55 protein-coding genes and 1 tRNA gene (1 of these 56 running past the window's edge) are annotated in these 57,671 nt (G+C 46.7%); 23 read left to right on the top strand and 33 right to left on the bottom strand.

The genetic code is table 11. The features are described 5' to 3' along the window. The 11 genes from lpxD to hisA form a co-directional block, all read right to left on the bottom strand. Positions 1–750, bottom strand: the 5' portion of a protein-coding gene (gene lpxD, locus SIB80_RS06470) for a UDP-3-O-(3-hydroxymyristoyl)glucosamine N-acyltransferase (protein WP_011129909.1). 294 nt of this gene lie to the left of the window's left edge; only the first 750 of its 1,044 coding nucleotides appear in the window; it begins with the start codon at positions 748–750; its stop codon lies beyond the left edge, outside the window. Positions 751–806: 56 nt separating this feature from the next. Further along, on the bottom strand, positions 807–1,892 hold the full coding sequence (proB, locus tag SIB80_RS06465; RefSeq protein WP_063420078.1) for a glutamate 5-kinase: 1,086 nt from the start codon (positions 1,890–1,892) through the stop codon (positions 807–809). Then, on the bottom strand, positions 1,889–2,398 hold the full coding sequence (locus SIB80_RS06460; RefSeq protein WP_063420076.1) for a YqeG family HAD IIIA-type phosphatase: 510 nt from the start codon (positions 2,396–2,398) through the stop codon (positions 1,889–1,891). The genes proB and SIB80_RS06460 overlap by 4 nt, the downstream gene beginning before the upstream one ends. Positions 2,399–2,403: 5 nt before the next feature. After that, a complete protein-coding gene (locus SIB80_RS06455) occupies positions 2,404–2,940 on the bottom strand; it encodes a DUF3727 domain-containing protein (protein ID WP_011129906.1) in 537 nt (178 codons plus the stop codon). Between the two features lie 20 nt (positions 2,941–2,960). Further along, the gene (gene ruvX, locus SIB80_RS06450) at positions 2,961–3,416 is read right to left on the bottom strand and encodes a Holliday junction resolvase RuvX (RefSeq protein ID WP_236066075.1); all 456 of its coding nucleotides are present in this window, start codon (positions 3,414–3,416) and stop codon (positions 2,961–2,963) included. A gap of 29 nt (positions 3,417–3,445) precedes the next feature. Next, complete coding sequence (locus SIB80_RS06445) at positions 3,446–4,480, bottom strand: hypothetical protein (protein ID WP_236066074.1); 1,035 nt, start codon at positions 4,478–4,480, stop codon at positions 3,446–3,448. 58 nt (positions 4,481–4,538) lie between these two features. Then, the gene (locus tag SIB80_RS06440) at positions 4,539–5,705 is read right to left on the bottom strand and encodes a hypothetical protein (protein WP_063420074.1); all 1,167 of its coding nucleotides are present in this window, start codon (positions 5,703–5,705) and stop codon (positions 4,539–4,541) included. Between the two features lie 81 nt (positions 5,706–5,786). Then, the gene (locus tag SIB80_RS06435) at positions 5,787–6,356 is read right to left on the bottom strand and encodes a thylakoid membrane photosystem I accumulation factor (RefSeq protein WP_063406675.1); all 570 of its coding nucleotides are present in this window, start codon (positions 6,354–6,356) and stop codon (positions 5,787–5,789) included. A 32-nt stretch (positions 6,357–6,388) separates the two neighbouring features. Further along, the gene (locus SIB80_RS06430) at positions 6,389–8,065 is read right to left on the bottom strand and encodes a DUF3685 domain-containing protein (protein ID WP_063420072.1); all 1,677 of its coding nucleotides are present in this window, start codon (positions 8,063–8,065) and stop codon (positions 6,389–6,391) included. Between the two features lie 71 nt (positions 8,066–8,136). Next, complete coding sequence (locus tag SIB80_RS06425) at positions 8,137–8,601, bottom strand: Fur family transcriptional regulator (RefSeq protein WP_063420070.1); 465 nt, start codon at positions 8,599–8,601, stop codon at positions 8,137–8,139. Between the two features lie 65 nt (positions 8,602–8,666). Then, positions 8,667–9,434 (bottom strand): 1-(5-phosphoribosyl)-5-[(5-phosphoribosylamino)methylideneamino]imidazole-4-carboxamide isomerase, encoded by a 768-nt coding sequence (gene hisA / locus SIB80_RS06420; RefSeq protein ID WP_063420069.1) that lies wholly within the window; start codon positions 9,432–9,434, stop codon positions 8,667–8,669. A 118-nt stretch (positions 9,435–9,552) separates the two neighbouring features. On the opposite strand from hisA, the gene SIB80_RS06415 reads away from it, so the two are divergent. Continuing rightward, positions 9,553–10,458, top strand: a complete 906-nt coding sequence (locus SIB80_RS06415; RefSeq protein ID WP_205909703.1) for an NAD-dependent epimerase/dehydratase family protein — start codon at positions 9,553–9,555, stop codon at positions 10,456–10,458. Here the strand turns inward: SIB80_RS06415 and SIB80_RS06410 are convergent. After that, a complete protein-coding gene (locus SIB80_RS06410; protein WP_063420068.1) occupies positions 10,427–10,996 on the bottom strand; it encodes a CDP-alcohol phosphatidyltransferase family protein in 570 nt (189 codons plus the stop codon). The genes SIB80_RS06415 and SIB80_RS06410 overlap by 32 nt on opposite strands. A gap of 32 nt (positions 10,997–11,028) precedes the next feature. Here SIB80_RS06410 and SIB80_RS06405 point away from each other — a divergent pair, with 32 nt between their 5' ends. After that, positions 11,029–11,499: a CBS domain-containing protein gene (locus SIB80_RS06405; protein WP_063420066.1), complete on the top strand. Its 471-nt coding sequence runs from the start codon at positions 11,029–11,031 to the stop codon at positions 11,497–11,499. A 119-nt stretch (positions 11,500–11,618) separates the two neighbouring features. Here the strand turns inward: SIB80_RS06405 and SIB80_RS06400 are convergent, their stop codons facing one another. After that, positions 11,619–13,148 (bottom strand): hypothetical protein, encoded by a 1,530-nt coding sequence (locus tag SIB80_RS06400; protein WP_063420065.1) that lies wholly within the window; start codon positions 13,146–13,148, stop codon positions 11,619–11,621. 795 nt (positions 13,149–13,943) lie between these two features. On the opposite strand from SIB80_RS06400, the gene SIB80_RS06395 reads away from it, so the two are divergent. Next, positions 13,944–14,972 carry a transporter substrate-binding domain-containing protein gene (locus SIB80_RS06395; RefSeq protein WP_240953194.1) on the top strand — a complete coding sequence of 343 codons (1,029 nt, stop codon included), beginning with the start codon at positions 13,944–13,946 and terminating at the stop codon, positions 14,970–14,972. Positions 14,973–14,999: 27 nt separating this feature from the next. Here the strand turns inward: SIB80_RS06395 and SIB80_RS06390 are convergent, their stop codons facing one another. Then, positions 15,000–15,590 (bottom strand): hypothetical protein, encoded by a 591-nt coding sequence (locus SIB80_RS06390; RefSeq protein ID WP_169189819.1) that lies wholly within the window; start codon positions 15,588–15,590, stop codon positions 15,000–15,002. A 337-nt stretch (positions 15,591–15,927) separates the two neighbouring features. Continuing rightward, positions 15,928–16,146 (bottom strand): ribbon-helix-helix domain-containing protein, encoded by a 219-nt coding sequence (locus SIB80_RS06385; protein ID WP_205909704.1) that lies wholly within the window; start codon positions 16,144–16,146, stop codon positions 15,928–15,930. Between the two features lie 176 nt (positions 16,147–16,322). On the opposite strand from SIB80_RS06385, the gene SIB80_RS06380 reads away from it, so the two are divergent. From SIB80_RS06380 to SIB80_RS06370, 3 genes are all read left to right on the top strand, one after another. Further along, on the top strand, positions 16,323–16,928 hold the full coding sequence (locus tag SIB80_RS06380) for a PCC domain-containing protein (RefSeq protein WP_063403836.1): 606 nt from the start codon (positions 16,323–16,325) through the stop codon (positions 16,926–16,928). After that, positions 16,925–17,170 carry a DUF6737 family protein gene (locus SIB80_RS06375; protein WP_063420061.1) on the top strand — a complete coding sequence of 82 codons (246 nt, stop codon included), beginning with the start codon at positions 16,925–16,927 and terminating at the stop codon, positions 17,168–17,170. Before SIB80_RS06380 ends, SIB80_RS06375 begins: the two co-directional genes overlap by 4 nt. Before the next feature lie 100 nt (positions 17,171–17,270). After that, the gene (locus tag SIB80_RS06370; protein ID WP_063420059.1) at positions 17,271–18,155 is read left to right on the top strand and encodes a GNAT family N-acetyltransferase; all 885 of its coding nucleotides are present in this window, start codon (positions 17,271–17,273) and stop codon (positions 18,153–18,155) included. 74 nt (positions 18,156–18,229) lie between these two features. Here the strand turns inward: SIB80_RS06370 and SIB80_RS06365 are convergent, their stop codons facing one another. Continuing rightward, complete coding sequence (locus SIB80_RS06365; RefSeq protein WP_011129888.1) at positions 18,230–18,568, bottom strand: c-type cytochrome; 339 nt, start codon at positions 18,566–18,568, stop codon at positions 18,230–18,232. Between the two features lie 350 nt (positions 18,569–18,918). On the opposite strand from SIB80_RS06365, the gene pstS reads away from it, so the two are divergent. After that, the gene (gene pstS, locus SIB80_RS06360; protein ID WP_063420057.1) at positions 18,919–19,911 is read left to right on the top strand and encodes a phosphate ABC transporter substrate-binding protein PstS; all 993 of its coding nucleotides are present in this window, start codon (positions 18,919–18,921) and stop codon (positions 19,909–19,911) included. A gap of 167 nt (positions 19,912–20,078) precedes the next feature. On the opposite strand, the gene SIB80_RS06355 is transcribed toward pstS, so the two are convergent. Then, a complete protein-coding gene (locus tag SIB80_RS06355) occupies positions 20,079–20,288 on the bottom strand; it encodes a hypothetical protein (protein ID WP_063420056.1) in 210 nt (69 codons plus the stop codon). A 26-nt stretch (positions 20,289–20,314) separates the two neighbouring features. Beyond that, positions 20,315–20,998, bottom strand: coding sequence for an SDR family oxidoreductase (locus SIB80_RS06350; protein WP_063420326.1), 684 nt, complete (start codon positions 20,996–20,998; stop codon positions 20,315–20,317). A 347-nt stretch (positions 20,999–21,345) separates the two neighbouring features. Between SIB80_RS06350 and SIB80_RS06345 the strand changes: the two genes are divergently transcribed. Further along, positions 21,346–21,885, top strand: a complete 540-nt coding sequence (locus SIB80_RS06345) for a rhomboid family intramembrane serine protease (protein WP_370520965.1) — start codon at positions 21,346–21,348, stop codon at positions 21,883–21,885. A 283-nt stretch (positions 21,886–22,168) separates the two neighbouring features. Here SIB80_RS06345 and SIB80_RS06340 read toward each other — a convergent pair whose 3' ends face one another. The 3 genes from SIB80_RS06340 to SIB80_RS06330 form a co-directional block, all read right to left on the bottom strand. Continuing rightward, on the bottom strand, positions 22,169–28,699 hold the full coding sequence (locus SIB80_RS06340; protein ID WP_413681530.1) for a beta strand repeat-containing protein: 6,531 nt from the start codon (positions 28,697–28,699) through the stop codon (positions 22,169–22,171). Between the two features lie 401 nt (positions 28,700–29,100). Next, the gene (gene nth / locus SIB80_RS06335) at positions 29,101–29,754 is read right to left on the bottom strand and encodes an endonuclease III (RefSeq protein ID WP_063419445.1); all 654 of its coding nucleotides are present in this window, start codon (positions 29,752–29,754) and stop codon (positions 29,101–29,103) included. Between the two features lie 162 nt (positions 29,755–29,916). After that, the gene (locus tag SIB80_RS06330; protein WP_063413951.1) at positions 29,917–30,264 is read right to left on the bottom strand and encodes a phenylpyruvate tautomerase MIF-related protein; all 348 of its coding nucleotides are present in this window, start codon (positions 30,262–30,264) and stop codon (positions 29,917–29,919) included. 982 nt (positions 30,265–31,246) lie between these two features. Between SIB80_RS06330 and SIB80_RS06325 the strand changes: the two genes are divergently transcribed. The 3 genes from SIB80_RS06325 to SIB80_RS06315 all read left to right on the top strand — a co-directional run bounded on the left by SIB80_RS06325 (position 31,247) and on the right by SIB80_RS06315 (position 34,112). After that, positions 31,247–32,029 (top strand): helix-turn-helix domain-containing protein, encoded by a 783-nt coding sequence (locus SIB80_RS06325; RefSeq protein ID WP_063419444.1) that lies wholly within the window; start codon positions 31,247–31,249, stop codon positions 32,027–32,029. After that, positions 32,029–33,087, top strand: coding sequence for an ABC transporter ATP-binding protein (locus SIB80_RS06320; RefSeq protein ID WP_063419451.1), 1,059 nt, complete (start codon positions 32,029–32,031; stop codon positions 33,085–33,087). Before SIB80_RS06325 ends, SIB80_RS06320 begins: the two co-directional genes overlap by 1 nt. Positions 33,088–33,533: 446 nt before the next feature. Then, complete coding sequence (locus SIB80_RS06315) at positions 33,534–34,112, top strand: ferritin (RefSeq protein ID WP_063419443.1); 579 nt, start codon at positions 33,534–33,536, stop codon at positions 34,110–34,112. Between the two features lie 105 nt (positions 34,113–34,217). Here SIB80_RS06315 and SIB80_RS06310 read toward each other — a convergent pair whose 3' ends face one another. Next, positions 34,218–34,499 (bottom strand): hypothetical protein, encoded by a 282-nt coding sequence (locus SIB80_RS06310; RefSeq protein ID WP_063434937.1) that lies wholly within the window; start codon positions 34,497–34,499, stop codon positions 34,218–34,220. 10 nt (positions 34,500–34,509) lie between these two features. Continuing rightward, positions 34,510–35,106 (bottom strand): helix-turn-helix domain-containing protein, encoded by a 597-nt coding sequence (locus SIB80_RS06305; RefSeq protein ID WP_063397747.1) that lies wholly within the window; start codon positions 35,104–35,106, stop codon positions 34,510–34,512. Positions 35,107–35,867: 761 nt separating this feature from the next. On the opposite strand from SIB80_RS06305, the gene SIB80_RS06300 reads away from it, so the two are divergent. After that, the gene (locus tag SIB80_RS06300) at positions 35,868–36,038 is read left to right on the top strand and encodes a hypothetical protein (protein ID WP_169189915.1); all 171 of its coding nucleotides are present in this window, start codon (positions 35,868–35,870) and stop codon (positions 36,036–36,038) included. Positions 36,039–36,494: 456 nt separating this feature from the next. On the opposite strand, the gene SIB80_RS06295 is transcribed toward SIB80_RS06300, so the two are convergent. From SIB80_RS06295 to SIB80_RS06285, 3 genes are all read right to left on the bottom strand, one after another. Next, a complete protein-coding gene (locus tag SIB80_RS06295; RefSeq protein WP_063406657.1) occupies positions 36,495–37,601 on the bottom strand; it encodes a chlorophyll a/b binding light-harvesting protein in 1,107 nt (368 codons plus the stop codon). A gap of 1,012 nt (positions 37,602–38,613) precedes the next feature. Next, the gene (locus tag SIB80_RS06290) at positions 38,614–39,147 is read right to left on the bottom strand and encodes a ferritin (RefSeq protein ID WP_011129874.1); all 534 of its coding nucleotides are present in this window, start codon (positions 39,145–39,147) and stop codon (positions 38,614–38,616) included. 524 nt (positions 39,148–39,671) lie between these two features. Beyond that, positions 39,672–40,355 (bottom strand): peroxiredoxin-like family protein, encoded by a 684-nt coding sequence (locus SIB80_RS06285; protein WP_063419441.1) that lies wholly within the window; start codon positions 40,353–40,355, stop codon positions 39,672–39,674. A 468-nt stretch (positions 40,356–40,823) separates the two neighbouring features. Between SIB80_RS06285 and SIB80_RS06280 the strand changes: the two genes are divergently transcribed. Together SIB80_RS06280 and msrA are read left to right on the top strand one after the other, a co-directional pair. After that, positions 40,824–41,081, top strand: coding sequence for a hypothetical protein (locus SIB80_RS06280; RefSeq protein WP_063413963.1), 258 nt, complete (start codon positions 40,824–40,826; stop codon positions 41,079–41,081). A 1,076-nt stretch (positions 41,082–42,157) separates the two neighbouring features. Further along, the gene (gene msrA / locus SIB80_RS06275; protein WP_063419439.1) at positions 42,158–42,877 is read left to right on the top strand and encodes a peptide-methionine (S)-S-oxide reductase MsrA; all 720 of its coding nucleotides are present in this window, start codon (positions 42,158–42,160) and stop codon (positions 42,875–42,877) included. 335 nt (positions 42,878–43,212) lie between these two features. Here msrA and SIB80_RS06270 read toward each other — a convergent pair whose 3' ends face one another. Continuing rightward, complete coding sequence (locus SIB80_RS06270) at positions 43,213–44,433, bottom strand: alpha/beta hydrolase family protein (RefSeq protein WP_236076895.1); 1,221 nt, start codon at positions 44,431–44,433, stop codon at positions 43,213–43,215. Between the two features lie 107 nt (positions 44,434–44,540). After that, positions 44,541–44,702 (bottom strand): hypothetical protein, encoded by a 162-nt coding sequence (locus SIB80_RS06265; protein ID WP_236065992.1) that lies wholly within the window; start codon positions 44,700–44,702, stop codon positions 44,541–44,543. A 73-nt stretch (positions 44,703–44,775) separates the two neighbouring features. Here SIB80_RS06265 and SIB80_RS06260 point away from each other — a divergent pair, with 73 nt between their 5' ends. The 4 genes from SIB80_RS06260 to SIB80_RS06245 all read left to right on the top strand — a co-directional run bounded on the left by SIB80_RS06260 (position 44,776) and on the right by SIB80_RS06245 (position 46,066). Beyond that, the gene (locus tag SIB80_RS06260; protein ID WP_255454306.1) at positions 44,776–44,904 is read left to right on the top strand and encodes a hypothetical protein; all 129 of its coding nucleotides are present in this window, start codon (positions 44,776–44,778) and stop codon (positions 44,902–44,904) included. A gap of 462 nt (positions 44,905–45,366) precedes the next feature. Continuing rightward, positions 45,367–45,534: a hypothetical protein gene (locus tag SIB80_RS06255; protein WP_169189876.1), complete on the top strand. Its 168-nt coding sequence runs from the start codon at positions 45,367–45,369 to the stop codon at positions 45,532–45,534. 60 nt (positions 45,535–45,594) lie between these two features. Further along, on the top strand, positions 45,595–45,978 hold the full coding sequence (locus SIB80_RS06250; RefSeq protein ID WP_205909570.1) for a hypothetical protein: 384 nt from the start codon (positions 45,595–45,597) through the stop codon (positions 45,976–45,978). 14 nt (positions 45,979–45,992) lie between these two features. Next, positions 45,993–46,066 (top strand) — tRNA-Pro (locus SIB80_RS06245). 574 nt (positions 46,067–46,640) lie between these two features. Here SIB80_RS06245 and SIB80_RS06240 read toward each other — a convergent pair. The 3 genes from SIB80_RS06240 to SIB80_RS06230 all read right to left on the bottom strand — a co-directional run bounded on the left by SIB80_RS06240 (position 46,641) and on the right by SIB80_RS06230 (position 48,947). Further along, positions 46,641–46,958, bottom strand: a complete 318-nt coding sequence (locus SIB80_RS06240) for a hypothetical protein (RefSeq protein WP_236065991.1) — start codon at positions 46,956–46,958, stop codon at positions 46,641–46,643. 867 nt (positions 46,959–47,825) lie between these two features. Then, positions 47,826–48,164, bottom strand: coding sequence for a hypothetical protein (locus tag SIB80_RS06235; protein ID WP_063419438.1), 339 nt, complete (start codon positions 48,162–48,164; stop codon positions 47,826–47,828). A gap of 339 nt (positions 48,165–48,503) precedes the next feature. Beyond that, positions 48,504–48,947: a hypothetical protein gene (locus tag SIB80_RS06230; RefSeq protein ID WP_205909571.1), complete on the bottom strand. Its 444-nt coding sequence runs from the start codon at positions 48,945–48,947 to the stop codon at positions 48,504–48,506. A gap of 724 nt (positions 48,948–49,671) precedes the next feature. On the opposite strand from SIB80_RS06230, the gene SIB80_RS06225 reads away from it, so the two are divergent. After that, entirely contained in the window at positions 49,672–50,007 is a 336-nt protein-coding gene (locus SIB80_RS06225; RefSeq protein WP_205909572.1) for a hypothetical protein, read from the top strand. Positions 50,008–51,645: 1,638 nt separating this feature from the next. Here SIB80_RS06225 and SIB80_RS06220 read toward each other — a convergent pair. Continuing rightward, positions 51,646–51,852, bottom strand: a complete 207-nt coding sequence (locus SIB80_RS06220) for a hypothetical protein (protein WP_063419434.1) — start codon at positions 51,850–51,852, stop codon at positions 51,646–51,648. An 834-nt stretch (positions 51,853–52,686) separates the two neighbouring features. Between SIB80_RS06220 and SIB80_RS06215 the strand changes: the two genes are divergently transcribed. The 4 genes from SIB80_RS06215 to SIB80_RS06200 all read left to right on the top strand — a co-directional run bounded on the left by SIB80_RS06215 (position 52,687) and on the right by SIB80_RS06200 (position 56,977). After that, entirely contained in the window at positions 52,687–53,877 is a 1,191-nt protein-coding gene (locus SIB80_RS06215) for a tetratricopeptide repeat protein (RefSeq protein ID WP_205909573.1), read from the top strand. Between the two features lie 381 nt (positions 53,878–54,258). Next, positions 54,259–54,903: a hypothetical protein gene (locus tag SIB80_RS06210; RefSeq protein ID WP_063419432.1), complete on the top strand. Its 645-nt coding sequence runs from the start codon at positions 54,259–54,261 to the stop codon at positions 54,901–54,903. A gap of 883 nt (positions 54,904–55,786) precedes the next feature. Beyond that, complete coding sequence (locus tag SIB80_RS06205) at positions 55,787–56,689, top strand: oxidoreductase (protein WP_063419431.1); 903 nt, start codon at positions 55,787–55,789, stop codon at positions 56,687–56,689. Positions 56,690–56,782: 93 nt separating this feature from the next. After that, complete coding sequence (locus tag SIB80_RS06200) at positions 56,783–56,977, top strand: hypothetical protein (protein ID WP_041384296.1); 195 nt, start codon at positions 56,783–56,785, stop codon at positions 56,975–56,977. Positions 56,978–57,221: 244 nt separating this feature from the next. On the opposite strand, the gene SIB80_RS06195 is transcribed toward SIB80_RS06200, so the two are convergent. Further along, a complete protein-coding gene (locus SIB80_RS06195; protein WP_052646165.1) occupies positions 57,222–57,629 on the bottom strand; it encodes a DCC1-like thiol-disulfide oxidoreductase family protein in 408 nt (135 codons plus the stop codon). Positions 57,630–57,671 lie beyond the last annotated feature (42 nt).

The raw sequence follows: 57,671 nt of genomic DNA, 5'->3' as shown, positions 1-57,671 counted from the left end.
CACCCCGTGGCCGATTTGCACGAGGTTGTCAATTTTGGTCCCAGCGCCGATGCGAGTCTCACCCACCGATGGACGGTCGATGGTCGACCCGCAGCCCACTTCTACACCGTCTTCAAGAACCACCAAACCGGTTTGGGGCATCTTTCTCCATCCATTGGCGGTAGGTACGAAGCCGAAACCCTCTGATCCAACAACGGCATTGGAGTGCACAACGCAGTTCAGACCTAGCCTGGAACCAGGCTGAAGAACAGCATTGGCATGAAGTTCATTAGCTTCCCCCACCACCACATCTTCGTAAATCACTACGCCTGGATGGACCACGCTATAGGCACCGATACGGCTGCCATCACCGATGACGACGTGCGCACCGATTGAGATCCCTTGGCCAAGATGCACTTGATCTCCGATCACGGCTGTGGGGTGAACACCTGCCTTGGGCCGCGAGCGTGGATGCAATTGTTCCAAGGCTTCAGCGAATGCCAGGCGAGGATCTCGCAACACCGCAAAGGCCAGCCCTCTTTGTTCAGCAATGACACGTAGATCATCCTGAGGTGGAATCAATACGGCCCCAACCTTGCTGTGGCTTAGCTGAGTGGTTAGTGCATTGCCCTGTTCCAGAAAACTGAGCTGATTGGCCTTTGCTTGATCGAGAGATGCGCCGCTAAGCAGTTCAGGATCTTCAGCTAGCTGGTGGTCCTGCAGCCCAGCGCTTCCTTGTTGGAGGGAGGCGATCAACTGGCTGAAGCGCATGTCAAATCACTTTTCGGCGGATCGTAGGCGTGATGTGTTGGTGATGTTCAATCAAGTCACGCGTTGCGGAGAACCAACACGTCCCTATGCACCACGACCGGTGAACGATTCGTGCTCATTTGGGTCTCAATGGCCTCGCGCAGTTCTTTGCTACTCAAGGAACACAGGCCTCGAGCGAGCTCGTTACCTTCGGGATTAATTAGTCTTACCGGCTGGTTGGCTTCAAAGTTTCCTTCCACCTCTTTAACCCCCACCAAGAGCAGGGAGGCGCCACGATGTTGAAGGGCATCGCAGGCGCCTTCATCCAGCTGAAGGGTCCCTAAGGGCTTCAGGGCATGGGCCAGCCAGATCTTGCGATTGCCGAGAGGTTGAGGGTGAGGATGAAACACCGTGCCGCTCCGTCTTCCTTGCAGCAACCCATCAAGCACTTGAGGATCGCGGCCATCAGCAAGAAGAACGGTGATGCCACTTGCGGTAGCGATGCGAGCTGCCGCAAGTTTTGTAGTCATGCCCCCAGTGCCCCAGGCACCTCCCTCCCCTGCCGCGACTTCCAGGGCAGTCAGTTCATGGGGATGGTAAACATCTGAGATCGGTTCGGCAGAGGCATTAATGCGGGGGTCTGAGGAATAAAGGCGATCCACGTCGGTGAGCATGATGAGCTGATCAGCCTCCACTGCGGTTGCAACAAGAGCTGAAAGGGTGTCGTTGTCGCCGTATCGCAATTCTTCCGGAGAGAGGGCGTCGTTCTCATTCACCACCGGCAGAACGCCCCAGTCGAGCAATTGCTTCAAGGTGCTAGAAGCATTGCGGTATCGCTGCCTCGAGCCAAGATCTGAGCGGGTGAGCAATACCTGAGCCACGGTGTGACCCCTTCGGCTCATGGCAGCCTCATAGAGAGCCATGAGTTGTCCTTGACCGATCGCCGCCGTCCCTTGGAGAGCCACCACATCGACCGGTCGTTGGCTTAGCCCTAGACGATTACAACCAAGACCTACGGCGCCACTTGTTACGAGGACAACATGATCCCCCCGCTTGAGGCTTGCTGAAAGGCAGGCGCTGTAGCTCTCAATCACTTCGGCGGTGGATTGCTTCTCATTGCCTCTCAGCAGGCTGGTTCCCACCTTCACCACCCACAGACTCATGTCTGTGGGGCCCCTAGCCATGCGGCAAGTTTTTGTTCAAGACGCTGAACTCTGTTGTTTTTGCAGGGGTAGCCATCGGCGCGTAGTGGTCGAACTAGAACGGTATAGAGATCAAGACGGTTTCCGGCTAGCACGTCAGTGAAGATTCGATCTCCCACAATGGCAATCTCTGTAGGTTTGCACTGGATCTGATTGAGTACCTTTTGCAGTCGGGCTCTGCGAGGTTTCGCTGCACTGCAGGTGAAGGTGAGATCTAGTTGCTCAGCTACCGAACCGATACGTTTTCGAGAGGGATTGTTGCTGAAGAGGTGAAGTAATAAATGGCGTTGGGCTTCCTTAACCCAGCTTGTAACGGATAGCGGTAATTCAATCTCACGCCCGGGCAGCAAGGTGCGATCAACGTCAAGGATCAGGGCCTGCAGGCCCTGATCCAGCAAGTGCTGGATCGGCAGATGGGGGAGGGTCAGGCCGGGTGCCCAGTTTGGCTGAAGCCAGTGTTGGCTCATCTGATCTACAGCTCCCTATCTTCGAGCTCGACTTCAATACGTGGCTGAACTTGATCGAATTCCTCTCCTTCGACAAGCTTTGCTTGACCGTCGGTCATGCGAGCCACAACGAAGAAGGGATCCAGAGGGATATAAAGGCCATACTCCTGCTCTTGAACCATAAAACTAACGAGTAATTCATATGTCTCGGAGTCGTCATCGGTTTCCTCATCTTCCAATTCTTCTGGATCGGGTTCATCTAGTTCACCGTTCACAGTGAGTGTTACAGCTGAACGAACAAGAGTGAGGTCGTGTTCTTGCAGCACGACATCGGCCACTGAAAGGATTGGTTCACTGCTGGCAATCGTTTCGATCAGTTCGGGATCGTTGCCTTCGCTGAGGCGGAAGAGGGAGACGGGGGTGTCGACCGGTGTGAGTAGGGCGTAATCCTTGTCATCAAGGGGAATGAGTTGCTCGAGAAAACAGAGCAGATCCCGCCCTTCATCATCTCTTACTAAGACCGTTGGCACCTCGCCATTGATGTTTGGACCCGGGGCAGTCATTGGAGCTGAGGTTGATTTGCTCAGGATCCACTATCGCTGTTCACCTGACTCACTGGATGGGCCGCCACGTGGACCGGTTTCAGTTCGGGACCTTCTCGCAACCACTGCTCGAGCAGAAGTGCTGCCGCAGCGCTATCAAGCTGGCCACTTCGATCGCCTTGCAAGTTGTAGCGTTCAGCAGCAGCCCAACTACTGCTGTGTTCATTAACCAAAGCGAGAGGCAGCTTGAGAGCTCTCGCCAAGCGTTGTCCATAACGCTCATAGTGTCGTGCTTGATCTGTGGGCAGACCTTTGGCATCGAGCGGCAAACCCACGACCAAGCCTTCTACTTTGCGACTAGTGCAGTGCCACTGCAACACTTTTAGGTCTCGTTCGAAGCTTTTTCTCTGCAGAGGTGGTAGAGGACTCACCGTGATGCCAAGTGGATCGCATCCTGCTAGGCCGATGCGTCTTTTCCCCAAATCCAGACTAAGCATGGATTTGGGACTGGGTTTTGTTGCCGTCATTAACGTCGGCCCAGGATTGGAGTAGGCAGAGGTGGTTGCTGGGGTTGCAGTCGCCCCAGCATCGATTGCAGTGGTCGAGCTCCAAGAAGCAACTTGTTACTTACCTGGCGACGCCAAAGACTGCGACCAAGCAGCAACTCTTCTCCCGCACGCTTCCATCTAAGTTGTTCGAGAAGAGTATTGAGAGGCTCGTCTTCGCTGGTGGTGATCAGTCGGAATGTTTTGGACATGCTCGTAAGGTCAGCTAAAACTTTTGGCAGAGCTTGTGACAGTCGAGGGTCCCAGCCGACATCGCGCATCAGTTCAAGCACTGTTTCTGAGTTTGTTCCAGGATGGCTAACCAGACCTGCAATGGCCGTACTCGTTGCGCCGCCCTGGGCAAGCAGCACGCCACTGCCCGTTTGGTTTTGGTCAAGTAGGTCGATCCATTGTCGATCGACGATCTGGCGGAGATGGCCAGAGCCTCCGGCTTTTTCCAGTGGCCAAAGCAAGGAGGCTGTTCGACGGCTCAGCTGTTGCCAGCTGAGCTCAGCAGGCCAAGTTGGTATCGACTGGGCCATCAGTGAGGGTGATGTCCAACACTGGAAGAGCTTGAGAGGTTGAAAACCGAGCACTCTGGCTAGTGCCAGCTGATCGGTGTCATTGGCGGGGCAGCGCAAGATCCAGCTCTGTGCACGCTTACTGCCTTGCTGGATGGCATTTGTTAAAAGGTCTTGGCTCACGCTTTGGTTGCTGCATTGCCGCGGCGACGTTATGAGCTCCGGTGAGGTCACTGACCAGCACGTGCCACGTCGGTTGTAGGGCCTAATCACAACAAAGCCGACCAGATTTTTCTGCTCAAGAGCAACTAGGCAACTTGGCTGCCTAGTTGGCAACAAGCTTGGAAGTTGTTGTTCAGCTCTTGCCAGCCAACCGCGCCAAAGCATGGTCTCTAGCCAGTGCATCCGACCAGCGTGTTCGCTGGCATTCAGCATGGGGAAGTGGCTCGCTCTGAGGGACATCACCTGAAGGGGGCTGCTGGATGCCTCGATCACGCCTCGACCAATGCCTTCATTTGAATCTTATCCAGCTTGACCATGTCTTCCATTGTGCTCAATTGGGTCGGACCAAGACCAGAGGCGTGCGTTCATTGGCATTACCGGCTGGGTTCGGACGCAGAGCTTTCTTGAGAAGGGTTTCATCGCAACCATCACTAGAGGCCAGAACCTTCACCCGGCCGAGATCATTGACATCAACGATGGCAACGCCAACTCCCAACTCAGCGGCTGCTTGTCTGCAGAGCTTTGTTGGCGCGAGGGGCCCAAGCACGATCGTTTGATCGTATGGAGGAGTGGTTCCTGTGATGTCATCAATTAGACGTGCCTGTTCGCCAGCAAGTCGATAGAAGCCTCCTTTGATACCTAGCGTTTTCAGAATTAGGCCAACGATCCATGCCAGTAGCACTCTGGTTGGCCCTACCAGATTAATTAAGCTCTGTAGCCCACAAGCAGTAGCAAGACTGCTTGTGGGATGAAAGGCTCGGCAAAGGAACCGGGCGAGCCATCCAGGGTTGACTGTGCTCGGGTGGTGATAGCGCCCTTGCATAATCGCCACCGGGGTTTCCCCGATCGTGAGGACATCTCCGGGGCGTAGATGCGGCTTGGCGTAGTCACGCAAGATCTCAACAGTGTTATCGAGGGTGCCAAGCAAATGGGTTTTCAGAGGTAACACCTCACAGCAATCGCCAGCTTGGAAGCTGACTTCAGAGGGTTGGAGAGGTTCTGGCTGATGGAGTGGCACCAGGACACCCTGACGACGCTTCAGCCGACCAAAGGGGCCGTAGTTCACCCAGTTGACATCTACCCAAATGCTGTCAGCACTAGTTTTCAAATCGCTGCTTTTGCTGTTCTGCAGGCGCAGGTTCACCTGCACCCTCGTGCTTTTGTGGCCTTTGACAATGTAGGCCGCCCAGTAACCATCATCGCGAGCCTTTTCATCTGGATGATGTGGGGTGATCTTTGTGCTCAACTTGACTTCACTTAGATCGGCTTTGCCAAGCAGAACAGGGTTAATTTGCAACTCAGGCACCATCACTTCCATGCGCGGATGGGGGTTGCTGATCTCCAGCCAGATTTCTACATCAAGATCAGAGTTGCTTTGCTTGACGTTGAAGTCGAGCGCCTTGAGGCTCAGAGGGGAGGCGGGCCTCAGGCGATGCCTCAGTTCGAGCCAAAACACACCAAGACCAAGCAGTAGGAGCAGCTCAAGCAGGCAAGTCATTGGAGCAGCCGGCTTACTAGACCGGGGGACCTGGCGCGCAGCGTAAAGGGTGGTTGATGCTGATAGCAGTACTTTAGCGCCTTATTCTTTCACCATGAAGCTGTTGTACTCATTGAAGCTGTCGATTTTAAGTGAATCAATTGGTTTACTTAGGCCTGTAGCAGTACTGATTGCATCATTGATTTCATCGAGTGAAACTTGGCCTTCTTGATCGAGTAGCACCTCACCTTGACCATCGATCACCACCACTTGAGGGATGCGTCCATGCCAGTAATAAGACTCTTCTTGGGGATCGTTGCTTGTTCGTCCTTGAAACTCGTCTGTGGTCAATGGGATCAGATCAATGGAATCTCTCCATATCAAGTTAATTGTTGAAACCACAGGAGAGAAAGCCTTGCTGACGGCGCTGTCATCGAGATAAAACACGATCACACTTGTGCGCTTCTCTCTAAGGGCTTCGGGAAGATTTGTTCCTTGCCCGTAACCCAATGAACCATCACCCGCATAGATCGGAAAGATGTTGCCGTCGTAGGCATCGTCATCTCGGATGGCTTGGACTGGGGGCACCATCAGAAGAATGGCCAGACCCAAGCTCAGGAGTGCTTTGAGCAGATGGGTCATGGGCAGTACACGGAGATGTTTAATGCTCATTTTGGCGCTTGATTGCCTCGAAAGTGTGGGAATTAGCCACCTCTCAGGCTGCGTCCCATTCCCTGCGCGATTCCTCGTCCAACCAGACCAATAGCACGGCCTAATACCTGCGTAAGCACGACCACCATGAGATCACCGATGCGTTTGATCAGGGATTGCATTGAGGGTGCCAGAGCATCGCGGGCTTCGAGCAATAGAGCAACTTGCTGCTGCCACCAACCAAGCTGGCTGAGTTCTTCATCACGAGGTTCGGTGAGCAGTAATGGCTCGATAATGCCGTCTCGCAACCTGTAGAGGAGTCGTTTACTTTCGTAGAGCTGGATTGGTCTTTGAATCCAGTTTTGCCAACGGGCCTGACTATTGAGTTGATTACGCAATCGCTCGAGTTCTCGTGTGGAGATCAAGTGCTGGTTCAGTAGGAATCGGCGTAGTTCGGGCCACTCCCCACAGGTTCCGAGAACTTCGGCACTGATTATTTCAGCGGTTCGTACGAGCCAGTTACCCACCAACATTTCGAGTTGCAGTAAGGCTCGAGGGGAATCTGCCGGCAGCAGCTGCCCCTCAACAAGCACGGGTCTGTCGAGCAGCAATGGAGCCAGCATTCTCTGGGGGTCTGGAAGTTCTTGATCAATTCCCTTGAGATCGGCAGTGGCAAGCAATTGATCTGCCACTTGTTTGAGTTCACCACCTCGAGGAAGTCTGACGTAATTACCTGCCATAGATCGCAGGGCTTGTTCACGTAGTTCAGATTCGAGCGTCAGCCAGGAGTCATTGAGTGGGGTCTCGGTACTGTTGGGTTGACGCAGCTTTTTCAGCACATGATCCAATTGGTTCAAAAGGGCAAGGAGTAGGTCACGACGTCGCTCAGGATTGAGGCTTTCAATCGCTAGCAGGCTGCCTGTTGAATTTCTGAGTCCTTTTTCTACGGAATCGCTAAGCCGCTGACGGATCGCTCCCCATACCGCCACTGCGTTCCGTTCACTGAGGCAGATAACCGTTCCGGCAGCTTCTGCTGAGATCTGTCTTGAAGCATCGAAATCGAAATTGATGCGTGCCTTTTGGGATGGCCGATTTTGGGGGAAAGGGTTGCGTAGACCCACTTGCAGCGGGCCCCAAATCCATAACAAAAAATCTCTTGCACTACGGAGTTCCCGCTGGCGCCCTTCCATCAAAAGACGAAACAGTTCATTTTTGGGCGGTGGGTTGAGGAATGCTTCGATCAACCTCAGATCGTTGTCGATCTGCTGGAGACCACTCACCAACAGCCACTGACCAAGCCCCATCGTTGCTTGGGGAATGCTGTCTTGGGAGACGGGGGCAGCATTGAGTCTCACAACTCTGCCACCGCCACAAAGAGTGGTGATGGCAGCCTGCAATGTGGCCAGATCGGGGTCTTGAAGTAGGCCTGGACAATCGAGGCTCAACAACTCGTTTGCATTGAAACGAAGCTGGGCCGGAAGGATCAGCATTACTGGCGCAGGTTGCCAATGCTCCTGAAGTCTTTTGAGTTCCAGTTGCAATGTGCTGAGAGTTTCGAGACTCTCAACCGACAAGATCACTAGGACTGGATGACGGCTCAGCTGGTCCGTCCGCAGAATGACATCCAGGTTTGGGTTTGCACTGCTGAGCTGCAACGCTAAGGATTCACCGAGCAGATCGGGAGCCAGCAACAGGATCTGAGTGGATGTGCTGTCCGCCAAATTCACCACGGCACAAGGCTTATGCCATCAAGGTAACGAGCGTTAGGCAAATCCTCCAGTCCGTTGAGATCTTGATGTTTTTAGTCGTGGTTATTACATGCTGGCCGACCGCTGAGTTGAAGGGTGTAGGAGTGAATGCAGTAACCAGTTTTGGCCTCGATTTGATCGAGCAAATCCTCAGGGAGTTCTATATCAAGGTCTGTGATGTTGCCGGTCTCTATGCAAGTGAGGTGGCTATGAGGATCGCTTCGGTAGCTGTATAGGCGACCATTGGCTCGATCGAGACATTCGATCAGTCCTGCTGATTGAAGTGCCTCCAGGTTCTGATAGACGGATGTGTGACCAATGGACCGTCCACAGGTGTTGAGCTTTTGAAAGATATCGCGAGCACTGAGATGAGTGGCTTCGCTCCAGAGGAGATCCAGCACCATGCGCCGCTGACGGCTTAGTCGCATCCCAAGCCGCCGGCAGCGTTCGAAGGCTCCCTGCACTCCATCTTCATCCTGCTCAGCACTTGAGCCGCTGATCTTGGGAGCGGTGTGCATCACAACTGAAGTGATAATGAATTCAATTTACGGCTCCAGCAAGGTCAATTCATAGTCCAAGGTCCTCATGCCATCAGTGGTTTGCTAGTTGGTGGGTCCTGCAGTCGGCCATCGCCAATGGCTCGGATTGCTTCTTTTAGATCCACCTTGCCGTCGTAGAGAGCTCTTCCAACAATCACCCCACTCACTCCATAGGGTTCAAGAGCCAGCAGACTAAGTAGATCGGCCATGCAACCCACGCCTCCGGAGGCGATTACTGGAACGCTGCTGGCGTTTGCCATTGCACGTAGTGACTCTAGGTTCGGCCCTTCAAGGGTTCCATCAGTTGCAATGTCTGTGCTGATGATTGCGGCGATACCGGCAGCATTGAAATCGGAGGCTAAGTCTGTTGCATTCACCTCGCTTTGGCTAATCCATCCTCGCGTTGCCACCTTGCCGTTTTTGGCATCGATGCCGACGATAATCCGACCGGGATTCCTTTGGGCAAGCTGTTTCACTAGCTGGGGTTGCTCTATTGCCACGGTGCCAAGGATGACTTGTTCAAGGCCGTAGGCGAGGAGTTCTTCGGCTCGTTCGAGAGTGCGCACACCACCCCCGAGCTGGACAGGAATATTGAGGGCAGAGGTAATAGCTCGCACACAGGAATCGTTGACCGGCTCACCAGATTTGGCGCCATCGAGATCCACCAGGTGTAGGCGAGTTGCCCCCTGCTTCTGCCAGCTAAGGGCTTGATCAACGGGGTCCTCGTTGAAGCGAGTCACCTTCTCGTAGTCCCCCTGGTGAAGTCGCACGCACACGCTGTCCAGTAGGTCGATGGCTGGGATGATCTCCATGATTGGCAAAGAACGCTGCCTTAGACCTCCATCCTGCAGGGCGAAGGGCCTTCAGTTGCTGATCAAACGCGCTTCAATATGCGCGTTTGATGATTCAGCTGTTTTGAAGATTCTGATCATGGGGGGAACCCGATTTGTCGGCAAGCCTCTGGTTACTCGACTTCAGGCCCAAGGCCATGCGCTCACGTTGTTCACTCGAGGCCGCCATTCTTTACCAGATTGTGTGGAACATCTCAGTGGTGATCGAACCACTCCTGAGGGGCTGAGTCGTCTTCAAGGCCGAAGCTTCGATGTCATCGTCGACAGCTCAGGGCGCAAGCTTGAAGACAGTCAAAGGGTGGTGGCCTGTACAGGAGAGCCAAAGCATCGTTTCCTCTATGTCAGTTCCGCTGGCGTCTATGCAGATTCCGAAGAGTGGCCACTGAATGAGGAGAGTGCAACCGACCCGAACAGTCGTCATGCCGGCAAGGCTCAGACCGAATCATGGCTGCTTCAGCAAGGAATTCCCTTTACCAGTTTCCGACCTACTTATATCTATGGTCCTGGTAATTACAACCCAATTGAACGTTGGTTTTTCGATCGTATCGTCCATAATCGACCGGTTCCTTTGCCACGAGATGGCACCACCATCACCCAATTGGGGCATGTTGTTGATCTGGCTGATGCCATGGTTCGTTCCCTTGAGGTGGAGACAGCAACGAATCGCATTTACAACTGTTCCAGCAAGCGTGGTATCACCTTCAGGGGCTTGATTGCAGCGGCAGCAAGGGCTTGTGGCAAAGATCCAAATGCCGTTGAGCTTCGTTCTTTTGATCCTTCAGGCCTGAATCCCAAAGCTCGTAAGGCCTTCCCGCTAAGGCTGAGTCATTTCCTTACCGATATCACCAGGGTGGAGCGGGAATTGGCCTGGCAGCCACGCTTTGACCTTGAGACTGGCCTCGAAGATAGCTACTGCAACGACTACTCCTTGAAGCCAACGGCTGAACCAGATTTCAGTGCCGATCAATCCTTGATCGGGGTTTGATGTATGCCACCGCAGAGCTAAACGCCAGGATCAGAGATGGCCAGAACAACCACCAGCCCAGGTGCTGCATATTTAGGCAAAAGTTGTGGCTTCCCCAACTAGGCGGCCACAACAACAGCAGCATGCTTAGGAATTGAAGGATCGTCTTTGCTTTACCTCCCCAAGAAGCAGGAGCACCAGATGAGGCTTGAGCACGCCAACCGGAAATCAGTAGTTCCCTGGCCAGCAATAACCAGATCGACCAAACAGGCAAGGCCTCGTTGCTGGCCAGCCAGATCATTGGTGCTGCTAGAAGAAGCTTGTCAGCAAGCGGGTCCAGGCGAGCGCCCCAGCTACTACCACCACCAGCTCTGCGGGCCAGCCAGCCATCGGCGGAGTCGCTAAGCCCTGCCAGCAACAACAACACCCATGCCAGAGCAGGGTGACCCAATTGAAGCAACAACACCAGGGGGAGACCTGCGACAGACCTCCCCACGGTTAGAGCATTTGCCGATCTTCTCAGTGTTGATGGTGAACCGAAGCGGGATGGTGCACTCACAGGCTCAGAATGAATGAACTTGCATGTGATTCATGGTGCTCCAGCAGACGGTGAAGGATGTAATGTCAACGCCGGTTCTCAGTGTCGTGCCAGCCACATCTCTGCAGGAGGCTGTTCAACTACTGAGTGATAACCACATCAGTGGCCTGCCAGTCGTCAACGACGATGGCACGCTTGTGGGGGAACTCACTGAGCAAGATCTGATGGTGCGCGAGAGCGGCGTTGATGCTGGTCCGTATGTGTTACTGCTCGACAGTGTTATCTACTTGCGCAACCCCCTTAACTGGGATAAGCAAGTTCACCAAGTGCTTGGTACCAGCGTCAACGACTTGATGCGCAGCGACACCCATACCTGCAATGAAGCACTGCCATTACCAAGGGCCGCCGCCATGCTTCATGACCGCAGTACGCAGCGCTTATTTGTAATCAACGATCAGCGCAAACTTGTTGGGGTGATTACCCGGGGTGATGTTGTTCGAGCTTTGTCAATGCAGGGTGACTAGTGCCTATCGAAGCTCGCGAATATGCAATAGCCAATCTTGAGGCGTAGGGAATTGAACACGATTCAAATTGGCAAGTCCTTATAGGTAGGAGCCTGCCATGAAAACGATTGATTGAACTGTTAATTGATCAGTCCTACCTCTGATGCAGACAGCGGTGGTGGAGGTAATAGCGGTAGTGGTGGAGTTCCGATCAGTGGGGGAGGCTCGATTTCGGCTGGATTGTCATGGATCGGGTCTCTTCGTTGATGGATCTCCTGGGCTGGAGGCAGGGCCTCGCCTTCCCGAAGCAACAAAGGTGGTGGCAGATCAGGTGGAAGCAGGGGGGTGCCCCATTCCAGATCCGTTCTCAAGGGATCGTTATCTTGAAGATTCGAAGGTGAATCGAACTTTTCGGGCGTTTCGAGCAATACCAGTGGATCTGCCGTAATCGGCGGTTCCCGTAAAGGAGCTCGATCACTATTACGAGCCAGAAAAGTGCTTTGGCTATCGCTGGGAATGGTAGTGCCGGGCTTGGGCGCCCAGACCATCCTGGCGATGGGCTCCACACCTTGCTCGATCAATCGATTCAATCCAGCTAGGGCCCTGTCGAACAGTCTTCCGCCCGGCCATTGTTGGCAATTAACTCCATTGCAGTCTTGCGCCCCATCAATCCTGGGGCTGAGAGAGGCTGCCAAGGTGCCCTGAAGTTGGAAGCGCCGTTCACTGAGCCTCAGGAGATAGGGAACATGCACAAAGCTTGTGACACCACCGCTGATCCAATTGGCGTCATCCTCCGTAAAGCCCTTGACGCCTGGAATGATCAAACGACTCTTGGAGGCATGGTCTGGCATGTAAGCCGCCACAAGGCCACGGCTGCGGGCTAAATCCTTGCTCTGTTCAAGGGTTAACCCATCTCTGCTCATTAATACCTCTATACGCCCGTCTTGTCGCAGGCCCATGATCATCCTGATGCGAGGAAGGTAGTAGCGGATCCGCTGGCCCATGCTGATGCTGTATGCGCCCTTGTAGCGAGGAGGAGGCGCTTCCAGATCGTTGTAAATGCTATGTAGTCCACCGATAAAGGTGTCGTAGGTGGAGGCACGATTGACTGTTAGTTCTCCGTAACCGAAGTCAACTCTGCCGTTGTAGCGAATGCCTATGTAGGCGCGTTGGATGGAGGCAGCGCGGTTACGACTTCTCCAGACGCGTTGACCCAACTTGAGATCTCCAAGGGGAACTGTGATCTCTTGGCCACCAATGTCGACATGCCGCTCATACATCGGACCAGAGACAAATGCCAGTGAAGAGGAGTCCTGGAAAGCGTCCTGTTCTCTATCCCAGCCTTCAAGAAGGCCGAACTTCACTTTACGTGGATCAAAATCGAGTGCGTACACATCATCGTTTGGTCGATAGCGAAAGGGAGCATTCACTTGTCTCTTAATGCTCTCTGGGACGACTTGACTTGGGTTAAAGCGTTCGGGTGCTTTCGGAGCCAGAGCCACAAGACCAGCAAAAACAGTGAGCGGCAACCCAATCACAAGTAAGCGTTTGTATAGCTGAGATCTCCTACGCTGAGGCCGCCGTCGCCGCCTTGGCGGAGAGGCTGTGCGACCAGCACGTCTAAGTGGGGCTGCCTTTGCTTTGGTTGTAGCTGTTTTCGTTCGGGGCAAGTAAAAAAATGGCTACCTTCACCATCAGCAAATTCAGCTAAAGCTCACTGCATCAATGGCTTCCCGTCAACTCCCTAGATGAAAGAAGTCGTTAGTGAATGGCTTCTTACTCAAAAATGAAACAGGCAAAAACGTTCGAGCTTCAAACCTTCTCTACCAGAATTTATTACCTTCTCATGATTCCAAAAGGGCTTTCTGGACTGAATTTTGATCCCTTTCAAGCCTTTTCATAGTCAATGCTTGTTAGCCGTATTTTTGCTGCATCCGTTTTCTATTCCTAGCAACATCAATATTGCTTAGGGAAGAATTTGGCTTGGCTGGCTTTGTCATGCCATCGAAACGCGATCAATCTGTTTGACCTAGTTACGCCGTCTGATGCTGTCTTATTCAAAGGTTGTGGTTGCGTGAGGAAACCATCTGCAAAACTTGCAAGCACTTAAGGCTTACAAAAGGAAATAGCAAACCGCTCATCAGGGCTGTTGATCGCAATCTAAGATGAGCTTTGAATTCGTAGCTTCTAGATGACTCTTTTTCTGATTAGTGCCCTGGTTGGATCCGTTCTGGCAATGATTTTGATCGTTCGTCGCCTTGAACAGAAATAAGCTGTTGCTTGTCTCTCCTATGAAGTTCTTGCTCAGACTGGTCTTACAACCTTTCTTGTCGTAGTGGTGTGGATAAGAATCGTACGCATTCCTATGGCAGCCTTAGGTGAGATGGGCTTTTCAGTTCGTGTATAGGCGATTGATGGGCGGCATGAATTTAAAGAGACGGCTCTCCGTTGCTGCCTTGATTGTCATGGCGACTCCGTCTCCCCTTCAGGCAATGGCTTTGAAGGTTGGAGTGAGTGGTTCGCCACCATTTGTGGACAAGAAAGCTGGTGTATATGAGGGAATTAGTGTTGAAGTTTGGCGACAAATTGCTAATGCAGAGAAGCTTGAATACTTTCTCATTCCATATCCCAACATAGATTCGAACATCAAGGCGGTGGCTGATGGAAAGATTGATTTAGCCATCGGGCCTATCAGCATTACGCCAGATCGAGTAGCAAGAAATGGGATTGAATTCACGCAACCTTATTTCTATGCAGAGGAGGGTGTTTTAGTACCATCACAGCCACCCGGACTGTGGGAAAGGATCAAGCCTCTCTTCGGTGTCGCTGCTTTGTCTTCTATCACTTTCTTGCTCTTTACACTTTTCTGTGTAGGCAATCTGATTTGGCTTGCAGAGCGAAAACGCAACCCTGAACATTTTCCACCTCAATATATAAAGGGTCTAGGGAATGGGATTTGGTTTGCCTTGGTTACACTCACAACCGTAGGTTACGGAGACCGTGCACCTTTAACGAAAGCAGGAAGGTCTATAGCAGGGGTCTGGATGTTAATTTCGCTAGTATCAGTGTCGACAATTACTGCAGGATTAGCTTCGGCATTTACCGTCTCGCTATCTCAGACGCAATTGCCTGGGGTCATGAAACCATCGGATTTGGCTGGTGAATTAATTGGTGTAGTTACTGGCACCACAAGTGTATCTTTAGCCAAATCATATGGTGCACGGCCGTTTCCAGTACCAACCCTTAAGGAAGCCATTCATCTAATCAAGAGAAATAAAGTCTCAGGAGTGATCTCAGACACACCTATCTTGAGTTATTATATGAAAAACAATCCAGACAAATCTCTAACATTAGCACCTTTTAGGCTTTCCCTTCAGACCTATGGATTTGTCGTGCCTAGTGATAGTCAATTGGAACGTTTGATTAATATTGAACTCCTTCGTCTTGAACGAAGTCATCAAGTTAAAGCGATAAGCGACAGGCTTTTGAAATAATTCCTCTGATCTAATACTCACAAACATTTAGTTTTGCAGCTGACACCTCAGCACTGCTAGCGCTTCATCGGGTAGTCCCAAAAATTGATCCAGCCATGCGGCTCCACTGAGTGGCACGATGGCGACGCCCACAAGCACGGCATTGCCATCCGCATCAAGTGCCTGTCCTTGTACATGATGGCGCTGACTCTCAACCTTTCCACTGCTGAGGCATGTGTTCACAGTCAGATCAGGAGCAGTGAGCCAACTGCCAACTGTGAAACAGAATTGCGCTTTAAACTGAAGTGATAGTTCACCACTATCGGGCGCGAAAGACCCTTCAAGCTTTTGGGTTGTAATGCTGATGTTCAAACCAGGAGGCATTGGCAAGCCAAGTATCTGTGTTGTGCGCCAGCTGAGAGCAGGAATGATCAGGTTTTTTGGATCAAAGCGAAGACTTCTCAGCCCATCTTGATTTAAAGGCCCTAGCAGGCCGTCTCCACCTCCACCTCTAGCGTCATAACTAAAAGCTGGATAAGCACCGATGGCTAGACGACATCCTTTCTGACTGGTCAGATGCATTACGGAGGACAAAATAACAACTTGGCAGATCCCCACGTTGACAGAGGCTAAGAGCATGTGTATTCAGATCAACTTATAAAATTAATAAGCGCTGCCTACATTGACTCTCCATAGATACAGTATTTAATTAGAACCATTTTACACTGGATAACTAAGTCGATCAACGATCGACTTAAAAGATTCGAAACAAATCATTGCCGCAGAAGCTACAAAGATACTTTTGTCTCAATATTATTTTCATAGAGATTGAGACTATAAACATCCAGTAAACCGCCCCTCCAACTCATCAATGCAGCAAAGACGAACCAATAACACTATTTAGTCAACCTTCTAATACTGCACTTACGTCAGCATCTAAACAGTCAAGATCCTCGCTATTTAGTAGAACTGGTCGTCACCCGTCTAACTGACGATGACGACGCAGTCCATCTTCAATCAAGAACGAGGCAAGGCTGCTACAGCTACGGCTTTCTGCAAGGGCATGCTGCTTGAGCCGATTCATCAAACCCGCCGGCAGGGTCACATTGAGGCGTTCCGACTGAGCAGAATCGGCCACCATTGCTGCACTTGGAGCCTCTTGAGAGAATCGTTGGCGCTCTTGCAGATCGGCCATTGGGTTCTGCAGTGACGACACTTTGACGTCTTAGCTTGGCATCAATAGTTCAGCAATAACTTGCCATTCATGCCCACAAGCTCTCTATGGCAATCTTCGAGTCGTCTATCGATCAGCTCTGAGGACCGGTATTTACTGTTGACTTCTTAATCTCTGCTTTCTCGAAGGAGAACTCCATGCGATCGCTGCCATTGAAGCTTGCTCCAGGCAGCGACCTACTGATAAGCCTTCAGAAAATAGCTCAGGAACAGAACAGCTCAGGTTTTGTTCTTGGTGTGGTTGGCAATCTTTCGCGTGCAGCATTTCAGTGTCCTGGTCAGTCAGGGCCTACTGTCCTCGAGGGAAACTTGGAGATCATCACTCTGAATGGCACAGTTTCTCCCAATAGTGTGCATCTGCATCTAAGCCTCTCTGATAGTGCCTGTCAGGTATGGGGTGGCCATCTTGAACCAGGAACCCTTGTGCTCAAGGGTGCTGATCTGTTGGTGGGTTTATTGGATCAGTCTCTCCCACAAGAGCCTTCTGATCCTTCTCAGACACCAAGGGTGGAAATTGCTGTTCTGCCTGGTTGCCCTTGGTCGACCAGAGCTCTGCGGATGCTTGGTTCTCTTTCCATTCCGCACACCGTTAAGAGCATCGACAATGATGCCTCTTTCAAGGCGTTCAATCAGCGTAGTGAGCTCAATACTTTCCCTCAGGTGTTCATCGATGGTGAGTTGATTGGCGGTTACGATGAACTATCGAAAATGCATGCTTCTGGCCAACTAGAGACACTGCGATGAGTAGTGATCAAGGCAAAGCAACTACAGCAAGCTTTTGGGATGAAAAACCCTGGTGGTGTCAACCCTGGAGCATTCTGCTCACAGGTGTTGCTTTTGTCGCTGTCAGCTGGTGGTGGCCCAATCTGCTTTGGTTTACTGTTCTGATCGCTATAGGCGTGATCGGATGGTGGGGCTTGTTTCTCGTGCTAGCCCCAGCGATCTATCGCCAGCAGATTCAGCAGCAACTTTCGGAACAGGATTAAATCTCATCCTGATGGATCTCAATCTTTAAAGATCACGCCCCATCATTGGATCAATCTCAAAAAGCTTGGTCCTGAAAAACATCTCGTTAATTGCTCCGTTATGGCCTCGCTGCTAAAGATCCGGCCGCTGCAACACAATGACATCGCTATGGTTACGCAATGGGCCAGGGCAGAGGGTTTTGCTCCTGGTGTTGGTGATGTAAGTATTTATCGTCATACCGACCGTCAGGGATTATGGGTGGGTTGGCTTGGCAATCAGCCTGTCGGTTGCATTGCTGGAGTTCGCTACAACGCCGCCTATGGCTTCATTGGATTGTTCCTTGTCATTCCGGAGCATCGAGGTCATGGGTATGGAGTTGAGCTATGGGAACATGCTCTCGAGCATCTCGTTGATCTTCCTTGCGTTGGTTTAGAGGCTGCGTACGATCGAATTGACGACTATGCCGGATGGGGTTTTGCAATTTCATCGCCGACAACTCGCTGGCAAAGGATTTGTGATGGCAACCTGATTGACGACGATGACTATTCCAATGGCGAAGGGTTGCAACTGCTTGAGGGTGATTCGATTCCCGCGATGGCTGTGCAGTCTTATGACGCCATACGTGAACCCAGCCCCCGCCCTCACTTCCTTTCCGATTGGCTTCACCATCCTGCCGGTAATGTGTTGGCCCTGGTAGATGGCAACGATTGTTGCCATGGATTTGGCAGGATCCGGCCTTGTTTATTACGTGATGGCGAAGGCTGGCGGATTGGGCCGCTATTGGCTGATAGTCCGCAACTCGCGGAGCTGTTGTTGAAGCGTTTGATCCAACGCCATCCAGGTGTGGTGATCTTGGACGCACCTGGAGGAAACTCTTCGGCAGAGCCCCTGCTGAAACGACTTGGCTTCAGGGCTGTTTCTCAAACTTTGCGCATGTATCGCGGAGAACAACCATCTATTCCTTTAGACGAGGTTTATGGTTTGGCCTGCTTGGAGTTGGGCTAAAAAAAATCCTTCAATCAAGCTGGTTAATAAACCAGACTTGACTGAAGGATTTGAATCGATTGTTTGACTTTTAACTACCAACCACTGCTGGCTTGGGCTTCAACATAGGCTGCTACATCAGCTATATCTGCTGCACTGAGGACGTCTGCAAAAGAAGGCATGCCGCCTTTACCGTTGGTGACCTGGGCAACAATTGCTTCTTCATGCCCTGAGCCGTAGTTGCTTAAGGTTGCTTCTAGGGCGGCTTTTTGAAGGGTCTTTGCAGGATCTACGATGTTACCGCCACCAGCGTGGCATGCGGCACAGGTAGACGAGAAGACTTGTCCGCCATGGGCCGAGTCAGCAGCCATCACCCAAGAAGGAGCTGCAAAGCATACGGTGATAGCAAGGAGAGCTGAAAGTAGCCTACGCATCAGAAGCAGGTATCAACGCCAACCATTGTTGGTGATCAAATGGGCATTGAGCTCTTTTGGATAGAAGCTGTTATTAATTCAAATATTCACCGAAAGACCAACTCCTTGTTGATCTTTGCAGATCAAGGCTAAGCCTTGCTTGGCTAAGCAAGGGGGCAGGAATCTCCCTTTGATAGTTCAGTTGCTGGGTTTTTGCCTAGAGCAAAGAAAAGGGTTCTACTGGGTAGAACGTTCTTATCTCCCTTAACCACTAACCGATTCATCAAGATCTCCTAGTCAATTGCTGACTTTTTCCCATCAAAGGGCATTTCTTATCTAGTTATGGGTTGATGAAATCCTTCAGGGGCCCCATGTCGTTCTCAAAGAAGGCCCTTTTGCTCCTTTCTGTGGTTGTTCTCGGTGTTGGCATCACGGCTTGCAGCACCTCAGGCACCTCAGGGTCATCCGCACGGCTCAGCGGAGCTGGTGCCACTTTCCCTGCAAAGATCTATACCCGTTGGTTCTCTGAGCTGGCCAAGGCTGGGGGGCCGCAGGTCAACTATCAGGCTGTTGGCTCTGGATCTGGTCGTAAAGCCTTCATTGATCAGACCGTGAGCTTCGCGGCATCGGATGATCCGATGAAGCAAGAAGATATTGACAAGGTTCAGCGTGGCTTGGTGCAAATTCCCATGGTGGGAGGCACCATCGCCTTTGGCTACAACCGAGACTGCGGTCTGAAGTTGACCCAAAAGCAAGCGGTTGAAGTTGCTCTTGGCAGCATCACTGATTGGGATCAGCTCAATTGCCCTGCAGGCAAGATCACTTGGGTGCATCGCTCTGATGGCTCTGGCACCACCAAGGCATTTACCAATTCCATGCAGGCCTTTTCTCAACAATGGACCCTGGGAACCGGGAAATCAGTGGAATGGCCAACAGGGGTAGGCGCTAAAGGGAATTCAGGTGTTGCTGGTGTGATTACAAATACACCAGGCGCGATCGGTTACGTGAATCAGTCATTCATCAAAGGCGATGTCAAAGCTGCTGCACTTGAAAATCTCTCTGGCGAATTCCTCAAGCCAAGTGTGAATACAGGAGCTGCTGCCCTCAATGGCATCCAGTTAGACGCCAATCTCGCTGGTACCAATCCAAATCCCACAGCCAAAGGGGCTTATCCGATTGCCACTCTCACCTGGTTGTTGGCATACAAAACTGGTAATGGCAGCAACCTTGATGCTCTTAAAACAACCTTTGACTACATGTTGAGTGATGAGGCTCAGGCGCAAGCTGATGGTTTGGGCTTCGTTCCCCTTCAAGGCAAAATTCTCGACAAAGCTCGTAGTGCCGTTGGCTTGGTCAGCAAGTGATCAAATCACTAGATTCAATTAACTGGTCTTTTCCCAATCATTAGAAGTGGGGGGCTAATCAATTCCTTTAGAAATCTGCCTGTTCCGTTGGCCTATATTTTTTCTCGTTTAGAAGCCAATATGTTGTGATCCAATGCTGATTAATTAGGCTTAACCACTGGTAGGTATCAAGAGCCAGATGCATGGTTACTATGGTTTCTTTTACGTTTTTTCTCCTCAAGAAGTTCGCTTTCAAGTTGTTCAATCAGCTTGGTAACAAGTGCCTGAAACTCAGGTTGGCAGCCTCGAAATGCCGCCTTGTGACGAATGGGTTCGTTACGAGTGCGCAGGTCGGTAAGCATCAGCTGCAAGGCATCAATTTTGGCATTGGTGTTCATGACCAGACACTCCTCATATGACGACACTATGACGCCAGAGCATTGATATTTTTAAGTGCTTGTTGCATTGTGATTAGCTTCAGATCAGGGTTGCTCGTGACCTCAATAATGCGGCCAATTGACGAAGGAGTCTTGAGGGCTTCGATACAGCAACGCGCAACTAATCTTCTTGGAATTCTAGCGTCTTCCTGACAATCGGCCGCTGTATAAAGGATCCCTTCTTTCTCCAGGTTCTCTTCTCGATCGTTCAGGCCACCTGGTCTGATCACAGTCCAATCGAGACCGCTTTGCTCAAGTGCCTGTTCTCCTAGACGTTTCCAAACCAAGATCAGACCAAAAAGGTTGAGTGGATGCAGCCATCGTCCGGCACAGAGCGAACTAACCAGAACAACCCTTTTGACGCCAACCCTTTGGCAACTGGCGATTTGCTGTCTTACTCCTAAGGCATCCACCCGCGCAGGGCCGGTTAGATCTGCAGAGGGTCTGGCTCCTGTTGCGAGCACAAGCGCGTCGCAGCCTTCAAGTGCTTGATCGAGGGCTGTTTCATCTGCCAATGACAAGCGCCGTAGATCGCATTGGCTCAAATTGTCGGGCAAAAGGGAGCTTGGACGAAGCAACAGGCGCACCTGATTCCCTTCCTTTAGGGCTTCCTCGGCAACTCGATAGCCGGTTTTGCCAGAGGCTCCACTGATGGCCAGCTTGATGCCCATGTCGATTTGCTGAAGATTGCACAAGGTCTAGCGAAAATATATATAGAACGCTGTTGTTTGATCAATGCTCTAGCTTTAAAATGCTTGGATTTTTGCCTTGGCAATGTCGATTCATCACTGGTAACGCGGTCTTTCAAGCCTGCTGGAGAACCGTTCTTAGGTCGAAATGTCAGGGAAGATCAGCTTTGATCACACGTTATTGATCTGCACCTCTGCTGATTACTGCGATGTCTTAATGGAGTTGTAGGGGAGTTGCAGCACAATAAAATAGTGAATCATGCAATTGTCATTTCAAAGCATCTTGAGTGAACCAAACCAAACGTAAGCAGATACTGACATTTCGGTTATTGCTCCCTCTCATCATTGTGGGGATTGCTTGGCTGCAGGAAAGTATTGATCAGCTATTTTTTTCGGGGAGTTGGAACCTGCCATTAGGGCCTGGTCTGCCTTGGTGGGGTCTACTTACAGCTCCATTTAGCCATGCAGGTTTTGGCCATCTGATCTCTAACACAATTATGTTTTTGCCTTTGAGCTGGTTGGTGCTAACCAAGGGCTATCGTGATTACATTGCTGTTTTGATCGCTGTTGTTGTGATGGAAATACCTGTTTGGTTATTTTGGCCTAGGGGCAGTCATGGCATGTCGGGCGTTATTTATGGACTGCTTGGTTATCTCCTGCTAATCGGTTTTCTTGAGAGCAGTCTCTGGGCGATTATTCTATCAATAATCTGCCTGATTCTTTTTGGCAATTATTTAACTGCTTTAATCCCTGGAGTTTCTCCAGCTGGAGTCAGCTGGATCGGGCACGCTAGTGGATTTCTTGGAGGTATTTTTGCTGCACTTGCTATTTCAGGGGTACCATCAGAGAATGCAACATCTCGTTATTGATATAGACAGAAAAGATGAAAATATTTACGATACCTTTGCTAACTCAATGCATCTTGCATTCATTATTCAATTTCACAAGTCATATAGACAAGCATAGACTTGGCTCAATAGCTATAGACTTTGTCGCCAATTTGCTTGTTTTTACTTTTTAAAATTAGCATAAAAATAGATGCCTTGTTGGTCAAGACATCTATAGCTAGAAACTTTTCTACTTATTCAGAGACTGAGTCTTCTCAAGCCTTGTAGAATCAAGATTACCCTGCTCTGTTTACTACAGAAAGCCTTAAACTACCAATTCATCTGTTGCACCTCCTAATGATTGTCCAGAGGTTGCCATCGGTTCAGCAATCATGATTGGATTAGAGCCTGATGACGTAGTTTCTAGAGTCGATGCTGTTCCAGCCATGATTGCCTCTACTTCCGGGGAAGCCTCAACAACTGTGAAGACACCTTCTTCAAAAGTTGTTGATGCTGTCCAAAGGTTGTTGACTGCAGTGCCTTGACTAGATGTCTCAACAGAAATTGTTGTTGATTCAACCGCAATATTAGTGATTGAATCGAAACCATGTTCAACTGGCTCAACATCAATTCCGACAATTGATGTTGCTACTTCTTCGATAGGCTGATTAATGATCAAATCAGCTTCAAGCACTTCCAATTCAGTATTTTCACCGGTTGGAATTATTACTTGAATATCCACCTCAGAATCAACATTATTGTTGCCAAATAGAGCCATGTCTACATTCTGAAGCGTGCTAAGAACAACGCTCGACTCATCGCCTGCGATGCCATCCACATCGAAGCTTACGATTGTGTCATCTCCATCCTGCATCAGGCTGACATAACCGCTAGAGAATGCATTTGAACCGTCATAATTTATAGCCAGATTATTCAGTAGCTCGTCGAAGTTGAGGCTATCACCATGATCGCCAACCTCGAAATCGGTAATGATTAAAGGAGTGTTGGAGCTGAACGATGGGACGGAATCAGCAATGGTCTCATTCACAATATCTATAATCAGATCAGTTGTGAATTCAGGAACAGTAGGTAAAGTTATTTCGGCAACCAAATCCTCACCTGCAGGACCTGGGAATGGGACTGGATCTATTCCAACAGGCGATGGCAAGGGTTCGGCACTTAACCATGAATTACTAAACAGACTATTGTAGTAATCCACAGTAAAGATAAGTTTGTCGGAACCAGCACCTGTGATGTAGGTGATTCCATAACCACCATGTACCTCTAGTTCATCTTCACCATCTCCGCCATCGAATACGGCGTTGAAGGTATTTTCACCATAAAGTTGGACAATATCATCGCCACTAGCACCCAGGATTGTGCTATTTACTGTTCCTCCCTTGATGCTTGCGAAGTCCTCTCCTTCACCTAGGTAAATAATGCTGTCTTTAAGACCAACAACATTTGTTTCTCCACTACTGCTGAATGCAGATGCGCTGATTTGAACTTGATCATCACCTTTCCCTAAATTAAAGATACTCTTGACAGCGCCAATAGCTTCAACAAACCCCCGACCAAAACCAGTCGCATTAGCGTTGATTTCTAGGCTGTCATCACCACTACCTGTATCGATGGAGCTGTTTTCAGCCCCGTAGGCAGGATCCCAAACAGTGGAGTTTGTAGTGGCATTAATTTCAACGTTGTCATCACCAGAACCTGTATCCAGTGAGCTATCACGCATGCCCCAGGCATTGGTGCTACCACCAACAGCATCAGCATTGATTTCAACTTGATCATCTCCAGAGCCGGTATCGAGGCTTGATGAATCAAGACCAACTGCTTCTGCATTACTCCAGAAGGTGTGAGCAGATGCATTGATTTCAACGTCATCATCACCACTACCTGTATCGACATCGCTGTCTTTAAGACCAAAGGCCTGAACCTCTCCAAATCTTGTTGTTGCTCTGGCGTTGATTTCTAGGCTGTCATCACCACTACCTGTATCGATGGAGCTGTTTTCAGCCCCGTAGGCAGGATCCCAAACATTGGAGTTTGTAGTGGCATTAATTTCAACGTTGTCATCACCAGAACCTGTATCCAGTGAGCTATCACGCATGCCCCAGGCATTGGTGTGACCACCATTGGCGCGAGCATTAATTTCAACTTGATCATCTCCAGAGCCGGTATCGAGGCTTGATGAATCAAGACCAACTGCTTCTGCATCTCCGATGACCGGACTGCCATATCCACTACCAAAGCTGCGCGCAGATGCATTGATTTCAACGTCATCATCACCACTACCTGTATCGACATCGCTGTCTTTAAGACCAAAGGCCTGAACCTCTCCAAATCTTGTTGTTGCTCTGGCGTTGATTTCTAGGCTGTCATCACCACTACCTGTATCGATGGAGCTGTTTTCAGCCCCGTAGGCAGGATCCCAAACATTGGAGTTTGTAGTGGCATTAATTTCAACGTTGTCATCACCAGAACCTGTATCCAGTGAGCTATCACGCATGCCCCAGGCATTGGTGTGACCACCATTGGCGCGAGCATTAATTTCAACTTGATCATCTCCAGAGCCGGTATCGAGGCTTGATGAATCAAGACCAACTGCTTCTGCATCACCTCCTCTACCAAAGCTGCGCGCAGATGCATTGATTTCAACGTCATCATCACCACTACCTGTATCGACATCGCTGTCTTTAAGACCAAAGGCCTGAACCTCTCCAAATCTTGTTGTTGCTCTGGCGTTGATTTCTAGGCTGTCATCACCACTACCTGTATCGATGGAGCTGTTTTCAGCCCCGTAGGCAGGATCCCAAACATTGGAGTTTGTAGTGGCATTAATTTCAACGTTGTCATCACCAGAACCTGTATCCAGTGAGCTATCACGCATGCCCCAGGCATTGGTGTGACCACCATTGGCGCGAGCATTAATTTCAACTTGATCATCTCCAGAGCCGGTATCGAGGCTTGATGAATCAAGACCAACTGCTTCTGCATCACCTCCTCTACCAAAGCTGCGCGCAGATGCATTGATTTCAACGTCATCATCACCACTACCTGTATCGACATCGCTGTCTTTAAGACCAAAGGCCTGAACCTCTCCAAATCTTGTTGTTGCTCTGGCGTTGATTTCTAGGCTGTCATCACCACTACCTGTATCGATGGAGCTGTTTTCAGCCCCGTAGGCAGGATCCCAAACATTGGAGTTTGTAGTGGCATTAATTTCAACGTTGTCATCACCAGAACCTGTATCCAGTGAGCTATCACGCATGCCCCAGGCATTGGTGTGACCACCATTGGCGCGAGCATTAATTTCAACTTGATCATCTCCAGAGCCGGTATCGAGGCTTGATGAATCAAGACCAACTGCTTCTGCATCACCTCCTCTACCAAAGCTGCGCGCAGATGCATTGATTTCAACGTCATCATCACCACTACCTGTATCGACATCGCTGTCTTTAAGACCAAAGGCCTGAACCTCTCCAAATCTTGTTGTTGCTCTGGCGTTGATTTCTAGGCTGTCATCACCACTACCTGTATCGATGGAGCTGTTTTCAGCCCCGTAGGCAGGATCCCAAACATTGGAGTTTGTAGTGGCATTAATTTCAACGTTGTCATCACCAGAACCTGTATCCAGTGAGCTATCACGCATGCCCCAGGCATTGGTGTGACCACCATTGGCGCGAGCATTAATTTCAACTTGATCATCTCCAGAGCCGGTATCGAGGCTTGATGAATCAAGACCAACTGCTTCTGCATCACCTCCTCTACCAAAGCTGCGCGCAGATGCATTGATTTCAACGTCATCATCACCACTACCTGTATCGACATCGCTGTCTTTAAGACCAAAGGCCTGAACCTCTCCAAATCTTGTTGTTGCTCTGGCGTTGATTTCTAGGCTGTCATCACCACTACCTGTATCGATGGAGCTGTTTTCAGCCCCGTAGGCAGGATCCCAAACATTGGAGTTTGTAGTGGCATTAATTTCAACGTTGTCATCACCAGAACCTGTATCCAGTGAGCTATCACGCATGCCCCAGGCATTGGTGTGACCACCATTGGCGCGAGCATTAATTTCAACTTGATCATCTCCAGAGCCGGTATCGAGGCTTGATGAATCAAGACCAACTGCTTCTGCATCACCTCCTCTACCAAAGCTGCGCGCAGATGCATTGATTTCAACGTCATCATCACCACTACCTGTATCGACATCGCTGTCTTTAAGACCAAAGGCCTGAACCTCTCCAAATCTTGTTGTTGCTCTGGCGTTGATTTCTAGGCTGTCATCACCACTACCTGTATCGATGGAGCTGTTTTCAGCCCCGTAGGCAGGATCCCAAACAGTGGAGTTTGTAGTGGCATTAATTTCAACGTTGTCATCACCAGAACCTGTATCCAGTGAGCTATCACGCATGCCCCAGGCATTGGTGTGACCACCATTGGCGCGAGCATTAATTTCAACTTGATCATCTCCAGAGCCGGTATCGAGGCTTGATGAATCAAGACCAACTGCTTCTGCATCACCTCCTCTACCAAAGCTGCGCGCAGATGCATTGATTTCAACGTCATCATCACCACTACCTGTATCGACATCGCTGTCTTTAAGACCAAAGGCCTGAACCTCTCCAAATCTTGTTGTTGCTCTGGCGTTGATTTCTAGGCTGTCATCACCACTACCTGTATCGATGGAGCTGTTTTCAGCCCCGTAGGCAGGATCCCAAACATTGGAGTTTGTAGTGGCATTAATTTCAACGTTGTCATCACCAGAACCTGTATCCAGTGAGCTATCACGCATGCCCCAGGCATTGGTGTGACCACCATTGGCGCGAGCATTAATTTCAACTTGATCATCTCCAGAGCCGGTATCGAGGCTTGATGAATCAAGACCAACTGCTTCTGCATCACCTCCTCTACCAAAGCTGCGCGCAGATGCATTGATTTCAACGTCATCATCACCACTACCTGTATCGACATCGCTGTCTTTAAGACCAAAGGCCTGAACCTCTCCAAATCTTGTTGTTGCTCTGGCGTTGATTTCTAGGCTGTCATCACCACTACCTGTATCGATGGAGCTGTTTTCAGCCCCGTAGGCAGGATCCCAAACATTGGAGTTTGTAGTGGCATTAATTTCAACGTTGTCATCACCAGAACCTGTATCCAGTGAGCTATCACGCATGCCCCAGGCATTGGTGTGACCACCATTGGCGCGAGCATTAATTTCAACTTGATCATCTCCAGAGCCGGTATCGAGGCTTGATGAATCAAGACCAACTGCTTCTGCATCACCTCCTCTACCAAAGCTGCGCGCAGATGCATTGATTTCAACGTCATCATCACCACTACCTGTATCGACATCGCTGTCTTTAAGACCAAAGGCCTGAACCTCTCCAAATCTTGTTGTTGCTCTGGCGTTGATTTCTAGGCTGTCATCACCACTACCTGTATCGATGGAGCTGTTTTCAGCCCCGTAGGCAGGATCCCAAACATTGGAGTTTGTAGTGGCATTAATTTCAACGTTGTCATCACCAGAACCTGTATCCAGTGAGCTATCACGCATGCCCCAGGCATTGGTGTGACCACCATTGGCGCGAGCATTAATTTCAACTTGATCATCTCCAGAGCCGGTATCGAGGCTTGATGAATCAAGACCAACTGCTTCTGCATCACCTCCTCTACCAAAGCTGCGCGCAGATGCATTGATTTCAACGTCATCATCACCACTACCTGTATCGACATCGCTGTCTTTAAGACCAAAGGCCTGAACCTCTCCAAATCTTGTTGTTGCTCTGGCGTTGATTTCTAGGCTGTCATCACCACTACCTGTATCGATGGAGCTGTTTTCAGCCCCGTAGGCAGGATCCCAAACAGTGGAGTTTGTAGTGGCATTAATTTCAACGTTGTCATCACCAGAACCTGTATCCAGTGAGCTATCACGCATGCCCCAGGCATTGGTGTCAGCACCATTGGCGCGAGCATTAATTTCAACTTGATCATCTCCAGAGCCGGTATCGAGGCTTGATGAATCAAGACCAACTGCTTCTGCATAACCACCACGGCTGCGCGCAGATGCATTGATTTCAACGTCATCATCACCACTACCTGTATCGACATCGCTGTCTTTAAGACCAAAGGCCTGAACCTCTCCAAATCTTGTTGTTGCTCTGGCGTTGATTTCTAGGCTGTCATCACCACTACCTGTATCGATGGAGCTGTTTTCAGCCCCGTAGGCAGGATCCCAAACAGTGGAGTTTGTAGTGGCATTAATTTCAACGTTGTCATCACCAGAACCTGTATCCAGTGAGCTATCACGCATGCCCCAGGCATTGGTGTCAGCACCATTGGCGCGAGCATTAATTTCAACTTGATCATCTCCAGAGCCGGTATCGAGGCTTGATGAATCAAGACCAACTGCTTCTGCATAACCACCACGGCTGCGCGCAGATGCATTGATGTTTAGGCGATCAGCGCCAGAACCTGTTTCAAGGCTGGAATCTTCAAGACCAACAGCTTCTGCGTCACCTCTATTGGTGCGAGCAGATGCATTGATATTTAGGCGATCAGCTCCAGAGCCTGTATCGAGGCTGGAATCTTCAAGACCAACAGCTTCTGCGTCACCTCTATTGGTGCGAGAAGATGCATTGACATTGGCTTGATTGCCAGTGAAATCAATATTACTGTCTTCAATACCTGTTGCTTGAGCATTGCCACCGCGGCCTGCATTAGCACTTGACCTGATATTGAGCCGATCGGTATTAACCTCAATATCTTGGTTGTCAAGAGCTTTGGACTCGGCGTCTTGCCATGGCATCCATCGTCTTGCGCTGTCGAAGAAGTTTGTTGACGAAGTCATTTTCTTGAATTGATAAATGTGCGTTTAAAAAGGGCTTACCCTTCGTCAATAGGTTTTCTTGTTTGAGATATTTACGTTGTGATTCCATTCACCATGAGCTGTGAGTTTCATCACAGGCCGATCATGTGTAAACGAGAATTGGTCAGAATTTTAAAAAAAGCCCAAGGGCTTATCATCTATTGGATACTTTGAAAAATTCCCAATACACATTGCCTGGAAATTATGTTCAAGTACATTTTGGATTAGTATTAAAAAGTCAGCATGCCAAAAGCTTCTTCCTATCTAAATAGCAGCTTTATTACAGATTTAAAACTAACAGAAGGTATCTAAGGATCAAAATCAATTCCTTTAGTGTAAATTAGATCAAAATAGATTTATCTTGATTGCCGTCAGATGGAAAATCATGGTTTGTTCCAAATCACTGGTCTACGTCGCTTCGGATAAAGTTCTTGACACAAGTCACAAGTTGTTCCATCGCAACCTCTTGCTGTACAGTGCTCTCTTCCGTAATAAATAAACTGAAGATGTAACTTGTTCCATGCAGTCTTGGGGAAAATTGATTTGAGATCTTTTTCAGTCTGAATTACGCTTCTTCCATTAGACAAACCCCATCTTTGGGCAAGTCGATGGATATGAGTGTCCACTGGAAAAGTAGGCACTCCAAATGCTTGTGCCATGACAACACTTGCTGTTTTGTGGCCGACACCAGGGAGTGACTCTAGATCAATAAAATTTTGTGGAACGCAAGACTCAAAACGATCAACTATAATTTCTGAAAGTTTGTGGATATTTTTGGCCTTTTGATTAGCCAGGCCTAATTGTCGAATAAACCCTAGGATCTTACTTTCCCCTAATTGAAACATTTCTTCTGGAGTTGGTGCTGATTTAAACAAGGCCGGTGTTACTTCATTTACTTTCTTGTCAGTGCATTGCGCACTTAAAACGACTGCAACCAACAAAGAGAAATCGTCACTATGGATAAGAGGAATAGGTGGATGAGGATAGTACTCATTTAGTCGGCGCATAATCGTTAGCGCACGATCATGTTTTTTCACTCGCTTTTCATTGCATTTAGAAGTTTGTCTTTTGGGTTCTGGCTTACATACAGGTGATAGGATTCTAAATGCCAAGTAATATTAGACGCCTATACGAACCAAAGCATTCGCTTGATATTTTTTTGTTATTGAATGATTGTCTACTCATGAAACGGGATCACTTCAACCGAAGGTACTTCCGTTCCAACCCCAGAGTCGAGCAGGGACATCCTCAAAGCCGATATAGGTTCGATCAGCTGGAATACCAAGATTTTGCTCGATGTGGCCACACACGAGTTCGCTCACTTCTTGCGTACGGCTACCATCGAGAGCTCCAATGCTTTTCACCTCCACATAGCAAGTCGGTTCAGTATTTCCCGAAAATGTCATTGGCACACCGCATTGAAGAGATGTCATCACATATTTCTCTGGTTTCCCCAGTAGCTCGGCAAGCTTGCTAGAGAGCTCTTGCAGCAGTGAGTTGGCATCAGCTACAGCTGGAACTGATGCTTGGATGTTGATCAAGGGCATGGACGCAATTGCCTTTTAAGAAGTCTTTAGGAAACTATGCCATTTATCTCGATGCTTAGCTGCTCAATCAGCTACGGCATTCACTAATTGTTGGACTACAGTAAACCGAGCAAGACATTTCAACTTCAAGATTAACATAATCTATGGAACAAAAAAGAATGGGTCGTCAAACGGGATGGCTAAATCTTCTAATTTATCATCAACAATCCTTACATTCATTGTCAATAATGATTATATTTAGAATAGCAAAACTCTTGCATTAATGCATTTCCCTAGGGCTAATTAAATCCACAGGAACAACCATTTCATCCTTTTTCAGAAACTAAACTTGCAGATCTATTTAACACACCTCTATCAAGCCAACGCTGTATACTTGATAGATATCAAAAGCGAATACTGTTATTCATTGTATTCATCATCATAAACCTTGAAGACACGATGCTCTGCCTGCATGAATGTATACTTCAATCCATATTTAAAGTGCTAATGACAGGCAATTCCTCCCCCATGAATCTGACTGCGAATATCGTATTTATAGCAGTTATTGACTTCTTCTGGCACCGACAGTTATCTAGCTAGATTTACAATAGGCTTAGCCAAGTTGATCATTATAAACAGATAATTATTTGACATAGATGCCTGCCATTCTAGCGATCTTTAATTGCTTCTATGGAGACAAAATCCTTGTACAGATCATGCATTCTGCTCGCTATAAGTTATTTTTGATGAATAACATTTGAAACTATACGGCTTGACTTGAATCCAAGCAGCCCCATGAACAGGATGGCTGGCCTTTTTTTTGAACCAAAGCCTGACTCTTGACCAAAAAAACAACACGCTCATTTTTCTGCTTTTTTTTGCTACTACACCCCCAGCCAAGCGACCCGAATCAATAGCTACCTCTAGATGTAATAAATATCACGCTCCAAACAAGCATTGATCAGTGCTTGATGGGTGAGAATGATTCATCTGCTTGTGACAATTGTCATCTATTGAGGTCGCTGTTGACTCAAAAATCTCTAGTAGATGCTCGGATCTATCTGACAGCAATGGATCTTGGAAACCTGCCACACACATCACCCTTGGTTCTGCCACCAGTCGTTATGGCGAGGAAGAGTTCCCTTCCCTCCGTCAACCATTACACAATGCGTCTTGTCCGATAACAGTCAGTAGTCAACTGGAATCGCTGGAATCACTTCAACTCACAGTAGGGCAGAGCATTCTGCTGTCCTCTCAGACGGATCAATCTCGCTACGTGCGGCTGTTTTTTCAGCAGGGCATTGCCAGGATCTCAGGCTCTTTCGGAGATCATTTTCCTGATATCACTTTGGCCTTTTGTGGTGATTCTGAATCTAGTTGGCTTCGATTACCCGACGGCAGTAACTTTTTACTTGAGGCACTCACGAATAGTTCAATTGGCCTTCATTACGCAGACAACTGCCCGAAAGAGCAAGATCTCCTATGGGATTGGCTATTTGATTTTCATCTTGTCAGGCATCCAGTCGGAGCCGAAGCAAGGTTAATTGCTCTTTTAAAGCTTCTGATTGGTCGCTTTGGCATCCGTAGAAGTGAAGGTTATGAATTGCCCTTTCCCCTTGGCCATGCACGCATGGCCGAACTGATTGGGGCCACGCGCTCCACTGTTACTCGTCAGATCACCTTGTTTCGGAACAAGAATGATCTTCAGCTGATTGAACCTGGCGGGACTTTTCTGCTCTCGGCACGACTTATCGAATCCACCCCAGCTATGGATATACGATTTTGATTACTAACCACTTGCAAATCAAGGGCCTCTGGTATCACTACGGTGATGGATCAGCAGAAGGTTGGACACTGCAATCCATCAATATGAACCTCCAGAGAGGTGAGCTCGTTGGTTTGTTGGGACCTTCCGGTTGTGGCAAAACAACCTTGCTGCGATTGATTGCTGGATTTGAACAGCCTGTGCGAGGGACGATCTGCATCGATGATCACGAGGTCGCAAGCTCACGGGGAATGCTGCCACCCGAGCGCCGCAGCATAGGCATGGTGTTTCAGGATTATGCTCTTTTCCCCCATCTCGATGCCTGGCGCAATACCTGTTTTGGTTTACGCCGCGGCCAAGACACCAGCCGAGCAGAATGGCTGCTTGAGATGCTCGGCCTAGCGGATCTTCGCAACCGTTATCCGCATCAGCTTTCTGGAGGCCAACGCCAACGCTTGGCACTGGCAAGGGCATTGGCCCCAGGGCCATCACTCGTACTTCTTGATGAACCCTTTTCCAACCTTGATGTTGAGGTACGTCTGCGTTTGCGCAGCGAGCTTGCAGGTGTTCTTCAAACTTGTGGTGCCAGTGGTCTGCTTGTGACACATGATCCTCAAGAAGCCCTGGCAATCTGCGATCGGGTTGCGGTCCTGCGCAATGGTGAGCTTCATCAGTGCGCATCACCCTCTGATCTGGTGCAAAAACCAGCCACACCTTTTGTTGGTCGTTTTGTGCTCCAAGGGAACCTGCTTCCTCTCAACATGGGTGGCGAACATTGGCTGACGCCGATTGGTCCTCTCTCAAAACCCACGGAACCGAACGCTGCTAAGGCAACAGAGTTAATGGTCGATGATCAGGCTCTTCAGATTCAGCAGGATCCCAGAGGCGAGGCTCTGATTCAAGGTCGCGAGTTTCTTGGTAGTCACTGGTTGTTGCGTGTGGAGCTTGGAAATCACACGTTGCGTGTACGTCAACCACTTGAACGTCCTGTCAAGACAGGCGAGCGCTGCTTCGTCGCCTTCCGCGCGGGACAAAAAGGCCTTCTTTTCCCCGGAGCGATTCCATGCCCACTTTGTTGAGGGCAATGCTTGACCACCAAGACCTAACCAGTGGTGGTCTCAATCACTCAACAACTATTAAGGCTACAATTTTATCCTGATCAAGTTGTATTAGCCATCAACAACCCCTTTTCGCAAAGGAATGGGTAATCAGCCGCGGCTGCATACACATTTGCCACCTTTCCACTTCGAGCACTTCCGCTTTTTGCAGGTTTTTTTCTTGTTTTGAACGGGGTCAAGACGTCGCAGACGACTGTCCGCCATGTCATTCCCCAAGGCCTTGGCCATAAAGACCTGCGGTAACTCCGCAACTGAGACTGATTCTCATTATATGGGGTCCAAATCGCACCTGAAGAGACCTTTTCAAGATGTAAAAGGGCTTGTAGCATTCGTCACATCACTCTATGCACATTTGCCTGGTTGCTAATCCATCCTCGCCACTCTGTGCAATCTCTACAAGACAAATCATGGCATTGCCTAGCAGTACTAAAGCTGTAGCCCTTACCACTGGTCCTGCAGGACGTGCAATCGCTCAGTCAATGGAAGCTTCTCTGGTTGAGGCTCTCCATCAGCATCTAACCATGGAGAGAAATGCTAGCGCTGCTTACTTTGCTATTGCGATTTGGTTTGCTGAGCGCGAATTGCGCGGCTTTTCCCATTACTTCAAGCAAGAAGCTATTCAAGAACAGGAACATGCCGCCCATTTTGCAGATTACCTGATTGCTCGTGGACAAACTGTTGTTCTGCAGGATATACCTTCACCCCGTCAGGAATGGATCTCTACAGATGAAATCATGGCTGCCTCATTCCAGATGGAGGCAGACGTAACAACCTCACTGCATCAGCTTTATGCAATGGCTGAGCGAGCTTCTGATATGCGCACGACAGTGTTCCTTGATCCACTAGTCGATAATCAAGTCAACTCTGAAAATGAGTTTGCTCACCTCTTGGGTCGCGTACGTTTTGCCGAGAATCAGCCCTCTGCAATGTTAATTATTGACGGAGAATTGAGCGATGGAAAGCATTCGCCTGCAAAGCTCGCCTAGTGATTGCAATCTATAATCGATAGCGATACATCAGTGTGTAAGTAAAATACTAATTAGCATTGTCTGTTAATTATTACTAATAAAATAAGAACTTTTCTCTTGAAGTCAACAAGTTCTCATATCAAGTGTTCTGCTGCTGATCTCAAGTAGAAATTCAATAGAGAGTTTATCGGCCAGCCCGTTATATTTCATTTCATTGGCTATTTTAGATAATGCTTGACGCCGATTTCTGAGCAGCTGAAATTCATTCTTGAGACGGTAAGATAGATTCTCATCATTACATTTAGCCATAGCCTCTAGCAATGAGCTACAGCGATGGCGGATCCCATCAACCTCTCTACAGAGACTGGCGATAACGCTGTCTGATGTGATAACTAGGTCTTTCATTCACTCAGAGCTATGAGGCGGCAAGAGGTGCTGATTCGATTAAGGCTGGGGCCAAGCGCAAGATGGGCTCTCCGCTGGGAACGTTTAAAAGATCAGCGGTCCTTAACCTGGAGATCAGTCGCGTGGAGGTCACACGCGTAGATCCGATGAGTTCACCAATTCGCTCATGGGTGAGTCGGAATGGGAGATCGCACCAGTCGCCACAGCGTCGCCCTAAGCGGTTAACAAGCAGGGCTAGCAATGCCTGGAGACGCTGTTCTGCATTACCTAAATGGCGAATGCGAAGCAGCTGCAGGGTCCATTCGTTCACCGCATCAAAGTCATGCCCATCACGGATTTCAGCATCGCTGCGAAAACATAATGGTGTAAGTGCTTCAACACAGACACCTTCACTGCACAAGCGGTCGGTGCGTAGTTGATCGCCTTCCTGAAGAAAAGCGAGAGTCATTCCTTCAGTTTCTTCGCATGGGCAGTAGACGCGGGCGATACCCTCAACGACTTCGATACAAGCGCCGCCTGAACGAGCGGCAGGATCGATCAGTATGGATTGCCCTGTTGGCATCCGCACTGCTGGGACTGGATCATCTGGCAGGAATCGGAAGCTCATGTGAAGCCTCTCAAGTGCTTTTTGAGAACTCTTCGCAACCTATACGCTTATCAGTGCCTTTTGCAAGCGATTCTCAATAGCAATAGGGCTGTTGCGAGGAATCTGTATTGCTGATTGATGCTTGTGTAAATTTCGACACCATCCGGGGTGTTGTTTAGCCCACTGGCGCCGTCAAGTTTTCACCTGCTCACTTGCACATGTTGGAATTTGTGGCATAGGCAGAAGGAATCAGTCACTGAGGCGCAATAACTGCATGCACTGCAAATGTATAGATGATGTAAAGCCTGGCCATTGAAAGAGTTGCTAATCCTGGGCGTAGCATGGATGGAAGAAGAACATATCAAAAGGAAATACAAATGGAATCTCGTGAAGGCATTGATGTTACTGGTGTATGCAATGACTTAAATCGTGCGTCAGTTGTCAAGCTGGTTATCATTCCAGGCGTGCGTGCCGTAAACTTTGCCTATTTATAGCGATAATCTGGCAGAGTGATTTCAAATCTGATTGATACTGAGATCGCAAGCCTGCTTGATTACAGTTAATGGATAGAATGTAGCAAAAGCAAATTGATATCGTTTTTTTGGAGACAAGGGAAGCTCTATCAATGGAGTGATTAGGAGACAGAGAAGCGAAAACATAGCGACTGTATAACCACACATGTAAGAGGGCCTATCTAGATATTTGGATTGGTTTGATGTTTAAGTTTGCAGTGCCTCAAACGAGTTATTCAAGCTATAATTAGACAGCATTTTAAGTCAACGATGTATACAGCTCCCTTTGCAGCGGCAGTAGAGCTGACACCAATAACCATTGGCGGAATTGTCTTGCTTGGTGTTTTGGTATTGGCCGCCGATATTCATTTATTAATAAGACAGCAACAACAAAGCCGCCTGCGTAAAATGGCTCCTAATCAAGAAGCTAGAGATCAATAAGTGGCAGAGACAATCGTTGCTAAACCTTAAGGCCAAGGGTCTATTGTAAATCGATAACATTAAATCAGTGAAACAGTCGTTGAAGCAGAGTTCGTGAAAAGGAATAGCAGCACTCAACCTAGATCCAAAAAAAGAAAAGCTTAGTTTCGATAGCGATTAGACCATATCAATGACTTGTCATAGATGTTTATTTTAGATCATTATTGAATCAAAGATACCCTATACTTTGACAAATTCGATTTGCGTTGACTGGCCAAAATCGCAAAATTGAAGATTAGGGTTTACGTATTTGAAGCAGTATAACTAATGGGAGGCAAGTCGAACAATAGAACAATCAGAAGTTGAAGTTTGCTGAGCACTATATTTTCAAATTGACAACCATAGGCTCAATAAAAAAGCCCTGCTTAGGCAGGGCTCCTATTTTAAGATAAATCGCAGTGTTAATTTGAAGCTAGTTTATGTGGCGTTATCGCTCGATGTTGATGGCACGGTCGTACTTTTACCTGGGTTAAGGCTAATTTCGTTGCTTTCTAGCTGATCGAACAATTTTTCCACTCGTTTGAAGTCAAAGCCCATCGCTCTCAATCCATGCCAGAAATGACCCTGAAGATAGAAGAATCCAAGGTAGAAATGGAAGTTTGAAAGCCATGAACGGGCTGAATGTACGTCTCCGCCAAACAATGGATCCGTATCTGAAAAATATGGAGCGAAGTTCAACTCGATATTGAGAGGACCACCATAGAGATCAGTTGGATAAATTGTGGTGTTCATAGAAGCCCAGAAGGCTGCCACAAAAGCAATAAAGGCTGCACCTGCTAATGAGGTAGAAAGCACAAATTCAGCAGACAACAGTCCTTTTCCTTTGAATTCAGTGTATTCCCCAAATGGCTTGCTGAAAATATGCCAAACAGCACCAGCACTCAAGAAGAAGGCCAAGAATGCATGACCGCCCATCACGTCTTCCAAACTGCTAATCGTAAGGAAATCAATCTGGTGATTCCAAACCATTGACAAGTCAAGGTTGTATTCGACCTTACGTACAACACCCATTGCTGGGTCATAAATTCCATGGTATTTAGCCCATTCAACAAATTGAACGCAGCCAAGACCTAGGAATAGCAGGTGATGTCCAAGTATGAAGGTGAGCCTGTCTGGATCATCCCATTTAAAATCAAATTTGTTGGGTCTGGATCCTTGCGGGTATTCTCCCAAGTCCTCCTTGTATCGAAAGGAGTGAAGCATCGCACCACCGGCATAAACGGCCGAGAAGATTAGATGGAAGACTGCGACTACAAGCATCCCATAGGAGTCAGTAATCACACCGTTCTCTATGCCACCAATACCAAGGCCTGCTAGGTGAGGAAGAACTACAAATCCTTGGTCACCTATTGGCAATGCGGAATCGTAACGAGCTAGCTCAAATAGGGTGTTGGCACCAGCGCCGAAGCAAATTAATCCTGTGTGGCCAATATGCGAGGCAATGAATCGGCCTGATCGGTTGGTCACACCACTGTTACCCGCGTACCAGGCGTAGGTAACGTCTGTTTTCCCGTAGGTTTGCACGAGAATGAACTTGTTTAGGGCAAATAAAATCTATTTGTATCGCGACAGTTCGACATTAGGTGTACACAGAACTCTACATACTTGAAGAGGTAAAGTGTGATTTAGACATGATAGTGTGCCGTAGTATATGTATGAATAAGCACGATCATTAGATACATCACAGACCTCTCAGTGGATACTATAGAGACAAGGCAATGATCACATAGGCGAGAGTTAGGCGACACATTATGGAGTGATATTTCATACAACTAATCAAATAGTGATTCGGTGGCAACGGATCCTAAAAGGAGAATTACTGTTGATATCACTGGCTTATGAGAAATCCTGACAGAACCGAAGCAAGCCACCGCTGGCGCTTTGTTGCATGTATCTATTGGCACAATGGATTGGCCTACCTAGGATTAAGTCTCATTTCGAATTGCACAATGCCATCCTGTGATTGGGATTACTTGGGCTAGTGATATATGGACTTTGTCTGGATTCATCAATGGATTTTGGAACCCTCTCAGCAGTGGTGTGTGGAATCATTGGCTCGGCCTGCATTGCTATTTTTATCATCGGAGGTAAAGCCGATAATGATGGACAAGGAACCAACATGACGTGAACTCTGAGTTGGCATCGATTGTTAGGAAGGGCAGAGTTATCACTCTGCCCTTTTTTAGTATTGGTTTTAATTACAAGTAGAAGCAAAGAACTTACAACTCATTGATTTAACTTAAAGCATGATTGAGATTTGAAAATTTTTCTAATTTGAAATAAGATTTGTCAAAAAATCTTTGTCAGGACGCGACTTTTCAGAGCCTATCTAAGAGGATCATCATTTTTGTAAACATTTTATAGCTAAAAGATATTGCTTGAAACAATGCAATAGCTTCCATGCCAGAAGAAAAACTTGTACAGATTTTATTAATACCAGATTATTGCAATGGAATTGATTGCGAGTGAAACTACAACAAACATTGGCTGAAAATATTTTCTAGTATTATTAAATAGTGATCATAAAAACTTGGAATTAATTCTCTGATTGTTTTAATCCAGTAAGGCCACCCTTGACAGTTGTCAAGGCAGTTCCATCAAGAAACTGTTGATCCAAAAGAAGTAGCGCAGCAGTGTTATCACCAGCCAGGCGAAGGCGCTTACGCACGAAACGAGCTTCCGCTTCCTCTTGTAACTGTTCTGCAATGAACCAATCGAGCATGGCGGTCGCACTACGCTCACCAGCTTGTTCAGCTATGGAATAAATACGGTTAATTGATGCTGTTACATCTTTTTCTAGCTCGTAAACCTGATCAAAGAGATCCTGGGTGGACCCCCAATTGCGTTGTGGAGCTTCAACCGCGGGAAGCTCGACCTGCTCATCGCAATCAACAAGGTAAGCAATAAGTCGATCTGCATGACCACGTTCCTCTTGGCTCTTAATTTGCATGTACGAGGAAAATCCGGCTAAATCCTTCTCGCGAAGCCAAATTGACATCGCTAGATAGGTATGACTTGCCTGAAACTCACAGGCCAAATGAAGGTTGATAGCCTTGGTTAGATCATTCATGCTCAGGTTTAACGTTTAAGGCCATCATTGGTGAAATGTACTTGGTTAAATGAGAGCGCTTATTCATGATAATAGAGAAGTTCTAGAATGCAGGACACTTGTGTAGTTAATTTATAATATGCAGACTATCGTTCATTTAAGATTGAACAAGCATCGGCTAACTTTCAGTCATGTCTTGTGATGATTAGATTTTTAGCAGGATTTAAAGAATTAAGTTATTTGATAAATTTTCTGATATTGCCTTTTTGGCAGATGGGCAGAGGGGTATTAAACTATAGATGTTTCGACGTAATAAGGATTATATATATAGTTTATTGCAATTTAGCCTCAAGGCACTGAATAACATAGCGGTGCCAACAACATATGTTGACTGCAACTTATACTAAATAGTTGCTAGACATTTTACAACGCTTGTTTAAGTATCATGCATATTATTATTGTTGTTTTCTATATACTAGTCGCCATATCGAAAGCTGGCTAGCAAGTGTGAATCATTAGAACATTGGAGTTGATTTTTATTCATATTAATTCTTATCTAGATATTGGCCTAGGAAAGAAAGGGGTTTGGCCATTGTTTCGGAGAATCCGAGGATCCCCTTGTCTTGGTGGCTATATAAAAGTATGTCGTCACAATCTAGTAAATAAGTACCGCCCCGTTGTGTAATGAAGTCGTCACGAGGTAAGTAAGTACCCAAGTTACTTAGCACTTCTATCATGTTTCGCAGTCGAATAGTGGCGAGTTCAAATGGTCTTTGAAAACCCTCACCACCAGCTCGCCTGAAAAAGGATCCTCTTACGGATGGGAATGGGGAGATGCTGATGGTTTCGTTGTTCGCGATTCGCTGGGGTGCACTACGATCTCCTGTGTAGCCACGTAGTACTTCAGACAGAGTGCCTGGAGAACCAATGCCTGCGCACATTAAAAACAATGCAGGCCAAGGGCCACCAAGTGTTTTTAGTCCGGCATAGAGACCCAGCGCTCTGTGGAGTGTCGGTTCCTCATCGACCAAGATATTTTGTTTAGGAAAGCCAGTAAAGGTGCAGAATCGTTCAGCACTCTCAGCATTGCCTATGCCTATGGCCAAAGTGGAGATCCCAGCAGCCCTTAGCCTTGGCATATCAGCTACTAGCGCTTGAGCATATTCGAGGCTGTCAAAGTCACCTAACTGGGAAAGCAAAATAATAAGTCGATATTTGCCTTTTTCCATGCCTGGCACCTGACTCAGTCTTTGAAGCAGTGGAAGGGGTGCTTTTACTGTGCACACGTCGTTAGGATTGTGAGATTAGTTTGCGCCTCAATAAGCGTACTACTTCTTGTTCATTCTAGAAACATCCTTCTAATTATATGAAGCAGGAAGGCTTGGTTTCATTTCTGAGATTTCCCTATTAGCTAAATCAGGCATGCATAGATTCTATGGACATCATAAAGTTGAAGCTTACAACAGAAGCGTTTTAGTTCATTAAAAACGATAATAAGCTTGGGCAATAACTTAAAAGAAGATCTATCTGTCAATCTATTAAATAGTGGGAACAAAGATGGTGTCTTCAACCCACACTCTGATTACCTAGAGCCATTGCTATCAAAGGGTTCATACCTCTCAATATGATATGTTTCAATCGCAAGACAAGCGGGGGTTAAAAGGCTTAAATGTAAGAAAGAGTATAAAGGCAATGACATGACAGTCAACACTCCATACTCCTTGCGTTGTACTCTCACCTTTGGAGACATCTATGGCCAAGTCTTGGCCTGGATGGCAGTGATCTTCGTAAGCCTTGCAGCAGGCCTGGGTCTAATGGGCTCGAGCAGGCCTCTGTTCGCTCTAGTTGGCGTTGGTTTGATCTTGGTATTAAGCCTTCCCTTCCTCCTGTTCGCCTTCGTAACAACCCTGCTCAACCACATCTCTCTGGAGCCCAAAGAAGCATCCCAAAGTTAACGATAATTGGGTAATGTGTGTTTCCAAACTGATCAACCTAGAGGTTTATAAAGGTAAGCCTATTAATTAAGATCCGAAGACGAAAATATTCTAAGTATTATGCCTTGATCCCACATCAAGGCAGCTATCAAGGGCTCTGCTTGGATATCACTAAAAACACCAAGGTTGCTCGTATAGTATAAAGTAAATCCACTATTGGCTTCAGCAAAAGTGATCCACCTCTGCAATCAAGTCAGGGGCCATTTGGTCGAACAACATTGGAAAGCCGATGACAAAAAAACTTCTTCCTTAACTATTTCAAATCAATGTTTCATATCATCACTAGGAAGACTCCTTTTAATTTTATTACCAGCATCAAAAGAAACGCGAATGGGTTAGTCTCGCAACCTCTAATCACAAAGGATCATAAAACTATAGCAAAGCCAAGTAGCAAAGATAAAGCGATCCAGAAACTCTGTTCGGATAAGGCTTGAATGGGAATTCAAAAGCATCAATCAAACAAGCCAATCTATTATATAAAACAACCTGGAAGAAGAGTATAAAATGATTTAATTTAAAACAAATAAAATCAGAAAATCAAAGAAGAGAAGCTGCTAGCCACCGAACCCTTGATTACAAGAATGTGCTTACAGATTGCTCTAATGGTGGAAACTTAAATATCTATTTCACGCATTGAAGCAACAATGAAATGCATTGCAGAGCTATCTCAACTCATATTGGGGGGTTTGTCGCTAGCAAACAAGAAGGTAGCCCTAACCGAATGGCAGCCAAACAGTTGTTAGCAGAGTTTTTGACCAGATCAAAAAATTATTGAACTTTAGCTAATCATAAAGTCAATCTGCTGTGTGTATAAGGGCAAGAAATTGTCAACGAAGATATTGTATGTTCACATAATTGAGGTAGCGATGGGTATTCTGAATCCATCTGATCTAAACAAGAGTGGATCTAAACTGTTGAACATGATCCTTATTATAGGCTTACCTCCCCTCTTTTTGTGCTTCGTGACAGGGCTCCATAACCACCTGCATCTAAAACCAAAAGGAGTTGCCTATGGTTAGTAATCTTGCCTGAGTTTGATGTTCCCATCGTGGTTAACCCCAAAGGCTTCAAAAGAGGCTGCAATTCCCTCAGGAACTGAGCAGCACGCCGTTCTAGGTACAAGCCTGCATGAACCTCTAACCACAGATCAGGAAGATGCTCTGTTTGCTTGTGGCTGCTTTTGGGGAGCCGAAAAGGGTTTCTGGAAATTGCCTGGGATCATCACCACGGCAGTGGGTTACGCCGGTGGTCATCAAGAGCAACCGACCTATCAAGAGGTCTGCTCAGGACGTAGCGGACACACTGAAATCGTACGGGTGGTGTGGAATAAATCCGTCATTGACTACAGCGACCTCCTCAAATTGTTCTGGGAATGCCATGACCCCACGCAAGGAAATCGCCAGGGTAATGATCGAGGGAGTCAATACCGATCGGCGATTTACACCACCACGATTCAGCAGATGGAGCTTGCGCAGGCGAGTCGAGACAGCTTTCAGCAACTCTTAAGCAAGGGTGGTTTTGGAGCAATTACAACTGAAATCAAAGCCGATCAACAATTCCATTATGCCGAGTCCTATCACCAGCAATACCTAGCAAAACCCGGAAGCAGACCATACTGCTCTGCAATGCCTACTCAGGTTGCTCTAAATGATTTCCCAGGTGCAAACTTTAAATTACCAGTAAGTATCTGGCAAGAATATGATTGGTCAGTTAGTCATTGCGTTCTAAGGTCTGGAAATGAAAAAATAAAGCTCTAGAAATAGCACACTTAAAAGGTAGAATCTCCACCAAGTTAACTCAAGACATACAACCAAAGCTTCAACTATACGCAAAGGAGGCTTAGGGCTGGGCAAACTTTCCCTGCAATTAAAGAGTCATCAACCGCATAAACAGGGCATCATTGTCAACTTTTCTTCGAGCAATAAAGTCTTATGGTTAGATAAATGTCGAAGTCAGTTAAATAGCGGGAAAGTTAGTCGAGGCGTACTCAAATATTTAGATGATCGTAATAGACAGGCCACAGGCAAATTCGAAGCATCTCTACATCCATGGCATTCTAAGAATTTTAGTCATAATTCTATTTACTTATTGACTATACATCCAGCACCAGACTTGCTTCGTCATTGCATAGATGAATCTTGAATTGCCTGGCAATTCGTTCAAACCTTCCACCAAGTTGTTTAGCAAGAAACTTCTCAATAACTGCATAAAGGGCTAGTGAGTTTCTCGGGTCTTCAATCCCATGACATTCGCCTGGAAAAACAATGAAGTCAACAGGCAAATCGTTGGAATGCATAGCTGCCACAATTGATTCACTCTCAGACAACTTAACTCGCACATCATTAGCACCATGTACAATCAATAAAGGACGCTGAATGCGGTTGGCGTAAGTTAGTGGTGAAATAGCTGCCAAATCGACCCGGCCAACACCTACCATTCTCTCCGTGGGTTTACGGATGGGCTCCCAATAAGGAGGAATAGATTCTAGTAAGGTTTCTACATTAGAAGGCCCAACTATATCCACAGCAGCAGCAAATAATTCTGGGTCACGCGTGAGCCCAGCCAAGGCAGCATAACCACCATAAGAGCCCCCCATAATCACAATCTTCTTGGGGTCGGCAATACCTTCATCAACCGCCCATTCAACAGCATCAACAAGATAATCCTGCATAGCGGCATACCACTGACCTTCGCCAGCCAGTAAATGTCTTTTACCGAAACCAGTCGAACCTCTGTAATTGACACTCAATACATGGTATCCGCGATTTGCTAAAAGTTGATGTACTGAATTAAGACCCCAATAATCACGAGCCTGTGGACCACCATGCACCAACAGCACAAAAGGTTGAGGGCCCGATTGATTTAAAGTTGAGCGTGTTAGGTAAGAAGGGAGACGCAAACCCTCACGGGCGCGTAATTCAATGCTTTCCATTGCTGAAAGCTTGTATTTATCAAGCGAAGGATTAACTGAGAAGAGTTTTTGGCCCTTTTTATGATTACGATTCCATATCCAATTCTGTGGTGAGAGGGTGTCAGAATATAAGATCACTAGCCATGTCATTGAATCGACATCATCATTAACAATATAAAATTCACGATCTTTAGCAAGTTGTTTAAGAGCACTCAGATCATTCACAAGTTCCTGATCTATGATAATCTTACGACTTCGTAAGTCAGTTTCAATCAAAATTTGTGGCGCATGAGCTTTAAGGTCAGATAGCTCAACTCCAAGTGTTCCACTTTCAGACTGGCACACGAGCTCATAAGGGTAATCTTCTTTACAACTATGCAGAGCTTCGGTGCGCCAGCGCACCAAGCAATGCAAACCATCTTTGATATTCAGCAACCCATACAATCAAGTTGCATTTCTATCGAACCCAAGAGGTGCTGATCCAGCCTGACTTTCTTCAAAGCTGAAACTTAAAAATGGTTTCCAATCTTTTTGGCCAGGCAGACGAAGGTCGTAAGTACTGCCACCATCTGGTTGTATCCGGTTTCGCAGAACCAACTGCCAATCACCGTCAATCCAGTCGACAAAGACCAAATGGCCATCATTGGCTTCATACAGTAAGCGACGCTCACCAGTCTCTAGATTGATTACCTAGAGATCGTGATAGCGATCATTTAGGCCGATGACCAACTCGTCGGGGACGTCTTGGTCATCACCCCAGATAGCAGCTTTGACACCCATACCTGGTTTGAGATCAATCGCCTCGCCAGTCGTTGGATCGATTCGAATCAGAACAGTGTTTTCATCGCCATAGCTATCGCGGCTAGTGATTAGATATCGCCCATCAACGCTTCAACGAGCAGGCCTAGTGGGACTATTCGTGCTGTTTGTAAGCAAGCATGGTTTAGATCCCACTTCAAGCTCTTGAGCCCAAAGATTGAGCACTCCCCGATGGGGAGCAATAAAAATCAGCTTAACATCTGGACTCAAGGTAACCCCACTCACCTCAGGGTTGCCAAACAAGACTTCACGTGGAAACAGCGGGACCTCCCCCTGAGGGAGGGTATCTGCAAAAGCAGGAGAGGAAAGTCTTATCGGTAAAGAAATAGTGGTTAACAGGCATTGCAGCGCTAAAGTTGCTCTAGGCAAAGAAAATCTTCTCATTGATCATTAATCGTTTTTTGACCAGTTTGACCAGAATTACTCATAAACAAAGACAGCCGCTTTCAAATAACATTTCCCACTACAAATTTCATATAATCTACAACTCAGCAAGCAGATCACCAACATGGAGCAATGAAGCCACCCTTGCCAGATCGATTGGTAATGCTTGCCTTAGCTGCCACTCTGATGATTGTCTTCTGCCTGATCTTCTCCTTGAGGCTTGCCGGTCAACAGGGGAAAGAACCAGCTCTACAGTGGCGGGAGGCCCCAGAGCCAACCTCAGAATCCTTACAGATCTAACCACCCCTGCCCATCTGAGCCCTTGTAGAAGTGGCAAAGTGGTCAGGATTCAGCATCAGGTTGCTGATCTTGCCCTCACCATCAGACCAACAGCAGCCACGCAGGTTTCTTCCGCTCCCTAAGGGCTTGGTTGAGCTCTATGGGCTCATCGCAGTTCTGATGGTGGTCATTCCCGAGTGGCTTGCTGAGGTCAGCTTGAACATGGGGAGCAGCACCAGCGAAGCTCAGCTTCCCATGAGGGCGCGCGCATGGAGAACGTTGCCGGAGCTGCAATTGGCAGCAATGAACCTTGCTGAATTGAGACAGCTGGCGCATCAGCTCAAGCTATGGGGCTACGCGAGCGAAAGCCGTGATCAGCTGTCAAGGCGACTCTTAAGGCGGTTGAGCAGAAGATTGCCTTCAAAACGGATTAGATCGGCCACTAGGCAACGTAATATCCTGTGATAGCTTGCCTAAGCCGGGGCGTGGCGCAGCTTGGTAGCGCACTACTTTGGGGTAGTAGGGGTCGTGGGTTCAAATCCCGCCGCTCCGATTCCGTGCATGACTGAGATCTCAGTCTTCAGGCCACTTCTCATTAGAGAGGTGGCTTTTTTAATTCATCAACATCTATATAGATTTTGTCAATGGAATTATTCAAGAGTCAATGAAGAATCCAAGCAAAATAACCATATAGTCAACGCATAATAAAACATTGCAAGCGACGCTTGTTCTGCTATCAAGACCGTTACTCGCCTATTAGTTACTCAATCTGCAATAGCTAACCGCAATAGCAAGCCAACCAACCCATGATTAGACCGTTAACGAGTCCTGTCATCAACAAATTAAAAGGATTGATCCAAGCTTAAACAATTGATATCCTAGAAAGAAGCTACTCAAAGGCTTGATTGTAAATCAAATAAGCACTAAAAAAGGCAACAATATATTTCCGAAAGCACGTTTACCTAAAGGCTTAAAAAGTATTACCGCCCATTGATTGAATGGGAGCGTCTATCCTAAGCCCTAAAGCAATATCAATCTTTGAACATGTTATCAACGAGTATTGCACAATAAAAAATAAAAAGGGTTGCCAGAAAAAAAAATTTTTTTTCTGGTGTGACATCAACGATTCATGACCGTTGAGAGCAATTGGGCTCCAAACCAGTTGATTGGAACCTGGTTGCAACTGAATAGCGATGCAACCAACGATTAACCCGTCGCCGCTGGCTAGGTGGAACCTCCTCAAGCAACTGGGACAACTCCAAGGCACCCAAACGTCTGAGTTCCCTCACATCCACATGCCAAAGGGCCTCAGCCTCACGGATCAAACGCGCCCAAGTTCGTACCTGCTGCCACTGACGCAGCCGCGATCGTAGTGGGTCAACTAGAAGTGAACGACTGAAAGTCCACTGCCTAGAGCGTTGATGGTGGCTGGGTAAAGCATCCATGTAACTACCTTGACGAATTCAAAGCCGATCCATGCAAAATCACCAGTGCGCTTCGGAGTTCTGAAGCAAATCAGCTCTTTCCATTCCAACAAGACTGCCTCGACTGTTTTTCCATCGTTTAAGAGGGCGGAGCAAGATCAACACCCACGTGCAATCCACGGGAAATACAGTGCGCAAAGCCGTTGCAGTAATGGTCTAGAAGTTTTCACATCACACTCTGATGCAATGGAAAGCTGTTCTCGATTGTGCCGTCGCTCAAGCTAGAAGTGTTGATAGCGGGCTAAGAGAAGCACATCAGAAGCTCGCGGATAAGGCCTATAGGCCGTGCTTGCAATCAAAGAATGCATCATGTTGTGGGTCGATTAGCTGTCGCTGAGGGTCAAGCAGAAAAAAACAGGTTTAAGTAGAATTTTTTTATTGGATTAACACTCAGCAGCGATGAACGTTTGGCAATTTAATTGCAAGCTGTCGTCTTTAGCTTACGGTAAAATAAAACAATTCTGTGATCATGGTAAATCACAGTCATACATTGAAGACGTATGACATTAATCAAGGTTATCAATGGAAAGGCTGAACTCGATTGAGTGAAGTAAATAATCGCAGAAGAAGGAAAGCCGAGCTTGCTGCGTTAAAGATTCCAAATGTTTAGTGGCGGTAAGCGAATGATATGGCTTGAAGTTGAAACTGAAGAGGAGGCAGAGAATTAATCATTGGCAGCTATTTACAGCTACGTGGCAAGAACCTAGATAGGGCTGACGGGTTGGAACGAGATTGTGGATAAATTATTGACGAGAGCCCGAACAGTAGTTTATGGATGCATGAGCATCTCCTATAAGGCTATCAACTTATCACATAGAGACAAAGATATCATTTAACAGTGAAATTATTGAGGTAATTTGCGATGGCAAAGTTAATCACGATTGCTTGGGTCCGTTCGTCTTTACTTAATCCTGACAAAGCCAGATCAGATTCAAGATCCGCAGAGACCAATTCGAGAGCCACCTTGACCTCTGGACGTTGCTGAAAATCACGAAATTCATCGGTAGCAGTACTAATCAATTCTTCGACATCAGTTGATAAGCCCATTGATTGACGTTGGAGGAGATAGGCTTGTATCTGCTGATAAATTTTTACAGAAATTGGAACATTTCCCCATGAAGCACGCAGTCTATCCTTGCTAATCGCGAACTCTTTATCCTTAGACATTTTAGGCTCCTTCAGGGATTCTATAATCAAACATACGCATCATGGGCCCTATAGATGATAAATGGTGTACTGATTTCATAATAGCAGCCTATTTGTCAAACTAAGCTGAATTTTAGAGTGCTGGTAAAGATTTAGCCTACAACAAGCAAAGACAATGGCTTTGTTGGGCTCTTATAATCCTAAAAGTAGAAATTTAATGATTGTGAGTCTCGCATCTATAGACACTTTGCCTAATTTTAATCAGACACTGCAACTTGCTCTATATCAATGAATAAATCCTAATGGCCGAGCATGATGGAATCTGTCCGGTTTTTGGGCTTGATAAGCGTCTTCTTAGGACTATGTATTTTGGCTATTATTAATTAACGAAGAAGGGTTAAAAGGCTTGGTTTGAGATTGTCTAGGACCTTGATTTGCCAGGTTAAGGATAGAAGTATTAAGCTCTAACTCGGAAACTCCAATATTATCTCCGCATGTCTCAAAAATATTCGCGGCAATGAATGAAGCCATATCTTCTTTTGGAACAGCCATTACTTCCTTTAAAGCACCTGAGCGCATTAAGCTACTTATCATTTGACGCCCAGCAACTAAGGCAGCTTGATCTGCAGGGCTTCCGTCTGAGATCGCAACACAGTACTTATCGGAGAAAGTCTCGCCCACCTCAGATACCGCAGGTGAAAGCTCGAAGTCATCTGCGAAGGCTGGTGAGGGACTGAGAACAGAAGCGAACAGAAGTATTGCACCAAGAAAGATGGACAAGAAATACTTAGACAAATTACGCATCTGGCTTATGACCTCTTTTAGGTCTTGACTAACTTAAAGATACCTGACCATGGGCCAACTAAACGCTAACAGGAGAATCTGAAGCGATTATTGATTTAATGCTGAGGGCAAAGCAAATCTTTTGTTTCTCCTTGAATGCGATTGCAACAAACTTAGGTAGTGCTGCTCATTCCACTATTTTGAGCATCAGCTTGAGCAGATCATAAAAAATTGTTAGTCCTGTCAAAACCTGGTTACACTGTTCTCATTTGTAGTTTATTTGTTCAGAACGCCTGCAAAAATAGCGGCTTTAATTGCTGAGCTAATCAAACAGCGAGAGAGTGCATAGACATCAAGACTGTTGCCAATGTCATTAGAGAAAAGAGCATCGATGTTGATCTAAAAAATTGAACGGCGCATTGGCTAGATTGCGACAGTCGATCATGTTGCCGCTAGGCAATAAAGAAATTTCAACCTAGCCAATCTATTCTTGATGCCTTTCTTTTTTACTTCTTCAATCACTACTCAAAGAGATAGGCTCAACCAAAGCAAGCTAGTGCCAGTCATTTGGATTAAAAGCGTTGATGCAGCCGCTAGAGATACAGTGATCAACACATTTGCTCGCATCGGCGATGGATCCTGGGTAGAAAGACCTATCAGTCATTGCTTTATCTAACCGCTGATTAACCTTTAAAACCATCATGCTTATGCCAGATTAAGCTGAGTGTACTATCGGAAATCTAAAATGTTGGCTGAATTCAAAACTCTATTCGAGCTTAGCCAAGAGGGTTACTTTAAAAAGCTGATGGAATCAGCCAGAGAGTTATTAGATGTCCCAGTCAATACTTTTAGCAACAGCACAGTTAGCAGTCAAATCGTGATTGGAATCATCGCAATTGTAATCCTTGGTGTTATCATTTTACCGTTCGGAGCAACCGAAGCTTCGATCAAGGCTTGTCAAGTCAACACAGACAAAAAACTCATCAAAGTTGGCGGCTCCGTAATCGTTGTAATGACCTCACTTAGTGCAATACTCTACCTCGAAGTTTTGAAGCTTTATGGAGTGTTTAGCAGTAGCTAAAGATTGAGACCTCCATCTAGCCAACGAGCTATTAAAAAAAATCCTTATGTTTATCACTAGCCTTAGAGAATGCATGTCTTCTTAGCAATAAGAAGGTTGATGTTAATTGATTGGAACTAATGAAAATATTGAATGACCTCAATGAAACACTCTGGATTCTTTTGATTACTGTGCAAGTCTAAGTCATGTTCTCCTGCAAGCAGTTGAGCCTATTTGACTGGAGGGGCAGAAATCATGATCTATCAGTAGGGTTCCGATCTCTGCGATCTGCCCAAAAGATTTACTTATGAAGATTGAAGAGGCAGAAGCGCTCTGAACACATTTGTCATAGATTCGCCAATGGGTCTTAATGACTTTCGCCTCGCTTTACAGTTCTTTGGCGTAAGCTTGTCAACCTCTTTCACCCCAAATTGCATCTGCAGCCATGCCTACTTAAATACCCAGGATTTGAATTCGCGGACAACTTTTTAGCTAGACAGCTACCGAAATAGTGTCCCTAAGTTGCCAAACCATCAGACCACGCGTCACAACCAGAAAAAGGGATAGAAATGCTATTCCAACACATAAAGGGCAATGTGGAAATCCCACTCAGCACTTCGCCAACTAATCAATTATTAGCCAGAGATTCAAAATTGTCCGCGAATAATGACACATTGATACTTTAAGGGCCAGTTCGTCGATCTCCCAATGGGGTAGCCACGCCAAAAATCACCCCTCAACGTGGCTCCAAAACAGCGCTGAGCTTGCTCGGAATCTTGTAGAGAGCATTCTTTCTCTATTCAGGGCCGTCAAATCTATTGCATTAAAAAGGGCAACCGTGTCGGATGCCCCTCAAGTCCAGGACTCATTTTCAGGGTATCTGCGTCCTTGTACTCCTAGTGATATTTAGCCAGGAGGGGAACATGGCGGCATGAGTAAAAACACTTGTTCAGACTGTAAGCTGCATCTAGCAGATGCAGCTTACAGAACTGGTTCATGCAAGGGTTCTCTAAAGCAATAGCAACCCTTTTTGCCAGACTGAAAAACATCGATCCTATGCAGCCAAAACAAGTCATAGCAATAGGTTTGCTTTTCACTCAAAGCACTCAGGGTGCAAGCTCACACCAATGAGTGAAAGAACTCATCATCTTAATCATTGATCGCGCAGATGGTGCGTTCATCGGGGACAAGCAGCCTCCACAAACCACACCGTCCAATGAACTTCAAATCCGCCCTTGCTGCGCTCAGTAGCAATGATTAGCACAACATCAGCACTGTCCATCAGAACTCCAGCCCAAGCAGATGATGGTTGCGGTCGCGCTTGGCGCTATTCCAAAAGTTACCGAGCCTGAGTAGTGAAGCGCAGACTGAGACCTGTTTATGTTCCTGTATCACGCCCTTATTCCCCCATTTACGGTCGATCGATTTATAGACCCGCCTAGCGCGGGTCTTTTATTAGAGAACTTTTAGGCCTACCTACAGATGGGGCAGACCTTTCAAAAGATCTTGGATGGCTATCGCGGCTCAGTAAACGTAACCTGGAGAAGATTGGCTGTTGCGTATCACAGGTTCAACAACGCATGGTTGAAAGGTCCGGTGGAAGGACCCGTCTGCCAAGTACTTTCGTCTTGGCCTATTCCCATGCTAACCGCGGCATACTTATTTGCCGCCGTTGCAGATCTGGAATTGCTTCCAATTGGTCTCGAGTTGACCATCAGGGTCTACCGTTAGTTCATGCACACAGCGATGAAAGAATCGTGACTGCTTGGCAATCGGTTCAATCTGAATCGCGCAGTAGATGGTTGAGAAGGTTGCTACGCCTGTTGCAAAGATCGCTAAGGAGGGATAGAGGTGATAACGAAACATCTCACGTGTTGTGAGCTTATTTGCCTCGAGATCGGCAATAATTGGTTTAGATGATCAATTGTGGATTCGCGTTTAGCTGGTTTACACACCATCGGCTTCAAAACATCGCTCTATGTCGTGATCCAGCACTAGAGGGGCTGTTCTGACGAGGAAGGAAGATAGCCGATATAAAGACGGGTAGAAAAGATAACTATGCTGCAAGGTAAGACGAAAGGCCAGTCATGAAAAAGAAGATCCCCCTACCGAGCAGAGGGTTGGCAAACAAACGTTGCGATGGCCAGCAGAGCGGGAACTATCATTGAGCACTGTTCAAAACATTCAACGCGGATTACACCAACATTTTCCTTGCCACAAGCAATACGATGATCCTCTTGTTGCAGAGATAAAGTCTCTATGGATAGGACGGCATCCAATGATTCAAAATATTTCACTTAAGCATATTCGAAAACAACTCATCAAAAGTATAATCATGCATGATTTGTAGCTGGATATAAAGTCAAATATGGCAAGCCCAATAAGGGAACCAAACTAGACCTTTGTTGAATAGATTCAAAATAAATGCCAAAAGCATTTCTATAACTTAAATAATTTATTTCTGCATTGGTTGGTCCCTTGCAAAAAGATGCTGTCTAAAATTCAGAGCCGCTGACGTAAATGATTGGCCATCTTCACTGCAGTGCTTGTTGAACTATCATTGATAGACTTAGGTTTCGAGCAAGCACAGAGTTGGCGATTGCCATGCCAGTCCTCAGAATGATTAAGTTAAAATACTGCCAGAAGTTTGGTTATGGCGGGTAGAATCCGAATGAAGTGGCGCTAGAGACTCCTGAAGCCATGGCAAATGAGTCGTCCAATCATTCCGCATCTGGGAAAAGTGCAAATGACTACTTCAAAGATGGTGAAAAAAAATTTCGTTTAAATGATTACCAAGGGGCAATTGATAGTTACAGCAAAGCAATTGACATCAATCCAAATAATGCCATTGCATACAATAATCGAGGGAATGTAAAAGATGAACTAGGTGATTATCAAAGCGCACTAAATGATCACAACAAAGCAATTGATATCAACGGACTCGATGCCAGCTTTTACATCAATAGAGGTGTTGTTAAGAGGCACTCGAATAACATCAAAGGGGCAATCGATGACTACACGAAAGCTATTGAACTGGATCAACAACATGCAACTGCCTATTACAATAGGGGGGTTACTAAATTCAATCAATGCGACCACAAAGGTGCCATAAATGATTACACTAAGGCTCTTGCCCTAGATCCAAAACATGCAAAATCATACTACAATAGAGCGATTAGCAAAAACAATATTAATGATGTCAAAGGTGCGATTTCTGACTACACAAAGGCAATTGAGGCCATGCCTCTTTTTGCCTTTGCCTATTACAATCGTGGCAATTTAATGGATAGGCTGGGCCGAAGGCAAGCAGCGGTTACTGACCATGAGAAGGCGCTAGAGATAATGCCACAACTTATCACTGCGATGAACGAGCGTGCTGAAAATAAAAACTTAGTTGAGAATAAGGTTGTAAATGATATGAGCAATGAAGAAGACAGAAATCATCAAGATGCATTTTATTATTACAGCCAAGGCAATGCTGAACAAAAGCGAAGCAACAATCAATCAGCGATAGACTATTATACAAAGGCGATAGAAGTCAATCCAAACTATGCCGAGGCATACAACTACAGGGGCCTTGCTAAATACAACCTTTGTGACTATCAAGCCGCACTTGATGATTACAGCAAGGCAATAGAAATTAACTCGATATATGAAGATGCCTACATTGGATGCGGTCTTGCAAAGTCTGCATTAAGTGATTATCAAGGTGCAATTGGAGCCTATGAGAGGGTACTAGTCATTAACCCTAAGAATGTTGTAGCCTATAGAAATCGTGGTATTGCCAAAGAATTGGAGGGAAATCTAGAGGGTGCTTGTTCTGATTGGAAGGAAGCCTCCTCTCTAGGAGATGCAGATGCTGCAGAATGGGTGAAGGCACAATGTTGTTAAGGTACCCGCTTCTGCCAACTGTGGAATCACAAAAAAGAAGATTGGAATAGCCCATAAATCCTTCTTTCAATTTAACGCTAAAACCATGTAAATACATGGTAATACCTATGATAATGCTTAAAGAGCTTCTCTTGCTGCTAGATACTCAGCCATAGTGGGAAGCTAGATTAATATGTAGAATCAGAACAGCCTTGTTATTGGCACATGCGCTGATAAGACAATTTACCTTGAACCCAGGATACAATTATGCAATAAACTGTTTAAGAGACTGTATCCCTACGAACAAAAGCACCGGAAACGCAACCTTCACACAAAGCCATTCTACGGTATAAATACTTATTCCAGATAGCGAGAACGGTCAACAATTACATTTGCAATCACATGCCTGAGCCCATCCTAAATGAACTAAGCAATACAGTACAACAATGTCTTGCTTGTATATCCAATCAGAATAAAGGTGAACCAAATATTGAAAAGGTTGATCTTGATTTCTGGCTTGACCCAAATTCAGTTATTTTCATGACCTCCCCTGAAATGGAGGACATCTATTGTGCAAAGCTTGAGGATTTGGATACAAAGAGTGAATTGCTTGAGATAATCCTAGATGAGGCTATTATCTCTACTTTCCTAACAACCGAAGATTTAATTCTAGTACTTGCTGCTCAGGACTCACCAAATTTATATGATGTCAGGATTGCCGCTATTGATAGATCTACTGGATGCGCCCTAATTCGCACTGAGAATCTTTTTAATAAAGACATTCTGGAGCGTAATATACTTAAGACTATTGGGGACTCCACAGAACCATCAAAGCATTTCTGGCTGCATCGCTACTCCGATAATAAATCATGGCAATTTAGAAAAGTTGCCTACAAACGAATCTCATATCCTGGCAATAATTTTCACAAAAGATTTATTAGTAATTCATACCGTAGACTTCAGTCTTTTGTGTTGGATATCGAGACACATATCCTTGCTAAGTTTAATGAAGTCGAAATACAGGAGGATGAAAATTCTGAACCATAATTCACCAGCCGGTTAGCTAATCTGCTTTGATTCAACAAGCAGCACATCATTTTGTATGATCCTGATTGCTTACTTTATTTTTTCTGGCTCTCCAAATGAATAGCAGTGGTATCCCTACAAGCATTAGCCCAGTGTCTGCCAATAAGAAGTTGTTCCATAAATCCATTGGCACTTTCCATTTTGCTGCACAATTTTAAATCAAAACGATAAAGCTCGTGGCTAAATTCTAATCTTGATCAAAACAAAGGCATGGAGTAGCTAAGACCATCCCATGGCGTTGCTAAAAAGAAGCTTTATTTTCATCTAGATCAGCAAAAAAATGAGTGCCCAAGCGTTTGAACAAAATCGAGCCGAGATCGCAGTAAGGTTAATTATAACCTACAATTTTCAATCCGACAAAGAACATTTTTCGTAGCAACTTACATGAGACCATTTCAGCCCAAAACTGAGTGCAAGTTTAAGTGGGCTTGATAGATGGTCTAGATCGAAAATATCGATATTTGCTAGAAGAGAAATAGAATCACTTGTCTTATATGTTCTGGTCTTGAATATCCTTGCAGCCACGCATGAGTTGTGTGGTTAACTGGCAAAGCTTCCGGCAATATAGAGATTGAGGTGTTACGCAATACAACAATATCTTATCTTAAGATTCCATGAATATTGAACTTACGACTAAATCAAGCAAAAGGAAGTCTCCATCATTGGCAAAGAAACGTTTACAATCGACTTTACGATATTGCTTGCCATCCTTATGGGATCAATTAGCGAATTGAGAAGGGCCGTGTAACCATTTAGAAATTACAGGCCCTGCTCAAGATGCATTGATGCAGCTTAGGCTTCAATGTTCTACTTTATGGATCACCACTGATAAGGGAGCCACCTGATGAGTTGGAAAGTTGCAGATATCCCTGATCAAAAAGGAAGGGTTGCATTAGTAACAGGTGCCAATAGTGGCCTTGGTCTTGAGACAGCCAAGGCATTGCTTAATAAGGGTGCCAGAGTCATTATGGCTTGTCGCTCACTACCCAAAGGTGAAGATGTACGCCAAGTTATTCGCGAGAGCAATGATTCCAAAAAGCTTGATCTGATTGAGTTGGATCTCGCTGATTTAGCGAGCGTTAGGCGTGCAGCTGAGCAGGTAGAAAGCCAATACAGCCGAGTGGACCTTCTAATTAACAATGCTGGAGTGATGGCTACTCCAAAGACCCTCAGCAAACAGGGTCTGGAGATTCAGTTCGCCGTTAATCATCTTGGCCACATGGCATTAACACTAAAGCTCCTACCCTTACTCGCAAAGCAACATGGAGCAAGGGTTGTTACCGTCACTTCTGGCGCACAGTACATGGGTCGAATCGCATGGGACGATCTTCAAGGCATCAAGCACTATGACCGCTGGGCTGCCTACTCACAAAGCAAGCTTGCGAATGTGATGTTCGCCTTAGAACTCGACAAGCGAATGCGCCAGACAGCAAGTGGGATCGCATCATTGTTGGCACATCCAGGTCTGGCACGCACTAATTTGCAGCCTAAATCTGTTGCTGCGAACAAATCCTGGCAGGAAGGCCTTGCTTATCGGTTAATGGATCCCATGTTTCAGAGCGCTGCAATGGGGTCCCTACCACAATTACATGCTGCAACCGCGCCAACTGCTCAAGGCGGCGAACAATACGGACCTAGATTTAACTTTAGGGGTTACCCAAAGCTTTGCCGCATTGCCCCATTGGCACTTAGGGAGGAAGACCGTCAAAGGCTTTGGAGCATCAGTGAAAAACTTTTAGAGATTTGAACTTGCCATTAACAAGTATTTTAACGCTTTCCTTGGTTTAATCTGTCACTTTTGACTCTCAGAGCTATGATCTAAGGGCAGTGAATTCCGCCCATGCCTGAAGAGCCAATTGAGAATCCTTCAGACAATCCAGTCATTGAAGCTGAGGCTGATGAAAAAGTAGAAGCTGAAAAGACTATTCAAATCCCAGAGGGCTCTAGGGTGGTGACAATAATTATCGACAAAGGAGAGGTGACTGAAAAAGTGTATCAATCGCCCGATGGAGATAGGATAATCGTGAAGTACTAAAAATATTCAGATCAAACTCCCTAAAGGTTCAATCCTTGCAACTCAATCAGGGAAATATTGGTGACCATTTCAAAAGATATAGATGTAGCTATAAAATCATAAATATCCAATAAATTCCAAGGCTATAGCTTCTTGAAAGCAATGACAATCAAATTTACTGCCTGAAAGTGAAAGCAGCTAATATCTTGGCTTGATTATATTGAGTGAGCGTCTATATTTTACACAGTCAAGCACCTGTATTCATTTAATCAGGATCTAATGGTATTTGCTTATAAGCCAGTGCTGTACGCCGGGCCAGCCTTAGAAAAGGATATATTAGCCTCGAGCGAAATGGTGAAGACATCAAAGTCTTAAGAACAGATAATAGCGGAGCGGATGGTTCCATTTTTTGACATAACCACTGAATGGCCTCAGCTCCATGAAAAGCCTCATCACCTACGATTAATATGGCTCCATCTCTGAGATCTAAGCCTCTAGATTTTAAATTATCTCGTAAAGGCTTTTCTGCTCGTCCATCACATATCTCCAAGCCCTGAACACCACTACGTAACTCACTCAGTTCTGCAAAGTGGAGACAAAAAGGACAGCCGCCATCATAGATCAGTAACGGAATTGATGAGTAGCTTTCAAACAATGGTGTTTGCAGTTTCATGCATTCATCTGAAGTTTGTGATTGAGGAGGTGAAAGGTCACT

The organism is Prochlorococcus sp. MIT 1327 (assembly GCF_047304785.1).
Lineage (GTDB): Bacteria > Cyanobacteriota > Cyanobacteriia > PCC-6307 > Cyanobiaceae > Prochlorococcus > Prochlorococcus marinus_D.
This window is presented reverse-complemented; position numbering and strand designations above follow the sequence as displayed.

Excerpts from the sequence above, each read along its gene's own strand:
- proB (WP_063420078.1), bottom strand. The coding sequence starts at position 1,892 with ATGAGTCTGTGGGTGGTGAAGGTGGGAACCAGCCTGCTGAGAGGCAAT.
- SIB80_RS06460 (WP_063420076.1), bottom strand. The coding sequence starts at position 2,398 with ATGAGCCAACACTGGCTTCAGCCAAACTGGGCACCCGGCCTGACCCTC.
- SIB80_RS06455 (WP_011129906.1), bottom strand. The coding sequence starts at position 2,940 with ATGACTGCCCCGGGTCCAAACATCAATGGCGAGGTGCCAACGGTCTTA.
- ruvX (WP_236066075.1), bottom strand. The coding sequence starts at position 3,416 with ATGCTTAGTCTGGATTTGGGGAAAAGACGCATCGGCCTAGCAGGATGC.
- SIB80_RS06440 (WP_063420074.1), bottom strand. The coding sequence starts at position 5,705 with ATGACTTGCCTGCTTGAGCTGCTCCTACTGCTTGGTCTTGGTGTGTTT.
- SIB80_RS06435 (WP_063406675.1), bottom strand. The coding sequence starts at position 6,356 with ATGAGCATTAAACATCTCCGTGTACTGCCCATGACCCATCTGCTCAAA.
- SIB80_RS06425 (WP_063420070.1), bottom strand. The coding sequence starts at position 8,601 with ATGCACACCGCTCCCAAGATCAGCGGCTCAAGTGCTGAGCAGGATGAA.
- hisA (WP_063420069.1), bottom strand. The coding sequence starts at position 9,434 with ATGGAGATCATCCCAGCCATCGACCTACTGGACAGCGTGTGCGTGCGA.
- SIB80_RS06415 (WP_205909703.1), top strand. The coding sequence starts at position 9,553 with ATGGGGGGAACCCGATTTGTCGGCAAGCCTCTGGTTACTCGACTTCAG.
- SIB80_RS06405 (WP_063420066.1), top strand. The coding sequence starts at position 11,029 with ATGGTGCTCCAGCAGACGGTGAAGGATGTAATGTCAACGCCGGTTCTC.
- SIB80_RS06395 (WP_240953194.1), top strand. The coding sequence starts at position 13,944 with ATGGCGACTCCGTCTCCCCTTCAGGCAATGGCTTTGAAGGTTGGAGTG.
- SIB80_RS06390 (WP_169189819.1), bottom strand. The coding sequence starts at position 15,590 with ATGCTCTTAGCCTCTGTCAACGTGGGGATCTGCCAAGTTGTTATTTTG.
- SIB80_RS06385 (WP_205909704.1), bottom strand. The coding sequence starts at position 16,146 with ATGGCCGATCTGCAAGAGCGCCAACGATTCTCTCAAGAGGCTCCAAGT.
- SIB80_RS06380 (WP_063403836.1), top strand. The coding sequence starts at position 16,323 with ATGCGATCGCTGCCATTGAAGCTTGCTCCAGGCAGCGACCTACTGATA.
- SIB80_RS06375 (WP_063420061.1), top strand. The coding sequence starts at position 16,925 with ATGAGTAGTGATCAAGGCAAAGCAACTACAGCAAGCTTTTGGGATGAA.
- SIB80_RS06370 (WP_063420059.1), top strand. The coding sequence starts at position 17,271 with ATGGCCTCGCTGCTAAAGATCCGGCCGCTGCAACACAATGACATCGCT.
- SIB80_RS06365 (WP_011129888.1), bottom strand. The coding sequence starts at position 18,568 with ATGCGTAGGCTACTTTCAGCTCTCCTTGCTATCACCGTATGCTTTGCA.
- pstS (WP_063420057.1), top strand. The coding sequence starts at position 18,919 with ATGTCGTTCTCAAAGAAGGCCCTTTTGCTCCTTTCTGTGGTTGTTCTC.
- SIB80_RS06355 (WP_063420056.1), bottom strand. The coding sequence starts at position 20,288 with ATGAACACCAATGCCAAAATTGATGCCTTGCAGCTGATGCTTACCGAC.
- SIB80_RS06350 (WP_063420326.1), bottom strand. The coding sequence starts at position 20,998 with ATGGGCATCAAGCTGGCCATCAGTGGAGCCTCTGGCAAAACCGGCTAT.
- SIB80_RS06340 (WP_413681530.1), bottom strand. The coding sequence starts at position 28,699 with ATGACTTCGTCAACAAACTTCTTCGACAGCGCAAGACGATGGATGCCA.
- SIB80_RS06330 (WP_063413951.1), bottom strand. The coding sequence starts at position 30,264 with ATGCCCTTGATCAACATCCAAGCATCAGTTCCAGCTGTAGCTGATGCC.
- SIB80_RS06315 (WP_063419443.1), top strand. The coding sequence starts at position 33,534 with ATGGCATTGCCTAGCAGTACTAAAGCTGTAGCCCTTACCACTGGTCCT.
- SIB80_RS06310 (WP_063434937.1), bottom strand. The coding sequence starts at position 34,499 with ATGAAAGACCTAGTTATCACATCAGACAGCGTTATCGCCAGTCTCTGT.
- SIB80_RS06305 (WP_063397747.1), bottom strand. The coding sequence starts at position 35,106 with ATGAGCTTCCGATTCCTGCCAGATGATCCAGTCCCAGCAGTGCGGATG.
- SIB80_RS06300 (WP_169189915.1), top strand. The coding sequence starts at position 35,868 with ATGTATACAGCTCCCTTTGCAGCGGCAGTAGAGCTGACACCAATAACC.
- SIB80_RS06290 (WP_011129874.1), bottom strand. The coding sequence starts at position 39,147 with ATGAATGATCTAACCAAGGCTATCAACCTTCATTTGGCCTGTGAGTTT.
- SIB80_RS06285 (WP_063419441.1), bottom strand. The coding sequence starts at position 40,355 with ATGGAAAAAGGCAAATATCGACTTATTATTTTGCTTTCCCAGTTAGGT.
- SIB80_RS06280 (WP_063413963.1), top strand. The coding sequence starts at position 40,824 with ATGACAGTCAACACTCCATACTCCTTGCGTTGTACTCTCACCTTTGGA.
- msrA (WP_063419439.1), top strand. The coding sequence starts at position 42,158 with ATGTTCCCATCGTGGTTAACCCCAAAGGCTTCAAAAGAGGCTGCAATT.
- SIB80_RS06255 (WP_169189876.1), top strand. The coding sequence starts at position 45,367 with ATGAAGCCACCCTTGCCAGATCGATTGGTAATGCTTGCCTTAGCTGCC.
- SIB80_RS06240 (WP_236065991.1), bottom strand. The coding sequence starts at position 46,958 with ATGGATGCTTTACCCAGCCACCATCAACGCTCTAGGCAGTGGACTTTC.
- SIB80_RS06235 (WP_063419438.1), bottom strand. The coding sequence starts at position 48,164 with ATGTCTAAGGATAAAGAGTTCGCGATTAGCAAGGATAGACTGCGTGCT.
- SIB80_RS06230 (WP_205909571.1), bottom strand. The coding sequence starts at position 48,947 with ATGCGTAATTTGTCTAAGTATTTCTTGTCCATCTTTCTTGGTGCAATA.
- SIB80_RS06225 (WP_205909572.1), top strand. The coding sequence starts at position 49,672 with ATGTTGGCTGAATTCAAAACTCTATTCGAGCTTAGCCAAGAGGGTTAC.
- SIB80_RS06220 (WP_063419434.1), bottom strand. The coding sequence starts at position 51,852 with ATGTTTCGTTATCACCTCTATCCCTCCTTAGCGATCTTTGCAACAGGC.
- SIB80_RS06215 (WP_205909573.1), top strand. The coding sequence starts at position 52,687 with ATGGCAAATGAGTCGTCCAATCATTCCGCATCTGGGAAAAGTGCAAAT.
- SIB80_RS06210 (WP_063419432.1), top strand. The coding sequence starts at position 54,259 with ATGCCTGAGCCCATCCTAAATGAACTAAGCAATACAGTACAACAATGT.
- SIB80_RS06205 (WP_063419431.1), top strand. The coding sequence starts at position 55,787 with ATGAGTTGGAAAGTTGCAGATATCCCTGATCAAAAAGGAAGGGTTGCA.
- SIB80_RS06200 (WP_041384296.1), top strand. The coding sequence starts at position 56,783 with ATGCCTGAAGAGCCAATTGAGAATCCTTCAGACAATCCAGTCATTGAA.
- SIB80_RS06195 (WP_052646165.1), bottom strand. The coding sequence starts at position 57,629 with ATGAAACTGCAAACACCATTGTTTGAAAGCTACTCATCAATTCCGTTA.